54 protein-coding genes and 1 tRNA gene (2 of these 55 running past the window's edge) are annotated in these 57,671 nt (G+C 32.5%); 31 read left to right on the top strand and 24 right to left on the bottom strand.

Going from position 1 to position 57,671, the window contains the following annotated elements; genetic code table 11:
- From HXZ74_RS03830 to HXZ74_RS03815, 4 genes are all read right to left on the bottom strand, one after another.
- Positions 1 to 66: the start of a hypothetical protein gene (locus HXZ74_RS03830; protein WP_280035190.1), read on the bottom strand. Its footprint begins 426 nt before the window's first position; the window shows 66 of its 492 coding nt (coding positions 1-66); the start codon lies at positions 64 to 66; its stop codon lies beyond the left edge, outside the window.
- A 35-nt stretch (positions 67 to 101) separates the two neighbouring features.
- Positions 102 to 1,046 (bottom strand): alpha/beta hydrolase, encoded by a 945-nt coding sequence (locus HXZ74_RS03825; RefSeq protein ID WP_084106943.1) that lies wholly within the window; start codon positions 1,044 to 1,046, stop codon positions 102 to 104.
- Positions 1,047 to 1,155: 109 nt separating this feature from the next.
- Positions 1,156 to 1,569 carry a hypothetical protein gene (locus tag HXZ74_RS03820; RefSeq protein WP_125349195.1) on the bottom strand — a complete coding sequence of 138 codons (414 nt, stop codon included), beginning with the start codon at positions 1,567 to 1,569 and terminating at the stop codon, positions 1,156 to 1,158.
- A gap of 1 nt (position 1,570) precedes the next feature.
- The gene (locus tag HXZ74_RS03815; RefSeq protein ID WP_280035193.1) at positions 1,571 to 2,572 is read right to left on the bottom strand and encodes an NAD(P)H-dependent glycerol-3-phosphate dehydrogenase; all 1,002 of its coding nucleotides are present in this window, start codon (positions 2,570 to 2,572) and stop codon (positions 1,571 to 1,573) included.
- 96 nt (positions 2,573 to 2,668) lie between these two features.
- On the opposite strand from HXZ74_RS03815, the gene HXZ74_RS03810 reads away from it, so the two are divergent.
- From HXZ74_RS03810 to HXZ74_RS03765, 10 genes are all read left to right on the top strand, one after another.
- On the top strand, positions 2,669 to 4,087 hold the full coding sequence (locus HXZ74_RS03810; RefSeq protein WP_280045871.1) for a lipopolysaccharide biosynthesis protein: 1,419 nt from the start codon (positions 2,669 to 2,671) through the stop codon (positions 4,085 to 4,087).
- Positions 4,088 to 4,089: 2 nt separating this feature from the next.
- Positions 4,090 to 4,524, top strand: a complete 435-nt coding sequence (gene dut, locus HXZ74_RS03805) for a dUTP diphosphatase (protein WP_038336568.1) — start codon at positions 4,090 to 4,092, stop codon at positions 4,522 to 4,524.
- Positions 4,525 to 4,620: 96 nt separating this feature from the next.
- A complete protein-coding gene (locus HXZ74_RS03800; protein ID WP_280045870.1) occupies positions 4,621 to 5,643 on the top strand; it encodes a sugar phosphate nucleotidyltransferase in 1,023 nt (340 codons plus the stop codon).
- Between the two features lie 6 nt (positions 5,644 to 5,649).
- A complete protein-coding gene (gene lolB1, locus HXZ74_RS03795) occupies positions 5,650 to 6,450 on the top strand; it encodes a lipoprotein insertase outer membrane protein LolB1 (RefSeq protein ID WP_219034666.1) in 801 nt (266 codons plus the stop codon).
- Complete coding sequence (locus HXZ74_RS03790; protein WP_286473913.1) at positions 6,450 to 8,117, top strand: murein hydrolase activator EnvC family protein; 1,668 nt, start codon at positions 6,450 to 6,452, stop codon at positions 8,115 to 8,117. The genes lolB1 and HXZ74_RS03790 overlap by 1 nt, the downstream gene beginning before the upstream one ends.
- A 37-nt stretch (positions 8,118 to 8,154) precedes the next feature.
- Positions 8,155 to 8,337, top strand: a complete 183-nt coding sequence (tatA, locus tag HXZ74_RS03785) for a twin-arginine translocase TatA/TatE family subunit (protein WP_038336575.1) — start codon at positions 8,155 to 8,157, stop codon at positions 8,335 to 8,337.
- 81 nt (positions 8,338 to 8,418) lie between these two features.
- Entirely contained in the window at positions 8,419 to 9,030 is a 612-nt protein-coding gene (locus tag HXZ74_RS03780) for a DUF4254 domain-containing protein (RefSeq protein ID WP_286473912.1), read from the top strand.
- A gap of 98 nt (positions 9,031 to 9,128) precedes the next feature.
- Complete coding sequence (locus HXZ74_RS03775; RefSeq protein WP_286473910.1) at positions 9,129 to 9,509, top strand: alpha-N-acetylglucosaminidase N-terminal domain-containing protein; 381 nt, start codon at positions 9,129 to 9,131, stop codon at positions 9,507 to 9,509.
- Positions 9,510 to 9,578: 69 nt separating this feature from the next.
- Positions 9,579 to 11,780 carry a M1 family metallopeptidase gene (locus tag HXZ74_RS03770; RefSeq protein WP_286473908.1) on the top strand — a complete coding sequence of 734 codons (2,202 nt, stop codon included), beginning with the start codon at positions 9,579 to 9,581 and terminating at the stop codon, positions 11,778 to 11,780.
- 25 nt (positions 11,781 to 11,805) lie between these two features.
- Positions 11,806 to 12,441, top strand: a complete 636-nt coding sequence (locus HXZ74_RS03765; RefSeq protein WP_125349202.1) for a hypothetical protein — start codon at positions 11,806 to 11,808, stop codon at positions 12,439 to 12,441.
- Between the two features lie 40 nt (positions 12,442 to 12,481).
- On the opposite strand, the gene HXZ74_RS03760 is transcribed toward HXZ74_RS03765, so the two are convergent.
- Positions 12,482 to 14,620: a S9 family peptidase gene (locus tag HXZ74_RS03760; protein ID WP_286473907.1), complete on the bottom strand. Its 2,139-nt coding sequence runs from the start codon at positions 14,618 to 14,620 to the stop codon at positions 12,482 to 12,484.
- Between the two features lie 9 nt (positions 14,621 to 14,629).
- Entirely contained in the window at positions 14,630 to 14,977 is a 348-nt protein-coding gene (locus tag HXZ74_RS03755) for an arsenate reductase family protein (RefSeq protein ID WP_286473903.1), read from the bottom strand.
- A 110-nt stretch (positions 14,978 to 15,087) separates the two neighbouring features.
- Here HXZ74_RS03755 and rluF point away from each other — a divergent pair, with 110 nt between their 5' ends.
- Both rluF and HXZ74_RS03745 read left to right on the top strand, forming a co-directional pair.
- Positions 15,088 to 16,002, top strand: a complete 915-nt coding sequence (gene rluF, locus HXZ74_RS03750; RefSeq protein ID WP_286473901.1) for a 23S rRNA pseudouridine(2604) synthase RluF — start codon at positions 15,088 to 15,090, stop codon at positions 16,000 to 16,002.
- Between the two features lie 115 nt (positions 16,003 to 16,117).
- Positions 16,118 to 18,562, top strand: a complete 2,445-nt coding sequence (locus HXZ74_RS03745; RefSeq protein WP_286473899.1) for an alpha/beta hydrolase family protein — start codon at positions 16,118 to 16,120, stop codon at positions 18,560 to 18,562.
- 59 nt (positions 18,563 to 18,621) lie between these two features.
- On the opposite strand, the gene HXZ74_RS03740 is transcribed toward HXZ74_RS03745, so the two are convergent.
- Genes HXZ74_RS03740 through HXZ74_RS03730 form a run of 3 tightly spaced genes read right to left on the bottom strand, consistent with a single transcriptional unit; the run spans position 18,622 to position 21,444 of the window.
- Positions 18,622 to 19,566 (bottom strand): pseudouridine synthase, encoded by a 945-nt coding sequence (locus HXZ74_RS03740; RefSeq protein WP_286473896.1) that lies wholly within the window; start codon positions 19,564 to 19,566, stop codon positions 18,622 to 18,624.
- A 10-nt stretch (positions 19,567 to 19,576) separates the two neighbouring features.
- Complete coding sequence (locus HXZ74_RS03735) at positions 19,577 to 20,500, bottom strand: UbiA family prenyltransferase (RefSeq protein ID WP_280062628.1); 924 nt, start codon at positions 20,498 to 20,500, stop codon at positions 19,577 to 19,579.
- 26 nt (positions 20,501 to 20,526) lie between these two features.
- Complete coding sequence (locus tag HXZ74_RS03730) at positions 20,527 to 21,444, bottom strand: mevalonate kinase family protein (RefSeq protein WP_038334712.1); 918 nt, start codon at positions 21,442 to 21,444, stop codon at positions 20,527 to 20,529.
- A gap of 243 nt (positions 21,445 to 21,687) precedes the next feature.
- Here HXZ74_RS03730 and HXZ74_RS03725 point away from each other — a divergent pair, with 243 nt between their 5' ends.
- The 8 genes from HXZ74_RS03725 to rfbD all read left to right on the top strand — a co-directional run bounded on the left by HXZ74_RS03725 (position 21,688) and on the right by rfbD (position 29,517).
- The gene (locus HXZ74_RS03725; RefSeq protein WP_114998381.1) at positions 21,688 to 22,344 is read left to right on the top strand and encodes a CBS domain-containing protein; all 657 of its coding nucleotides are present in this window, start codon (positions 21,688 to 21,690) and stop codon (positions 22,342 to 22,344) included.
- The gene (locus HXZ74_RS03720) at positions 22,344 to 23,228 is read left to right on the top strand and encodes an NAD kinase (RefSeq protein WP_280062626.1); all 885 of its coding nucleotides are present in this window, start codon (positions 22,344 to 22,346) and stop codon (positions 23,226 to 23,228) included. Before HXZ74_RS03725 ends, HXZ74_RS03720 begins: the two co-directional genes overlap by 1 nt.
- A 118-nt stretch (positions 23,229 to 23,346) precedes the next feature.
- A complete protein-coding gene (gene porG, locus HXZ74_RS03715; protein ID WP_280062625.1) occupies positions 23,347 to 24,120 on the top strand; it encodes a type IX secretion system protein PorG in 774 nt (257 codons plus the stop codon).
- A gap of 11 nt (positions 24,121 to 24,131) precedes the next feature.
- Positions 24,132 to 24,875: an undecaprenyl pyrophosphate synthase gene (uppS, locus tag HXZ74_RS03710; RefSeq protein WP_180906770.1), complete on the top strand. Its 744-nt coding sequence runs from the start codon at positions 24,132 to 24,134 to the stop codon at positions 24,873 to 24,875.
- 20 nt (positions 24,876 to 24,895) lie between these two features.
- The gene (gene bamA / locus HXZ74_RS03705) at positions 24,896 to 27,418 is read left to right on the top strand and encodes an outer membrane protein assembly factor BamA (RefSeq protein WP_280062624.1); all 2,523 of its coding nucleotides are present in this window, start codon (positions 24,896 to 24,898) and stop codon (positions 27,416 to 27,418) included.
- 61 nt (positions 27,419 to 27,479) lie between these two features.
- The gene (locus HXZ74_RS03700) at positions 27,480 to 28,067 is read left to right on the top strand and encodes an OmpH/Skp family outer membrane protein (RefSeq protein ID WP_180905650.1); all 588 of its coding nucleotides are present in this window, start codon (positions 27,480 to 27,482) and stop codon (positions 28,065 to 28,067) included.
- Between the two features lie 26 nt (positions 28,068 to 28,093).
- Positions 28,094 to 28,609 (top strand): OmpH/Skp family outer membrane protein, encoded by a 516-nt coding sequence (locus HXZ74_RS03695; RefSeq protein ID WP_286473895.1) that lies wholly within the window; start codon positions 28,094 to 28,096, stop codon positions 28,607 to 28,609.
- Between the two features lie 53 nt (positions 28,610 to 28,662).
- The gene (gene rfbD / locus HXZ74_RS03690; protein WP_286473893.1) at positions 28,663 to 29,517 is read left to right on the top strand and encodes a dTDP-4-dehydrorhamnose reductase; all 855 of its coding nucleotides are present in this window, start codon (positions 28,663 to 28,665) and stop codon (positions 29,515 to 29,517) included.
- Between the two features lie 76 nt (positions 29,518 to 29,593).
- Here the strand turns inward: rfbD and serS are convergent, their stop codons facing one another.
- The 5 genes from serS to HXZ74_RS03665 all read right to left on the bottom strand — a co-directional run bounded on the left by serS (position 29,594) and on the right by HXZ74_RS03665 (position 34,320).
- Positions 29,594 to 30,862 carry a serine--tRNA ligase gene (gene serS, locus HXZ74_RS03685; protein WP_114998371.1) on the bottom strand — a complete coding sequence of 423 codons (1,269 nt, stop codon included), beginning with the start codon at positions 30,860 to 30,862 and terminating at the stop codon, positions 29,594 to 29,596.
- A 315-nt stretch (positions 30,863 to 31,177) separates the two neighbouring features.
- Positions 31,178 to 31,480 carry a hypothetical protein gene (locus tag HXZ74_RS03680; protein ID WP_180905654.1) on the bottom strand — a complete coding sequence of 101 codons (303 nt, stop codon included), beginning with the start codon at positions 31,478 to 31,480 and terminating at the stop codon, positions 31,178 to 31,180.
- Positions 31,481 to 31,501: 21 nt separating this feature from the next.
- Positions 31,502 to 32,626: a DNA polymerase III subunit gene (locus HXZ74_RS03675; RefSeq protein WP_286473891.1), complete on the bottom strand. Its 1,125-nt coding sequence runs from the start codon at positions 32,624 to 32,626 to the stop codon at positions 31,502 to 31,504.
- 18 nt (positions 32,627 to 32,644) lie between these two features.
- The gene (locus HXZ74_RS03670; protein ID WP_114998366.1) at positions 32,645 to 33,322 is read right to left on the bottom strand and encodes a copper homeostasis protein CutC; all 678 of its coding nucleotides are present in this window, start codon (positions 33,320 to 33,322) and stop codon (positions 32,645 to 32,647) included.
- Positions 33,319 to 34,320: an isoaspartyl peptidase/L-asparaginase family protein gene (locus HXZ74_RS03665; protein ID WP_286473889.1), complete on the bottom strand. Its 1,002-nt coding sequence runs from the start codon at positions 34,318 to 34,320 to the stop codon at positions 33,319 to 33,321. Before HXZ74_RS03665 ends, HXZ74_RS03670 begins: the two co-directional genes overlap by 4 nt.
- An 89-nt stretch (positions 34,321 to 34,409) precedes the next feature.
- Here HXZ74_RS03665 and HXZ74_RS03660 point away from each other — a divergent pair, with 89 nt between their 5' ends.
- The 3 genes from HXZ74_RS03660 to HXZ74_RS03650 all read left to right on the top strand — a co-directional run bounded on the left by HXZ74_RS03660 (position 34,410) and on the right by HXZ74_RS03650 (position 39,703).
- The gene (locus tag HXZ74_RS03660; RefSeq protein WP_280062620.1) at positions 34,410 to 37,208 is read left to right on the top strand and encodes a GH92 family glycosyl hydrolase; all 2,799 of its coding nucleotides are present in this window, start codon (positions 34,410 to 34,412) and stop codon (positions 37,206 to 37,208) included.
- Positions 37,209 to 37,291: 83 nt separating this feature from the next.
- Positions 37,292 to 37,708 (top strand): Fur family transcriptional regulator, encoded by a 417-nt coding sequence (locus HXZ74_RS03655; RefSeq protein WP_038334787.1) that lies wholly within the window; start codon positions 37,292 to 37,294, stop codon positions 37,706 to 37,708.
- Between the two features lie 60 nt (positions 37,709 to 37,768).
- Entirely contained in the window at positions 37,769 to 39,703 is a 1,935-nt protein-coding gene (locus tag HXZ74_RS03650) for a heavy metal translocating P-type ATPase (RefSeq protein ID WP_114998359.1), read from the top strand.
- A gap of 28 nt (positions 39,704 to 39,731) precedes the next feature.
- On the opposite strand, the gene HXZ74_RS03645 is transcribed toward HXZ74_RS03650, so the two are convergent.
- Positions 39,732 to 40,487 carry a tyrosine-protein phosphatase gene (locus tag HXZ74_RS03645; RefSeq protein WP_114998358.1) on the bottom strand — a complete coding sequence of 252 codons (756 nt, stop codon included), beginning with the start codon at positions 40,485 to 40,487 and terminating at the stop codon, positions 39,732 to 39,734.
- Between the two features lie 177 nt (positions 40,488 to 40,664).
- On the opposite strand from HXZ74_RS03645, the gene HXZ74_RS03640 reads away from it, so the two are divergent.
- Complete coding sequence (locus HXZ74_RS03640; RefSeq protein WP_038334795.1) at positions 40,665 to 41,507, top strand: siderophore-interacting protein; 843 nt, start codon at positions 40,665 to 40,667, stop codon at positions 41,505 to 41,507.
- A gap of 113 nt (positions 41,508 to 41,620) precedes the next feature.
- On the opposite strand, the gene HXZ74_RS03635 is transcribed toward HXZ74_RS03640, so the two are convergent.
- The 3 genes from HXZ74_RS03635 to scpA form a co-directional block, all read right to left on the bottom strand.
- Entirely contained in the window at positions 41,621 to 44,371 is a 2,751-nt protein-coding gene (locus tag HXZ74_RS03635) for an outer membrane beta-barrel protein (RefSeq protein WP_286473886.1), read from the bottom strand.
- Between the two features lie 59 nt (positions 44,372 to 44,430).
- Positions 44,431 to 44,940, bottom strand: a complete 510-nt coding sequence (locus HXZ74_RS03630) for a hypothetical protein (protein ID WP_038334805.1) — start codon at positions 44,938 to 44,940, stop codon at positions 44,431 to 44,433.
- 76 nt (positions 44,941 to 45,016) lie between these two features.
- Positions 45,017 to 47,149, bottom strand: a complete 2,133-nt coding sequence (scpA, locus tag HXZ74_RS03625; protein ID WP_114998354.1) for a methylmalonyl-CoA mutase — start codon at positions 47,147 to 47,149, stop codon at positions 45,017 to 45,019.
- 174 nt (positions 47,150 to 47,323) lie between these two features.
- On the opposite strand from scpA, the gene HXZ74_RS03620 reads away from it, so the two are divergent.
- Positions 47,324 to 48,367 carry a hypothetical protein gene (locus tag HXZ74_RS03620; RefSeq protein WP_114998352.1) on the top strand — a complete coding sequence of 348 codons (1,044 nt, stop codon included), beginning with the start codon at positions 47,324 to 47,326 and terminating at the stop codon, positions 48,365 to 48,367.
- 58 nt (positions 48,368 to 48,425) lie between these two features.
- Here HXZ74_RS03620 and HXZ74_RS03615 read toward each other — a convergent pair whose 3' ends face one another.
- Complete coding sequence (locus tag HXZ74_RS03615; protein WP_038334819.1) at positions 48,426 to 48,695, bottom strand: hypothetical protein; 270 nt, start codon at positions 48,693 to 48,695, stop codon at positions 48,426 to 48,428.
- 222 nt (positions 48,696 to 48,917) lie between these two features.
- Between HXZ74_RS03615 and era the strand changes: the two genes are divergently transcribed.
- The 3 genes from era (at position 48,918) to HXZ74_RS03600 (ending at position 52,033) form a co-directional block, all read left to right on the top strand.
- Positions 48,918 to 49,805 carry a GTPase Era gene (gene era, locus HXZ74_RS03610; protein ID WP_038334822.1) on the top strand — a complete coding sequence of 296 codons (888 nt, stop codon included), beginning with the start codon at positions 48,918 to 48,920 and terminating at the stop codon, positions 49,803 to 49,805.
- A gap of 110 nt (positions 49,806 to 49,915) precedes the next feature.
- Positions 49,916 to 50,704 carry a universal stress protein gene (locus tag HXZ74_RS03605; protein ID WP_038334827.1) on the top strand — a complete coding sequence of 263 codons (789 nt, stop codon included), beginning with the start codon at positions 49,916 to 49,918 and terminating at the stop codon, positions 50,702 to 50,704.
- Between the two features lie 84 nt (positions 50,705 to 50,788).
- On the top strand, positions 50,789 to 52,033 hold the full coding sequence (locus tag HXZ74_RS03600; protein WP_286473884.1) for a DUF445 domain-containing protein: 1,245 nt from the start codon (positions 50,789 to 50,791) through the stop codon (positions 52,031 to 52,033).
- A 52-nt stretch (positions 52,034 to 52,085) separates the two neighbouring features.
- Here HXZ74_RS03600 and HXZ74_RS03595 read toward each other — a convergent pair whose 3' ends face one another.
- From HXZ74_RS03595 to HXZ74_RS03575, 5 genes are all read right to left on the bottom strand, one after another.
- The gene (locus tag HXZ74_RS03595) at positions 52,086 to 52,556 is read right to left on the bottom strand and encodes an ecotin family protein (RefSeq protein WP_180905666.1); all 471 of its coding nucleotides are present in this window, start codon (positions 52,554 to 52,556) and stop codon (positions 52,086 to 52,088) included.
- 120 nt (positions 52,557 to 52,676) lie between these two features.
- A tRNA-Asn gene (locus HXZ74_RS03590) sits at positions 52,677 to 52,750 on the bottom strand.
- A 136-nt stretch (positions 52,751 to 52,886) separates the two neighbouring features.
- The gene (locus tag HXZ74_RS03585; RefSeq protein WP_286473881.1) at positions 52,887 to 53,561 is read right to left on the bottom strand and encodes a TIGR02117 family protein; all 675 of its coding nucleotides are present in this window, start codon (positions 53,559 to 53,561) and stop codon (positions 52,887 to 52,889) included.
- 57 nt (positions 53,562 to 53,618) lie between these two features.
- Complete coding sequence (locus HXZ74_RS03580) at positions 53,619 to 55,190, bottom strand: Rne/Rng family ribonuclease (RefSeq protein WP_286473879.1); 1,572 nt, start codon at positions 55,188 to 55,190, stop codon at positions 53,619 to 53,621.
- A gap of 213 nt (positions 55,191 to 55,403) precedes the next feature.
- Entirely contained in the window at positions 55,404 to 55,700 is a 297-nt protein-coding gene (locus HXZ74_RS03575; protein ID WP_019975652.1) for an HU family DNA-binding protein, read from the bottom strand.
- Positions 55,701 to 55,783: 83 nt separating this feature from the next.
- Here HXZ74_RS03575 and mutY point away from each other — a divergent pair, with 83 nt between their 5' ends.
- The 3 genes in view from mutY to gldD are tightly spaced (at most 38 nt apart) and all read left to right on the top strand, a layout consistent with a single transcriptional unit that may run on beyond the window.
- Positions 55,784 to 56,824: an A/G-specific adenine glycosylase gene (mutY, locus tag HXZ74_RS03570; protein ID WP_286473876.1), complete on the top strand. Its 1,041-nt coding sequence runs from the start codon at positions 55,784 to 55,786 to the stop codon at positions 56,822 to 56,824.
- 38 nt (positions 56,825 to 56,862) lie between these two features.
- On the top strand, positions 56,863 to 57,315 hold the full coding sequence (locus HXZ74_RS03565) for a single-stranded DNA-binding protein (RefSeq protein WP_280062217.1): 453 nt from the start codon (positions 56,863 to 56,865) through the stop codon (positions 57,313 to 57,315).
- Positions 57,316 to 57,330: 15 nt separating this feature from the next.
- On the top strand, positions 57,331 to 57,671 hold the 5' portion of the coding sequence (gene gldD / locus HXZ74_RS03560; RefSeq protein WP_280062216.1) for a gliding motility lipoprotein GldD. The gene runs 268 nt beyond the window's last position; the window shows 341 of its 609 coding nt (coding positions 1-341); it begins with the start codon at positions 57,331 to 57,333; its stop codon lies off the right edge, out of view.

Here is a 57,671-nt window from a genome sequence, read left to right as displayed (position 1 = left end):
AAAAATTAAGGCAAATGGTAAAAAACAACAAAGTAATGATGATAGTAATGAGAGAATATTATCCATAGTAGATTGATTTAGGTTGTGTTAAGATAATAATATTATTTCACTTTATCCAAAAATGAGGAAATAGTTTGTTTCCATTCTTGCCCAAATCTATTCAAATAATTTTCATGACCAGCTTGAGGAAACGTTTTAAGAATTTTAGAGTTGGATTGAATATTTTGAAATATTTGTTGTGTTTCTTGATTTGTCACATTTTTATCTTTTTCGCCATATAGCAGCAAAATAGGTTGTTTTATAGATTTTGCATAATCTTCGGGATTGTGATCAAAAGCCCAAAAATTATTAATCGTTCCTCCCCAAAAGGTCAATAAATTAGACATAGGAAATGTTGGAATATTCATGTTTTTGAAACGATTATCAACCGTTTTTTTCATGGTACCAAAAGGACATTCAATAATTATAGAGGAAGGATTTGCGTCTTTTTGAGCAACAGCTCGCATTATTGCGGAAGCGCCCATTGAATTTCCATATAAAATAACGTTCTTATGATTTTTTAATGCAAAATTATAAACTCTTTTCACGTTTTCGGCTTCAAAAAATCCGATGGTTGTTTGATAACCTTCAGAATTTCCACTTCCCATAAAATCAGTCAATATTGTTGAATATCCCAACTCATTAAAATAATTAGCATTTTCTAAAAGCGATGTTTTTTCTGACGAATATCCATGAAAAAGAAGTACAATTCCTTTTTCGTTTTCAACTTTTTTTATCCAAATTTCAAGCTCAACATTACTTTTTAATCGCTCTACTTTATATTCTTTTGGAACAGCTAAATTGGATGAAGGTTTAGGATTTTCAACACCTAAGAAAACCATTTTAACTTTTTCGAAGGTTGTTAAATCATTTGGAGATTTTCTTTTGAACGATTGATCTGCTTCAATAAAATGAGTGAATTTATATGCATGAAAAATGGCAATAATATTCATCATTAGAAAAATGAAAACAAATGTTGAAATCAATATTTTTTTTAATTTTTTCAATAGAAGGTTTTAATCAAAAATAAAAAAAGCCAACACAACAATCAAATTATTGGTTAGCTTTTAATTATTTTTTAGAGACCTTGTCAAGGTTCAAAACCTTGACAAGGTCTTACAAATTACTCATTTTTTCTTCCACAACTTTTCGTTCTTGCGCAATCAAATTATCTTCTTCTGTCGGAAATTGAAAAATTCCAGAATTGATGCTTTCAATGCGTTTCAAGACTTCGTAAGATGCTTTTGCTTTTACAATATCTTCTCGATTTAGATAAATACGAATCGCTTTCATAAACGTCAAAATATTTTTCTTTTTCAATTCATCTGCCAACAAAAACTGATCGCGTTCTTCGTTTGCTTCCAATAAAGTCGACAAATTATTGTCATCAATTTTGTAATACGATTGTAACATTTGATTGAAAATAATCAAAAAACCTTCATCAGCATTTCCGACTTCTAACGAAATAATTCGTGCTAATGTTTTGTTTAATTCTTGAATATATTTTGAAATAAAATCTTGTTTAATCATCTTAATCTAATTTTTTAGACAACTTTTCGAAAGTTTTCTTCGGATTTTTATCTTCGTATAAAATCTTATGAACAGCGTTGATAATTGGCGCTTTTATTTGATATTGCTCATTCATAATCGCCACACCTTTTGTTGCATAGTAACCTTCGGCAACCATGTTCATCTCCAAAATAGCAGATTTTACGGTGTAACCTTTTCCGATCATATTCCCAAACATACGATTTCGTGAAAAGAACGAATATCCAGTCACCAACAAATCGCCTAAATAAGCCGAATCGTTAATTTTACGTTTCATTGGACTTGCTGTTTTCAAGATATGATTCATTTCTCGAATTGCGTTACTCATCAAAACTGCTTGGAAATTATCTCCATAACCCAAACCATGTGCAATACCTGCTGCAATTGCGTAAATATTTTTCAATACCGCTCCAAATTCAGTTCCGTAAATATCATTTGAAAGTTTTGTTTTGATAAAATCACATGCTAAACAATCCGCAACAACTTGTGCTTTAGCTTCGTTTTGCGCCGCAATTGTCAAATATGAAAGACGCTCCAAAGCAACTTCCTCAGCGTGACAAGGACCGCTTACAATTCCTAATTGTTCTTCTTTTACGTCGAATTTATCAAATAAATATTGTCCAACCAATTGATAATAATCTGGAATAATTCCTTTGATTGATGTCACAACAAATTTATCTGTCAACGGAACAGTTAATTTACTCAAACAATCGGCAACGTAAATAGATGGCACAACCAAAAAGATGATATCCGAATTCATGACAACTTCGTTGATATCCGTTGAAATTTTAAGCTTTTCTGACTTAAATTCGACATCAGTTAAATAATTTGGATTGTGTCTATTTCGCTCCAAATATCCTTTTACGTATTCATCTTTTACCCACCAGTTGAAAGTTTCGAGGTTTTTATTCAGCATTTTTGCAATCGCAGTTGCCCAGCTTCCATTCCCTATTAATCCAACTTTACGATTAGATAACTCTATCATAATATATGTATTGAACAGACAAAGTTAATTAATTTGTAGCTTAGGTATTTTGAATTTTACGAAAAGAAACTCAATTTTGTAAAAATTTTAACGACTTTGTATAAAAAGCTTTTTAGTGAGACCATTATCTACGGTATTGGCTCTATTTTGCCGAGGGTAATTATTTTAGCATTGAATTTTTTTATTATCAAGCAAGTTGATAATTCAGATTTTGCAATGTTTTCTCAATTATATTCTGCGGTTTCTTTCCTGAATGTCATTTTAACATTTGGTTTCGAAACAGCCTTTTTCCGCTACGCAACCGAAGAAGGAATGTATCAAAAAGTGTTGAATACAGCTTTTTGGTTTATGGTAATGAGTTCCACTGCGATGCTCGTTTTGGTTTTTCTTTTTTTACAACCTTTGGCAGATTTTGCAAACTATAGCGATCATCCCGAATACTTGTTATGGTTTGCCTGGATTGCTTTTTTTGATGCAATTTGTGTGATTCCTTTTGCAGTTCTACGTTTTAAAAATCGACCAATATTATATACAGCAATTCGCGTAATTCAGAATGTTTTTCAAGCAGTTTTGACAATTGGTTTGTTGTATTATGTTTCGAAAGATTTTATGCTAAGTCTTGGTTTTGATAATGCGATTTCCTATCCATTTATTGCGAATTTATTAGCGAGTATTTTAGGTTTTGTATTGTTAATAGGCGTTGTACGTCATGTTCAATTCAAATTTGATCAACCACTTTTCAAGCAAATGTTTTTGTACGGTTATCCGATTATGATTGCTGGTTTAGGTTATATTTTGAATGAAAATTTCGATAAATTAGTTCAACGACAATTAATAGATCCAGCAGCAGCGGGTTCTTATGGCGCTTGTTACAAATTAGCAACATTGATGACGCTTTTCGTAACAGCTTATCGAATGGGTATAGAACCATTTTTCTTTAAAGTTGCCAAAAAAGGAGATGCAAAACAGACGTATGCGAATATTCTGTTCTTTTTCAGTATCATTTGTAATATTGTGATTCTTGGAATTTTAGCAAATATTGATTGGATTAAGAAAATATTTGTTCCAAATTCAACTTATTGGAATGCTTTAGATATTGTTCCAATTATTTTAATTGCGAATTTATTTTTCGGAATTTATTACAACCTTTCAACTTGGTACAAAGTAACGGATAGAACAAGTATCGGAACAATAATTTCATTAGTAGGTGGTGCAATTACAATTATTTTGAATGTTTTTTTATTGCCAAAATATGGATTTATGGTTTCTGCTTGGACAACTTTATTGGCGTATGGTGTAATGATGGTGATTTCGTACATTTGGGGGCAGAAAGTTTATCCAATTCCATATAAGGTGAATAAAATTCTACTTTACATGGGAATTGCAATTGCTCTAGCATGTACAAATTATTATATGCTCGATTCTAATTTGATTATTGGTAATCTGATTCTAATCGTGTACATTGCGCTTATTGCGTTTGCGGAAAAAAACACACTTAAAAAACTAAGAAAATAAAGATGAAAGTAAAAGTTATCAACATCTCGAAACACGCTTTACCAGAATATAAAACAGCTTTATCGGCTGGAATGGATTTAACTGCTAACATTGATGCACCAATCGAATTAAAACCTTTGGAAAGAAGATTAATTCCAACAGGATTGAGCATTGAGCTACCAGCAGGTTACGAAGCACAAGTTCGTCCTCGTAGTGGAATGGCGTTAAAATATGGTTTAACTTGTTTGAATTCTCCTGGAACAATCGACGCAGATTATCGTGGAGAAATCGGTGTTATTTTAGCGAATGTTTCTAACGAAGCAGTCACAATCAACGATGGTGAACGTATTGCACAATTAGTAATCGCAAAACACGAAACGGTTGAATGGGAAGAATCTAATGCATTAAATGAAACTGAACGAGGAGCTGGAGGTTTCGGAAGTACAGGAAAACAATAAATATTTTTTTATCATTCTGAGCTTGTCGAAGAATGTAAAAAAGAATTAATCCAATCATAAAATATCAATCTAACAAAAAATATTTTTAGAAATAAAATGAAAATTATTATCCCAATGGCAGGACGTGGTTCACGTTTACGCCCTCATACATTAACAACACCAAAACCATTAATTCCAATTGCTGGAAAACCAATCGTACATCGTTTGGTAGAAGATATTGCAAAAGTTTGTTCAGAAAAAATTGACGAAATTGCTTTTGTAATTGGTGATTTTGGAGCTGAGGTTGAAGCTGATTTAATTGCAATTGCAGAAAAATTAGGAGCAAAAGGAACAATTTGTCATCAATTGGAGCCGCTTGGAACAGCACATTCTATTTGGATGGCAAAAGAAGCTTTGGATGGACCAACGGTTGTGGCGTATGCAGACACATTATTTCGTGCAGATTTCAAATTAGATATGGAGTCGGATGGGGTTGTTTGGGTAAAACAAGTTGAAAATCCATCAGCTTTTGGAGTTGTGAAATTAGACGATAACAGTGTTATCACTGATTTCGTAGAAAAACCAAAAGAATTTGTTTCGGATTTAGCAATTATCGGAATTTACTTTTTCCGTGATGGACAAAAGCTATATAAAGAAATCGAATATTTATTAGAAAATGATATTCAAAAAGGAGGTGAATATCAATTGACGGATGCATTAGAAAATATGCGTGCTGCGGGTGATAAATTTACGCTTGGAAAAGTAGACGAATGGATGGATTGTGGTAACAAAGCCGTTACTGTAGATACAAACACTCGTGTTCTTAACTTAGATAAAGAAGAATTTAAAGGAATTGCTGCATCAGCAACGGTTGACAATTCATTAATCATCGAGCCATGTTTTATTGGAGAAAATGTTGTGATTAAAAATTCGAAAATTGGACCTTTTGTTTCATTAGGAAATGGAACAGTTGTTGAAAACTCGAATATTGATAACAGTTTGATTCAAGAAAATTCAATCATCAGTAATGCAAATCTTACAGATACAATGATCGGAAACAATGCCAAATATTACGGTGTTTCGCGCAGTATCAGTTTAGGAGATTACTCAGAATTGGATTTTAAATCTCACGAAGCTTAATAAATTATGATCAAAAAATTAACGTATATCTTTTGTTTAGGAGTTCTTGCAACAGCTTGTAACACTCAGAAAGTAGCAAAAGTAGATAAAGATAATACAGAAGTTGTTTCAGCTTCTTCGAAAATTATTCAGCAAACCTTGTCAAAAAAAACATCATTCAAAGATTTAACGATTAAGGCAAAAGTAACGGCAGATTTAGAAGAAATTTCTGGAGATGTAAATGCTACAATTGCTGTGAAAAATGGACAAAAGATATGGGTTAATGCTACAAAATTTGGATTTACAGGTGCACGCGCATTGATTACGCCTGATGGTTTTTCGGCTTTTGAAAAGTTAGGTGGAACATATTATGAAGGAGATTTTTCTATTGCAAATAAATTATTGAAAGTTGATTTTATCGATTATCAAAAATTACAAAATTTGATGTTAGGAAAAGTTTTCGTTGATCTTAATCCTACAGATTATACAGCGACTTTTGCGAATAATCAATATACGATTACATATAATAAAAATCAAGCGATTGCAACTTCTCCAAAAGAAGGCGAATACATACAAACATATGTTTTTGATAACGGTTTCCGATTGAAAGAAGCTCATCTAAAAGATCCAAAACGAAAAATGGAAGTTGATTTGGCTTACGACAATTGGGTAAAAGCTGGAGCAGAGGAATTTCCGAAAAATGTTAAAATTATTATAAAAGAGAAAAAAACGCGTCAAATAGACTTGGAATATAATAGTTTTACGTTTCAGGAAACGAACACACCGTTCTCAATTCCAGATGGGTATAAGAAAAAAGAAATAAAATAATGAAGTTTGTTTTATCAACTGTACTTTTAACGTTGTCATTATCAGTGTTTGCGCAGGTTCCGTACAATAAAGCGAACTTACAAAAACAGAATGCTCAGCTTAAAAAAGAGATTATAAACTTAAACAAACAACTCGAGGTTAATAAGCAAAATTCGAAGTTAAATGTTGATTTTGTGCAGAATTTGACGAAAAAAATTCAGGTTCAAACAAAATTAGTCAACAACTTATCAAAAGAAAAACGCTTTATCGAGGACGAAATTTATTTAACTCAGTTAGAGATTAATAAACTTTCGCGCGAGTTGGTTGAGCTAAAAAAAGACTACAAACAGGTTTTGGTTCGTGCATATAAGAACAAATCTGTTGAAAATAAATTACTTTTTGTGCTTTCTTCTAAAAGTTTGGGAGAGGCTTATCGTCGTATCAAATATTTAGAAAAATATTCGGCTTTCCAATTAGGACAAGCGAATGAAATTATCGGTAAACAAACTGATATTCAGACGAAAAAAGCGCAAAAAGAAAAAGCGAAGGACGAAAAAGAAAAAGTACTTTCTCAACAAACGTTGTTTAGTCAAAATCTTGAAAAAGAACGTTTAACAAAAGAGAAAGCCGTTGAAGAATTCCGTAAAAATGAAGGTGTTATTGCTGCAGAAATCAATGCGAAAGAAGCACAACAACGTCAAATTGATGCACAGATTAAAGCAATCATTGAAGAAGAAATTCGTCAAGCGAAGATTCGAGCAGAAAAAGATTTAAAAGATTGGAACGAAGCAAAACGAGGAAACTCTATTGCCTCTTATAACGAATATTTAAGAGATAATCCGAAAGGTGATTACGCGAAATCTGCTCGTACAGCTATTTTAAGAATTGAGAATGATGCCAAAGCATGGAATATTGCACGTTCTGCGCATACAAAACAAGCGTATCAATCTTATTTAACTCATCATCCAACTGGAAGTTTCGTTTCTACAGCGAAAACTGAGATTTCTAAATTTGAGCAATTAGAACGTGAAGCTGAAGCTGAACGTCAACGAATTATTGCCCAACGTAAAGCGGAAGAAGATGCGCGTCTTAAAGCTCAAAAAGAGGAAGATGCACGTAAAATTGCTGCGGCAAAAGCAGAAGCTGAGCGTAAAGCGAAAATAGAAGCTGAACAGAAAGTTGTTGTAAAAGTACCAGAAAAAGAACGTGTCGTAAAAGTAGATGCGGTAAAACCAGCTGAAACTTTTGCAGAACGTCCAGATTCTGAAGGTATTTCGGGAGAGTTCTCATCAAACAGAGGTCGTTTACCTTGGCCTGTTGATAAAGGAACGGTTGTAAGTAGATTTGGTTCTAATTCTCACCCAGTTTTATCTAATATTACAACACAAAATAGTGGTGTTGATATTTCAACTTATCGTGGTGCACATGCACGTGCCGTTTACGAAGGAACTGTTCAAGCTGTAATGAGTGTATCTGGAAATGGTAAATCTGTATTGGTAAGACATGGTTCATATTATTCAGTTTATACAAACTTGTCAAGTGTAAGTGTTTCGAAAGGTGATGATGTAAAACGTGGTCAATCTTTAGGAATTATCTATACAAGTGGAGATGGTGAAACAGTCATGAATTTCCAAATTTGGAGTGGAACAACAAAACAAAATCCTGCTTCTTGGGTAGCGGGAATGTAATAAATAAATTATATATTTGCATTAAAATCAATTCAGTATGGGATTAGGAGGTAAAGAATGGATCGTAATCGTACTTGTTGTGTTATTATTATTCGGAGGAAAGAAAATTCCTGAATTAATGAAAGGATTAGGTTCTGGATTAAACGAATTCAAGAAAGCAACAAAAGATGATAACAAATCAGAAGCTACAGAAAGTACTTCTGACAAAAAAGAAAATTAAAATATATTTTTAATTAAATAATAAAGCATTGTAGTTGCGTATACAATTACAATGCTTTTATTTTATAAACTAAAACAAAACATGAAATTCACAGATAAAGCTTGGTCTATTTTTAATCAAAGTATCAATGATTATCACAAATATGATGATGTAAATCGTCAAATAGAAAATCCATATAGCGAAGAAGATTTAATCGCTCATTTATTGTACAAAAAAAATTGGATTGATACAGTTCAGTGGCATTTAGAAGATATTATTCGTGATCCACAAATTGATCCTGTTGAAGCGCTAAGTTTAAAACGTTGGATTGATAAATCAAACCAAGAACGTACAGATATGGTAGAATATGTGGATAGCTGGTTTTTACAACAATATGCGAACGTTGACGTAAAAGAAGATGCAACATATAATACAGAATCTCCTGCGTGGGCTGTAGACCGTTTTTCTATTTTATCGCTTAAGGTTTATCACATGAAACAAGAGGTAGAACGTGAAGATGCAACTCCAGAACATAAAGCTGCTTGTCAAGTGAAATTAGATGTTTTGAATCAACAACATCAAGATTTATCAACTGCGATTGAAGAATTATTGGCTGATTTTGAAGCGGGTAAAAAATACATGAAAGTGTATAAACAAATGAAAATGTATAATGACGAGAATTTGAATCCAGTTCTTTATGCAAACAAGAAATGATTTTCATAAAAATTAATAAAATATAGAAAACTCATCTTTTTTGGATGAGTTTTTTATTGCGTACAAATGTGTTAATTTCATCTAATCAAAACATTAGAATGAAAAAACTGAAATTTATTACTTGCTTTACCTTATTTATTTTGGGTACACAATTGTATGCACAATATGCTGCAGTAAAAGATTTGGCTACGAGGCAATTTCCGTGGTTGAAGAACAAAATTGTACTCAAAGAGATTCCAAAAGAAAATGACGAAGATGTCTTTGTCATCGAAACGAAAAAAGATAAACTATATATATCAGCATCGTCTACAAGTGCAGCTTCGCGCGGATTAGATTGGTATGCGAAACATGTGGCACACCAAAGCATTTCGCATATGGGCGATAACAAATCTCAGCTTGCAAAACTTCCGCAAATTAATCAACCAAAAAAATCTACGCCAGAAGAATTTAAGAAGCTTCAAGCTAAAATTTTAGAATAATTATAAAGTTGAAATTACCTCGTATTGAAAAATATGAGGTATTTTTATAATTACTGTAAAATTTCACACATGAAGAAAAATTATTTCAAACCCTTACTTTTAGGAATAAGTTTATTTTCGATTTCGGTTTTTGGTCAACAAGAGAAACCTAAATACGATTATCAAGAAGCTTTTAAACCATTTTTTTATCAGAATAATGCAACAGAAACTCGTTCAGCGAGTGGAAAACCAGGTCATAATTATTGGCAAAATCGTGCAGATTATAATCTGAATGTTAGTTTGAATGAAGAAAAAAATGAAATTTCGGGAACATCTGAAATTACATATACCAACAATAGTTTTGATGATTTAGACTTTTTGTGGTTACAATTAGATCAAAATTTATTCAAAAAAGAATCTCGTGGAAGTGCTTTATTACCAATTTCTGGAAGCCGTTATGGTGATTCAACTTCTGAATTTGAAGGAGGTTATAAAATTAAATCTGTTCAAATAGACGGAAAAGAAGCGAAGTACACGATTTCAGATACGCGTATGCAAATTGATTTGATTAATCATTTGAAAGCGCGTGGAGGAAAAACAAAAATCAAGATTGAATATTCGTTTGTTTCGCCAAATTATGGAGCGGACAGAATGGGAGTGGAACCGACTAAAAATGGTAAAATCTTTACGATGGCGCAATGGTTTCCGAGAATGGCGGTTTATGATGATATTATGGGATGGAATACTTTGCCTTATCTAGGTCCAGGAGAATTTTATCTGGAATATGGAGATGTAACAGCCAGTATTACGGTTCCGTCAACGCATTATGTGGTTGGTTCGGGAGAATTATTGAATGAAAATGAGGTCTACTCAAAAGAAGAAGTAAGCCGTTGGAACAAAGCAAAATCGAGTGATAAAACCGTTATTATTCGTTCTGCTGATGAGGTAAACAAAGCGACAAAAGTTGCTAAAGGAACAAAAACGTGGAAATTTAAAATTCAGAATACACGCGATTTTGCTTGGGCTTCATCATCTTCATTTATCTTAGATGCAGCAAAAATTAATCTTCCAAGTGGTCAAAAATCATTGGCAATTTCGGCTTATCCAGTAGAAAGTGACGGAAATGAAGCTTGGGGAAGATCGACAGAATATACAAAAGCTTCTATTGAACATTACTCGAAACAATGGTTAGAATATCCTTATCCAGCGGCGACAAATGTAGCAGGAAATGAGGGTGGAATGGAATATCCGGGTATTGTTTTTTGTCATTTGACTTCGAAAGGAGAAAGTCTTTGGGGCGTTACAGATCACGAATTTGGACATATTTGGTTCCCGATGATTGTTGGTTCTAATGAGCGTGTTCATGGTTGGATGGACGAAGGTTTTAATACATTTATCAATGATATTTCGACGAAGAATTTCAACAATGGCGAATATTACAAAAAGCAATCTGCACAACGAATGGCGGGTTATTTATTCAGCGATAATCTTGAGCCTGTAACAACGCAACCAGACAATATGCGCGAAAGAAATATCGGTGCATTGTTGTATTATAAGCCGGGAGCGGGAATGAAAGTTTTACGTGAAACAATTTTGGGCGAAGAAAAATTTGATAAAGCATTACGTCAATACATCAAATATTGGGCATATAAACATCCAACGCCAGAAGATTTTTTCCGTACAATGGAAAATGTTTCGGGAGAGGAATTATCGTGGTTTTGGAGAGGTTGGTTCTTGAATAAATGGACAATTGATCAAGGAATTAACAGCGCAAAATATGTAGATGGTGATTATAAAAAAGGCTTGATTTTGAAAGTTGAAAATTTTGGTCAATTACCAATGCCAACTACTGTTCAAGTTAACTTTAAAGATGGAACTTCTCAAGAAGTTAAATTACCGATTGAAGTTTGGAAACGTAATACAGAATGGACTTTCAAAGTGCCTTCAACAAAAGAAGTTTCGACGGTTAAATTAGATCCAAAAGGTGCTTTACCAGATGTAGATTTGAAGAATAATACATTCAATATGGGTGATGCAAAACCTGTTGAAAAGATTAATCCAAAAGAATATGAAGGTACATTTACGAACAAACAAATCAATGCAGAATTTGTGTTGAAAGCTGAAAACGATAAATTGAATTTAGTTTTTGGTGGACAAACTATTCCGTTAGATTATCAAGGTGATGGTAAATTTGTGAATGAACAAGGTGGTTTAGAATTGACTTTTGCAAAAGATAAAAAGACATTTTCTGTAGAAGAAGCTGGACAAAAATTCGAATTTACGAAGAAGTAAAAGTTTAAGTTGTAATACATTGAAAATGAAGGGTGATAATATTTTATATCCGAACAATTATTTCATATATTTTTTGATATTCCTTTCATGGATTTTATTACAATTATTGATTTTTTATGAAATTTGGGACTTTGTAGCTCAGTTTATTTTGTTTTTTGTCGCCTTTTTATTTTTTCTTTTATCAATTAGAAATGGTGTAAAACTTTTTCAGAGTAGAAAACGATTAGATTTTAAGAAAAGAATTTTTAAATTTTTATTCGCATTAATGATTCTATTTTTGACAATTTTTAATTCTATCCCACACAATCTAATTGAGCGATTTGATTGGGTATTACTATATAATAAAAGAATGGAAATTGTTGAGGATATAAAAAAAGATAAAATTAATCTTGAGAATGACAAAGAATTTTATCTGTATAAAGCACCTTTTGAATATCCAGTAATATCAAATGATGGAAATAAAATAGTTGTAAGAAAGGATATAGAGAATAAATACACAATAGAATTTTTTATTTCCAAGTTTTCCTTTTTTACTCCTGATTCTAAATATATTTATACTGAATCAAAAAATTACTCAAAAATATTTGATGAGAAAGTAAAAACAGACCCTACTCAGAATAAAAAACTTGAAAAAAATTGGTACAAGATTTCAGGAGAATAAATAAAAAACCACTTCGCAAGAAGTGGTTTTTTGTTGACTATTATTTTTGAGAAGTACCCTCTGGTTTAAGATATAAATCGAAGTAATCTGTAATTTTTTGCATCAAATGAACGCGGTCTTTTCCACGAACATTATGCTCATGTCCAGGATAAACAAAGTAATCCATTTGAACACCATTTTTCACTGCTTCGCGAATAAAATCAATTGAATGTTGCCAAACAACCACATTATCTTGCGCTCCGTGAATCATCAATAATTTACCTTTTAAGTCTTTTACACGATTAATTAAATTTGTGTTTTTGAAACCTTCAGGATTATCTTGCGGCGATTCCATGTAACGCTCTGTGTACATAATTTCGTATTGCGTCCAATCTAAAACTGGTCCACCAGCAACTCCAACTTTGAAAACGTCAGGTTTACGTAACATGAATGATGTTGTCATAAATCCACCATAAGACCAACCATGAATTCCCATACGTTCCGCATCTACGAAAGGTAAAGTTTTCAAGAAATCGACACCTTTCATTTGGTCATTCATTTCTGTAGTTGCCACATTTCCGTGAATCGCTTGCTCAAATTTAAGACCTCTATTAGCTGATCCGCGTCCGTCCATTGTAAACACAACATAACCTTTTTCCGCTAAATGATCGTACCAAAGATTTCCTGTTGCAGGAAAACGATTCGTGATTAACTGCGCGTGAGGACCATTGTACAAATAAACGATAACTGGATATTTTTTCGAAGAATCAAAGTTTGTAGGATAAATCAATTTTCCATACAAATCTGTTCCATCATCTGCTTTTAATGTTACATTTTCAACTTTCGCTGTGTTGTAATTTGCCAAAGGATTTTGAGCAGTTAAGATATTTTGTTTGAATTTTCCATTTGCATCCAACACATCAATTTTACGAGGCGTGTTATCATTGCTCCAATTATCAATTGCATATTCTCCATTCGTTGAAACCGAAACATTGTGCGTTCCTGCATCTGTTGTTATTTTACGCAATTTTCCATTCTCCCAATTCACTGTATATAAATGACGATCTTTCGGAGAATCTTTTGTTGTTATAATTAAGAATTCTTTTTTCTTCGCATTTTCGCCAACAAGATCCGTTACAATCCAATCTCCTTTTGTGATTTGGTTTAATAATTTTCCGTCTGTATTGAAGCGATACAAATGCATAAAACCATCACGTTGCGACCACCAAACAAACTCGTTATTTTTTCCTGGAATAAAATGTAATTCGTTTTGAGGTTCTACATATTTTGCATCATCTTCTTTGAATAATGTTTTAATCAATTTCCCTGAAACAGCATCATATTGATTCAATTCCATGTGTTTTTGATTACGAGAAAGTAACGCGATATAAATATGTTTTTCATCTGGCGACCACGTAACCGAAGTTAAATAATGATCAACTTCTGGATGAGTTTCTAAGAAAATCGTTTTTTGAGTGGATGGATTATAAACACCTAACGTAACCGTATGATTTTTTGTTCCAGCAAATGGATATTTGATGTTTTTGTTTACCGCAGGTTGTACCGACCAATCGATAATTGGATAATCTGTAACCGCTGTTTGATCCATTCTATAAAACGCAACTAAATTTCCTTTTGGCGAAATGAAAATTCCTTTGTGAATACCGAATTCATTTTGATGAACCGATTTTCCATTCACAATTTCATATTTTCCGTCTTTGGTAATTTGATGCGTTTTTCCAGTTTTATCAACAAAAAATAAATTGTTATCAACCACATATCCAACTTGATTATTTGTTGCATCAAATTCTTCATTTTCTGCATTATCAGGTAATTTCAACCAATCATTTTGTTGACCAGCAGTTGTAATTGTTTTATAACCTGTTTTTGTCGAATAATAAGCTTGCTTATCATTAATCCAATTCAAAGAAGGAATTCTTTTATTCTCAAATTGAGAACTTCTAAAAATTGTATCAGTTTTAAGAGAAGGAACTTCTTTCTTGATTAAAGCTTCGCCATAAGACGTTTTTACATTTTGTGTGTACGCATTTTGATTCGGAATCCATTGAACTTGATTTAGATTTTCGATACGTAAATTCGTCGATAATCCAAGTACAGCATCTTCCATTGTGACATTCTTTTTCTGAGCCAATAAACTAGCGCTCATTAAAAGTGTACTCAATAAAATTGTTTTTTTCATGTGTGATTTCTATTTCAAATATTGCCCAAGGGCTTCTAAGTTTTTCTTTTCGTTCCCAATAAAAATTTTGTCTCCGTCTACCACTACAGGACGTTTTAGGAAAGTATAATCAGATAAAATATAATTTTTGATATCATCTTCAGAAAGCTGTTGATCTTTCAATCCTAATTTTTTGTAATTCTGTGCACGTCTCGAAAATAAAGCTTCGTAACTCCCAGCTAAATTCTTCATTTCTTCTAATTCTTCTGCTGTTATCGCAGTCGATTTTATTTCATGCAAATTAAAACCTGTAAAATCAAACTCTTTCATAATACGTTTGCACGTATCGCAAGTTTTCAAAAAAAATACTTTTTTCATTTCTCAAAATCTTTGGTTTTGTAAAGATAAATAAGTTTCATCGTTTTGCAGAATGATAAAGAATTTTGTCAAAATATATTTCAAATCGATAAAAAACTATCTTTGCAAGTATGGAAGAAACTAATTTTTTGCGTTTAAACAAATATATTAGCGATAGTGGTTTTTGTTCGCGTCGCGAAGCAGATCAATACATCGAAAATCGTTTGGTACAAATTAATGGACGAGTTGCTAAAATTGGGCAATTTGTAGGACCAAATGACGTGGTGACTGTAAAAGGTGTCGAAATAGAACCGCGCGAAAAGGAGCATGCGGTTTATATTATGCTTAATAAACCTGTGGGTGTTACCTGTACAACAGATCCTACAGATCCAGATAATATTGTCGATTTTCTTTCGTTTGGAGAACGAATTTTCCCGATTGGTCGTTTAGATAAAGATTCGCAAGGGTTGATTTTATTGACGAGTGATGGCGATATTGTGAATAAGATTTTACGTGCAGGAAATAATCACGAAAAAGAATATATTGTAACCGTTGATAAACCAATTACGGACGAATTTTGCGAACGTATGTCGAAAGGTGTTCCGATTTTAAATCAAGTAACGAAGAAATGTAAGATCGAAAAAATAAGTACAAATGTTTTCAAAATTACATTAATCCAAGGTTTGAATAGACAGATTCGTCGTATGTGCGAATATTTTGGATATGGTGTAAAAAAATTAGAACGAGTTCGAATTATGAACTTAACGTTGAACGTAGGAATTGGTCAACACCGAGATTTAACAGCAGAAGAATTAGCGGAAATCAATCGATTAACGAGAGATTCTGAAAAACATGAAGAAAAGAAACCAGCTTCAAAATCAAAAAAATCATCTTCGAAAAAAACAAAAGAAATTTCTCCAGATTTTAAAGATTCGAAAGGAAAATCAATCAAAAAGCCTGTAAAAAAATCAACAACTCAGGCTAGAGTAGGAAAAAGTAAACCACCAACAAATACCAAAGGAGGGAAATTTGGTAAAAGAAGATAAAATTGAAAAGACGAATATTATTCGTCTTTTTTTATACATTTTGGTCAAAACTAACTTCTATCATATCATTTTACCAAAGATTCAATATCTTTATAAAGTAAAATCTTAAAAACACATGAAGAAAATTGTTTACTCGTTGCTTTTTATAGCGATGACTTTTGGTGCGTCGGTAAAAGCGCAAGAAAATGTTACTTATCAATTGCCTCCGCAAGAAATTTTACAATTGGCAGATGCGGATATGCCACCCTCAATTAGTACAGATCGCAAGGCAGAAAATGCATTTTTGTCTTATAGAAGTCGTTATAAAACGATTAATGAATTGTCAGAAAAAGAATTACGTTTAGCAGGATTACGAATTAATCCAGTTACAAATATCAATTCACGTGAAACATTCAGTGAGAAAATTACTTATTTTGATCTGAAAACTTCAAAAGAAAAAACGATAGCTGGTTTACCTGCAAAAGGTCGTTTTTCTAATCAGTCTTGGAACACTTCTCAATCAAAATTTGCCGTTACAAATACAACAAATAAAGGTGTAGAATTGTGGATTATTGATGTAAAAACACAAGCTGCAACAAAAGTTTATGAAGATAAATTAAACGCAAACTTAGGTCGTCCTTTCAATTGGATTTCAGATACAGAATTAATTGTGAATGTAATTCCGGCTTCTAAAAAAGCATTGATTGATACGAAAGATGCTATTGCGACTGGACCTACAGTTTCTGTTGCTGACGGAAAAGAAGCACAAAACAGAACTTATCAAGATTTATTGCAAAATAAAAATGATGAGTTTAACTTCGAGCAATTAGCAATTTCTGAATTAGTAAAAGTTAATATCGAAACAGGAGCAAAATCGAAATGGAAAGATGCTGCGATGTACACGGATATTTCGACTTCTCCAGATGGACAATATGTTTTGGTGAACGAAATCAAAAAACCTTTTTCATATTTAGTAACCTACAATAGTTTTCCATCAACTGATATTGTGTATGATATCAACGGAAAATTAATAAAAGAAGTTGATCATAAAGAGTTACAAGAAGTTGTTCCGAAAGGATTTTCTTCGACAATTACGGGGAAAAGAGGTTTGAATTGGAGAGCAGATAAACCAAATACATTGTATTGGGTTGAGGCTTTAGATGGTGGTGATGCAAACAAACCTGCGGAATATCGCGATGCACTTTATCAAGTTGCGGCGCCTTTTACTGCGAACAAAGAGTTGTTGGTAAAAGTAAAAGATCGTTATAGAGGAGTGACTTGGGGAAATGATGAGGTTGCGATTGTGAGAGATGCTTGGTATAACACACGAAACGAAAGTAGTTATTTGTTCAATCCGTCAAATCCAACTCAAGAACCAATCCGTTTTTTCAGTAGAAATTCGCAAGATGCATACAATAATCCTGGAAATTTCGTAACTGAAATGAATGATTATGGTTACAATGTTTTAGCGATTAACAAAGGAAAATTGATGTTAGTCGGAGAAGGAGTTTCTGCTGATGGAATCTTACCTTTTGTTGATGATTTTGATATCAAAACGCAAAAAACTTCTCGTTTATGGAGAGCGCAAAAATCAGATAAATTAGAAGCAATTGCTCGTGTTATTGATCCAAAGAAAGGAATCATTTTAGAGCAAATTCAATCGAAATCAGATTATCCAAATTTATATGTTCGTAATATTTTTCAGAAAGGGGGAAAACCAAAACAAGTAACGTTTACAAAAAATCCTTTTGAAGCAATGAACAAAGTTTCGAAAGAGTTAATTACGTACAAACGAGCTGATGGTGTGGAATTATCAGGAACTTTATACTTGCCACCAAATTATGATAAAACGAAAAAGGAAAAGTTACCAATGTTAATGTGGGCTTATCCTCGCGAGTTCAAAGATGCGTCTACGGCAGGTCAGGTTACAACTTCTGAAAATAAATTTACTTCTCCTTCTTACGGAGGTCCTATTTATTGGGCGTTGAGAGGATATGCAGTGTTAGACGATGCGGCTTTCCCAATTATTGGAGAAGGAAAAGAAGAGCCAAATGACACGTTCGTTCCTCAATTGGTTGCCAATGCAAAAGCAGCGATTGATGCGGTAGATAAATTAGGTTATATCGATCGTGAAAGAGTTGCGGTTGGTGGACATTCTTATGGCGCATTTATGACAGCAAATTTGTTAACGCATTCTAATTTATTTGCGGCGGGTATTGCGCGTTCAGGCGCTTATAACCGTACGTTAACGCCGTTTGGATTCCAGTCAGAACAACGTAATTATTGGGAAGCTCCAGATGTTTACAACACAATGGCGCCTTTCCAAAATGCAGATAAAATGAAAACACCATTGTTGTTAATTCATGGTGAAGCTGATAATAATACAGGAACTTTCCCGATGCAATCTGAGCGTTATTTCAATGCATTGAAAGGTTTGGGAGCAACAACACGTTTGGTTTTATTACCACAAGAATCTCACGGATATGCAGCAAGAGAAAACATTCTTCACATGTTGTGGGAACAAGACCAATGGTTAGAGAAATATGTGAAAAACAAAGGAAAAAATTCTGAAAAGAAATAATTCTCAATACAAGAAAACCACTTCGAAAGAAGTGGTTTTTAAATTTTATAGCTGAGGTATTATAACATTTTCAAGAAGTTAACTTCTAATTCTGTTAATCTTCTAAAATCACCTCTTTGTAAAGTTTTCTTTGTAAGTCCTGCAAAAGAAACGCGGTCTAATGCTTCTACTTCGTATCCTTTTGTTTCGAAAATACGACGTACAACGCGGTTCCAACCAATGTGTAATTCTACACCAACTTCATTTTTCGGTCTACCTTCGATAAAAGAAATTTCGTCAACAACTGCAATTCCTTCAGGAATTAAACGAACACCTTTTTTGATATCAGCCAAATCATTTGCTGTTAACTTTTTATCTAAAGTTACATGATATATTTTTTTGATATCATGACTTGGATGCGTTAATTTCTTAGTTAAATAACCATCATTTGTAAACAATAAAACGCCTGTTGTTTGTCTGTCTAAGCGACCTACTGGGAAAATTCTCGCTGTAGTTGCAGTAGACATTAAGTCCATTACAGTTTTACGTCCTTTTTCATCATTTGATGTTGAAATAAACCCTTTTGGCTTGTTCAACACAAAATATACATTTTTCTCTGAAGAGATTTTATGACCATCGAAACGCACTTCATCATCGGGTTGTACTTTATAACCCATTTCAGTAATCACTTGACCATTCACTGTAACGATTCCAGTTTTGATCAACTCGTCGGCCTCTCTTCTGGATGCAATCCCTGCATTCGCTACATATTTATTTAAACGAATAGTCCCGTCATCAACTGGTGCTTTTTTCAGTCTTTTAACAAATGGTTTTTCACCTGGTTTGTTAAACGGTTTCTTTGGTCCAAAACTTTTCTTTCCTTCTTCTGATGGTTTTCCACCAAAAGTTGGTTTTCCTTTCCCTGAAGATGGTTTAGAAGAAGAATTTCCTCTTGCTCCACCTTTTCCACGATTGTTCCCGCCTTGGGAATTTCTGTCGTTGGATTGATTTCGTCTGTTATTCATCTGAATTTGATTAATTTATGCGCTGATTAAAATTTTGCGCAATAGTTTGCAAAGTTAAGGGATTTATTTCGATTAATACGATACTAAATACACCCGCAACAATCATTCCCTTAAAAAAATAATGTAAAATCTTATATGCTTGTGTCGATTTTATTCTCCAAATGATAAATAAAATCACTGTGAAAGCGATATTTGCAGCAATAAAAAAGTATTTCATTGCGCCAACATCATTTTTCATAATGATAATAATTCCAATGATTAATTCTATAATAATTAAACATGAAATCAAAACTTTTGTAAAATCGATTCCATATTTAATTGGAATTGAATCATAATTATAAATCAAATCTGCTTTTTGAGAACTCAAATCTTTTACAATATCAGTAATCAATAATAAAATGGTCAAGAAAGTAGCATGCAAGGCCAAATTGAATGTGAAATGATCAAAATAAACCAATAAGGCGAAAAATGGCATCACACGAATGACAACCAAGTAAAAGTTTTTGATCAATGCAAATCGATTGATTTTGTGACTATAAAACCAAACCAAAAATTGATAAACCAAAAAGAAAATGAAAACTTTCCACGAAATTAAAGCTGCAATAATCAACGCTAAAGCATTTAGAACAATGTAAACGGTTAGTTTGAAACCTTGCGAAACTTGTTTCTGAAGATAAACTTGTAAAGGACGTTTGAGTTCGTCTTTTTCTAAATCGTAAAAATTATTGATGATATATCCTGCGGCCACACAAAGTATCGAACAAAGAATAAGTCCGTCCAACTTTGGATTTGTCAACAATTGACGATGACCAACTTCTGGCGCAAAAATAAAAAGCGCAGCAAGATATTGTGCCAATATTAGCACAATTAAATTATAGCCACGAACAACAGAAAATAATGCAAAAACCTTTAAGATTATTTTCTGAATGTTCATTGATTATATTTTTATAAATTATTTTTTTAGAATTTGTAAATAACTTCGGTCTGAAAGTCTTTTAGGTAGCTTTTCGCCTTGTCATAATCTTGTGTAAAACCAAGAACATAACCGCCTCCGCCAGAACCACAAAGTTTTAGGTAATACGTATCTGTATCAATTCCAGTTTTCCATGCATTCACCAATTTTTGAGGAATCATAGGTCTGAAATGCTCATAACCCCAAGCTGACAATTTTTGAAGATTTGCAAAAAGCGGATTGTATTCACCTTTCACAAAGTTCTCGATACATGCATTGTTGTATTTAATAAACTCTTCTTTCAATGTTTTACGGAAACCTTCTTTTTTCATTTTTTCGAAGAAAATATGAATCATTGGCGCCGTTTCTCCTGGTGTACCAGAATTGATTAAGAAAACAGCTCCTTTTCCATCAGCATTTGCAGAAGGTAAACCAATTGTCGAGATATCATCTTTTGATTGAATTAATAAAGGAATATTCATGTAACAAATCAAAGGATCAATTCCAGAACTTTTTCCATGAAAATGAGATTCTAAATTACCGAAAAGCGCTTTTAATTCGCTGATTTTTTCTTTGTTTAGATTTTGATTGATATCAATTTTATTCAAGGCATATTTGTCATAAATAGCGGCAACCAAAGCGCCAGAACTACCTACGCCATATCCTTGAGGAATGTTAGAATCGAAGTACATTCCGTTTGCAACATCTTCCGAAAAAGATTTTGTATCAAAAGTATCAGCAAAATTTTCTTCCAAAAATTTTGCATAATTTTTCAAGTGAGCATTTGATGATTCTGCAATTTCAGAAGGTTCAAATTTTAATGCACCTTGATAAAAATTATAAGGAATTGTTAATCCTTTCGAGTTCTCAATAATTCCATATTCGCCAAAAAGTAAGATTTTGGCATAAAATAATGGGTTCTTCATTCAATGATAAAATTGGTACTGCAAATCTACAAAATTTAAGCCACTCTTTTTTGAATTTGAGGAAGAGTTTTGCTTTAAAAAATTGTAAATCACATTATTTTTTGATTATTAGTAGATTTTGGAATATATTTTGACTAAATAATTTAGAATAAATTGGTTAAATTTCAATTAATAATCAATGATTTTAACCGAATTAGCATTAAAAATAGAGAATTAATGTATTAAAATATATAAATTTGTGCCATGTATATCACCGAATATCTATCGAATGAGATAAAACCAGGGAAAGTTAATTCTTCTCCAAGTCAGCTTTTAGAAGTTGTGCAAGAGAATAAATTGACGCATCTGCCTTTGTTTAAAGGGTTGGATTTTGTTGGAAATATCTCGGAAGAAGATTTGATTGAATTATCAATTGATGATGAAAAAGTAGATTATACCTCGTATTTGGAGAGTTTTTATCTTTCTGAATCGAGTACGCTTTTAGATGCAATTCAGATGATGTACACGAATCAGGCGAATATCTTACCGATTATTAACGAACAATCGCGCTATGTTGGTTTTATTACGGAAACGGATATTATTAACACATTTGCAAATTTCCCTTTTGTTGCTGCGCAAGGCGTTTCGATGCTAGTTTCGATTGCGGAAAAAGATTTATCGATGACGGCGATTTCTAATATTATCGAAGTGAATAACGGAAAAATATTGGGAATGATGATTGTTGGAAATAAGGAGGATAGCGTTTATGTTTTGCTAAAATTTAGTTCATCGAACTTGTTGACAATTGGTGAGACATTTGAACGTTATGGATATCAAGTGATTCAAAAATTTTATAACGACGAAAAACAAGAACTTCTGCAAAGTCGTTATGCACAATTGTTAAAATACATGAATACCTAATGATAAAAGTTGCACTTTTTGGACAAAAAACAAGTACGTCTTTAACGGATATTATTCCACCATTTATTAATTATTTAGTTCAGAACGAAATTGCTTTTTGTGTTGAGCAAAATTTTCTTCAAATCTTAAAAGAAACAACTGATTTTGATACTGATAATGTAGAAACCTATACTTCTCATGATGATTTAGACAAATCGGTCAAATTCTTATTCAGTTTTGGTGGAGACGGAACAATCTTATCAGCAACTACAATTGTTAAGGATTCTAATATTCCAATTATTGGCGTAAATACGGGACGTTTAGGCTTTTTAGCAACAATTAATAAAAGTGTGTTGTTGGAGCAAATGGATAGTTTTTTCAATGATGATTACAACATTATTCCACGAACTTTATTAACAGTGAAAAGAAGTGATGGTGTAGAAATTGAAAATAATTTTGCAATTAACGAAGTAACTGTAGTTCGCCGTGAAACAACGAGTATGATTACGGTTGATGCTTATTTGAACAATGAATTTCTAAATTCTTTTTGGTCTGATGGATTAATTATTTCTACGCCAACTGGTTCTACAGGGTATTCGTTGAGTTGTGGTGGACCAATAGTTCATCCGTCCAATCAAAATTTTGTCATTACACCTGTTGCGCCACATAATCTAAATGTACGTCCATTAATTGTGTCAGAAAACGAAAAAATTGACTTAAAAATACGTAGTAGAGCTAATGAATACTTCCTTTCGTTGGATTCTCGTAACTTTCCTTTAACAACTGACGTCGAATTGACGATACAAAAAGCTGACTTCAAAATCTTAATCGTTGAAGCTATTGATGCGACTTATTTCACAACTTTGAGAGAAAAAATGCTTTGGGGTTCAGATAAAAGGAATTAAAATTTACAATAAATCTTCTTAATTTTTGTTAAATCAGTTACGTTGAATTGACTTTTGTTTATATTTGTTCGAATTTAAAAGAAGATAAAAAGCAAAAGCCGAAAAAATAACACAACTTATGAGGAGATTTTTTTTGTTTGTTTTTATACTATGTTTTTCGCAATTAACTTTTGCGCAAAGACATGAACTCGGAATTTTTGCTGGTGGAGCAAATGTGATTGGAGATATTGGTAAAGCCAATTACATCAATCCGTTTCCTACGAAAACAGAACCAGGTGGGAAAATTTATTTACCAATTTCCATAGGAGGATTGTATCGTTTTAATATAAATCCGCAAATGGGTTTTAGAGCAAATGTCTCTTATTCAAAAGTTGGAGCAAGTGACCACCGCTCGAAAGAGTATTACAAATTAGAAAGAAATAAAAATTTTCGAAATAATATTGTAGAAGGATCATTGATGTTTGAGTATAATTTCTTTAATATCAATGATGATCAAGAAAAAGCGCAATCGCCTTATATTTTTGTAGGAGTTGGAGCTTTTTCGGCAAAAGGAAAAGAATATGATTACGATGGAACAAACAACGTAATTATCGAAAAAACAAAATATAATACCGATTTAACGATTCCTTTTGGGGTTGGATATAAAGTAAGATTCAATTACAATTGGATTTTATCTTTTGAGACAGGTGTTCGTTATACAAATGTTGATTATATAGATTACAACAAAGGAAAATTTACTCAAAATTTTATCGATGCTGTAGCTGATGGTGTTGTACCTTCAGATGAATATAGTAAAAGAGTATACGGAAACACATCAAACAAAGATTGGTACGTATTATCAGGAATTACCTTAACGTACAGTTTTGGTCGACCTGCTTGTTATTGTGATTAAAAAGAATGGAAATTAGTTTAGTAGAACAAATAGATAAAAATAATATACCTAATCACGTTGCAATCATTATGGATGGTAACGGAAGATGGGCTAAGAAGAACGGCAAAGAAAGAACTTTTGGACACAAAAGTGCTTTGGGAGCTGTACGATCTTCAATCGAGACTTGTCGAAAATTAGGTATAAAACATCTTACACTTTACGCATTTTCTACTGAAAATTGGAACCGTCCAAAATTAGAAGTCAATGTTTTAATGACTTTATTAAGTTCTGCAATTAAGGACGAAATAAATGAATTACACAAAAATGGAGTTCGCTTGAATGTGATTGGAGATTTATCAAAATTACCAAAAAAAGCATTCAAAGATTTGACTCAAGCAATGGAAAAAACAAAAGACAACACAGATTGTGTTTTGACATTAGCATTAAGTTATGGTTCGAAAGAAGAACTATTACACGCGATGAAATCTATTGCCCAAAAATACAAAGACGGAGAAATATCCGACAATGATTTTAATGAAGAATTAGTTCATCAAAACTTATATACACACGATTTACCTATGGTAGATCTTATGATTAGAACAAGTGGCGAAACCAGAATTAGTAATTTCTTGTTGTGGCAAATTGCTTACGCAGAATTATATTTTACAGAGGTTTTGTGGCCTGATTTTAACGAGGAAGAATTTTATAAAGCAATTTTAAATTACCAAAATCGAGAACGTAGATTTGGTAAGATAAGCGAGCAACTAACGAACTAATCGAACTGAAATAGAGGATTATGAAGAAAATTTTTTGGACAATGTGTATGCTTGGAGCTTACATGGCACAAGCGCAAGTCGTAGATTCTACGAAAACCATTGATTCAACACAACAAGATAATTTTGTCTTAGATTATACCAATGCACGAACTTTCAAACTGAAAGATATCGTTGTAACAGGTGACTCTAAATATTCTAAGAATCAAATTATCCGTTATGCAGGTTTTGCTATCGGTGAGGAGATAGAATTACCAGGTACGAAGGTAAATAATGCTGTAAAAAAATTATGGAGATCTAATATTTTCTCTGACATCGACTTGTATGTAGATAAAATAGAAGGTAACGAAGTAACATTAGAGCTTGCCTTGGTTTCAGTTCCTAGTTTAGGAGAAATTAAGATTAACGGCGTGAAAAAATCGCAACGCGAAGATTTAATCAAACAAAATAAATTAAATCCAGGTGTTAAGATTACACAAAGTTTAATCAATACGACAAATAATAAAATCAAAGATTATTATACTGGAAAAGGTTATCCTAACACAACAATTAATGTAGAACGTCAGCCAATCGCTGGTAAAGAAGACGAAGAAAACATTACATTGAATGTGAATCGTGGAGAGCGTGTAAAGATTAAGAAAATCATTTTCGAAGGAAATGAAAACTTAACTGCTGCTCGTTTACGTAAAAAAGGGATGAAAAATACCAAACAGAAATCTATCAATATCTTCAAGTCATCTAAAATGATTCCTGAAAAATTCCAGGAAGATTTAAAAACTTTGGTTGATGAGTACAAATCTGTTGGTTTTAGAGATGCTAAAGTTGAGTCATACAACATCGAAAAAGTTGATGACAAAAACTTATTAGTTAAAATTAAAGTTAACGAAGGAAAACCATATTTCTTAGGAGATGTAACGTTTTCTGGAAACTCAATTTATACTTCTGAACAATTACAACGAATTTTTGGTTACAAAACAGGAGATCGTTATGATGCAGTAGGTATCAACAAAAAGATTTCTGGATCAGAAAAAGACGATGATATTTCTACATTATACATGGATAGAGGGTATTTGTTTGCTCGTGCTATTCCTGTAGAAAAAAGTGTGAAAAATGATACAATCGATCTTGAAATTAAAGTTTTCGAAGGTACACAAGCTACACTTAATAAAGTAACGATTAACGGTAATACGGAAGCTCACGATCATATTTTATACCGTGAGTTAAGAACTAAACCAGGAGATTTATTCTCTAAATCGGACATTAAACGTACGATGATGGAGTTAGCTTCTTTAGGATATTTAGAACCAACGCAAATTGTTCCAGATATTCAACCGAATCAAGATAATAATACAGTTGATGTAGAGTGGAAAGTTGCTCCAAAATCATCTTCTCAAGTAGAATTACAAGGGGGATATGGTGCAGGGACTTTCATTGGTACATTAGGATTAACTTTCGGGAATTTCTCATTGAAGAATTTTTTCAATAAAAAAGCTTGGAAACCAATTCCAATGGGAGATGGACAACAATTATCACTAAGAGCACAAGCTGGTAACGGATATAAAAATTATAGCTTATCGTTTGTTGAACCTTGGATTGGAGGAAAACGCCCTACAGCTTTATCAACGTCTTTTTATTATTCACAATATGATTACCGCGATAATTATGGAGAAAAAGCGAAATTGGATATCTTAGGAGCTTCAGTTGGTTTAACTAAGTTGTTAACTTGGCCAGATGATTATTTCCGTTTATCAAACTCAATTTCTTATCAGTTATATAACTTCGATAATTATGCGATGTCTGTTGGTAATATGCAATATGAAAATGGTTCGTCAAACAACTTAAATTATACATTAGGTTTAACACGTAATTCAGCTGGACCAGACCCTATTTTCCCTCAATCAGGATCAGAAATTAGTTTATCGTTTACGACAACATTTCCTTATTCAGTTTTTAATAACAAAGACTATACAAACATGTCTGACGTAGAAAAATTCAAATGGTTAGAATATTATAAATTCAAAGCTAAAGCATATTTCTACAAAGAATTAACAGGAAAATTAGTTTTAAAAGCTGGTGGAGAATTTGGAGTTTTAGGAACATATAACCGTAAAATTGGAACAATTCCTTTCGAACGTTTTTACTTAGGAGGAACAGGTCTTACACAAAACCGTTTTGATGGACGTGAGATTATTTCATTAAGAGGTTACGAAGATGCAACAAACTCTGGTGGACAAACAGGAGATATTACGCCAGAAGGAGGTGGAACAATTTATAATAAATATTCGTTAGAATTACGTTATCCAATCACAATGAGCCAAACAGCCAAAATTTATGCATTAACTTTTGCAGAAGGAGGTAACGTTTGGAACAATACAAGTGAATTTAAACCGTTTGAATTAAAACGTTCTGCTGGAGCAGGTGTTCGTATTTATATGCCAGCATTTGGTTTGTTAGGATTTGATTTCGGATACGGGTTTGATAAAGGATTTGGACAAACAGAACGCTCTGGATGGCAAACTCACTTTATTATTGGACAACAATTCTAATAAATTGATTAAATTTGCTTAGAACGTTTTGGCATAATTTTAGAATTAACACACCACAAATATGAAAAAATGGATTAGCTTTATAGCGTTGTTCTTTGGATTAGCAAGTTTCTCTTTCGCGCAAAGATTTTGTTACGTAGACAGTCAGTATATTTTAGAAAATTTACCAGAATATACTTCGTCTCAAAGCAAATTAAAATCTCAAACAGAATCTTGGCAAAAAGAAATTGAGCAAAAACAAGAAAATTTAGCTAAATTACAAGCCGAATTCGAAGCCGAAAAGATTTTATTAACGGCAGAGCAGGTGAAAGAGCAAGAGAAAAAGCTAGCAGATGAAGTAGCGGCTGTAAGAATTTTGCAAGACAAACGTTATGGACCAAATGGCGATTTAGTGAATCTGAGAAGATCAATGGTAAAGCCTTTGCAAGATCAAATTTATAATGCGACAAAAGAAGTTGCAGATAAAAGAGGTTATGGTTTTGTATTTGATAAAGGAAGTGATTTAATCATGATTTATACAGATCCAAAGTTTGACATAAGTAGAGAAGTATTAATGACTTTAAGACCAGAATTGAAACCAAATAATTCAAAAACATCAACTTCTGGAAATAATAAAACTAGTAATAGTAGCAATAAAACAAGAAAATAAATTTTAAAAAACAAATTAGACTAGAAATGAAACAAATTAGATTGATAGCAGTATTTACAATGATGGTTTTCGGAAGCGTTTTATCTTTCGCTCAAGAAATTGCACATATTGATACGCAAGCAGTAATTGAATCAATGCCAGCATACAAAAAAGCTGAAGCAGATTTACAAGCATTAGGTAAAAAACACGAAGATGCTATCGCAAAATTACAAGCAGACTATAAAACTTTTATGGAAACTGCTCAAAAAGATTTAGCAGGTAAATCTCAAGAAGAAGCTCAAAAATTAATTGCAGCAAACAAATACCAAGAGAAAGAGCAAGAAATGCAAAAGAAATACGAAACTTATGCAAAAGCTGCTCAAGATGAAATGCAAGCAAAAGAGAAAGCTTTAATGGATCCAATCGAGAAAAGAGTAATGGATGCAATTAATTCTGCTGCTGCAAAAAAAGGAGTTAAATATGTTTTACCTGCTGGTGTTTTAGTTTACAAAGCTGGAGGATACGACTTATTAAACGACGTTAAAAAAGAATTAGGTTTATAATTTTAAGAATTATTAATATCTTCAAGCCACTATTTTAGTGGCTTTTTTTATATATGAAAAGAATTTTAGTTACCGGAGCGAATGGTCAGTTAGGTCAATCAATCATAGAGCAATCAAAAAACTACAAGGAAATTGAATGTTTTTTTGTTACTCGAAATGAATTAGATATTACGAATGAGGAATTAATAAATCATTATTTCGAAGATAAATCATTTGATATTGTTGTTAATTGTGCAGCTTATACAGCAGTTGATAAAGCAGAAGATGATCAAGAGAATGCTTATTTAGTAAACGTAAAAGCAACAGAGTTTTTAGCGAAAATTACGAAACAAAAAGGTATTCCTTTTATTCACATTTCGACCGATTATGTCTTTGATGGAACTGAAGCTATTCCTCGTTTAGAAACTGATCAAACGAATCCAATTGGCGTGTATGGTCAAACAAAGTTAGACGGAGAAAATTTAGCATTAGAAAACAATCCTAAAACGATTATTTTACGCACAGCTTGGGTTTATTCTCGATTTGGAAATAACTTCGTTAAAACGATGCTTAGGTTGTTTAATGACAAAGATTCAATCTCTGTTGTGGCAGATCAAATTGGCTCTCCAACAAATGCAATTGATTTGGCTGATGCAATCTTAACGATTGTTTCGAAGGATGATTTAACGTATGGAATTTTTAATTATTCGAATGAAGGAGAATGTTCTTGGTTTGGATTTGCACAAAAGATTAAAGAATTTTCTAATTCAACAATCGAAATTAATCCTGTTTCTACTTCAGCTTATCCGACAAAAGCGAAACGTCCTGCGTACAGTTTATTGGATAAATCAAAAATAAAAGAAGTGTATCAACTTAATATTCCGACTTGGGAAGATAGCCTGAAAGAAGAATTGAAACATTTGATTTAGTTTTTATTTCAATTATAATAGTATAAAAAAAGCTCGAGAATTTCTCGAGCTTTTTATTTATCTGAAAGATTATTAATTAATCTAAAATCTCAAAACGAGTATAAGGTTGTAATGCTTTCGGAATTTTTACTGTTCCATCAGCCTGTTGGTGATTCTCTAAAATTGACGCTAAAATACGTGGTAAAGCTAAAGCAGAACCATTTAAACTATGCGCTAATTGAGTTCCATTTTCATCTTTGTAACGTAATTTCAAACGATTTGCTTGGAAAGTCTCAAAATTAGAAACAGAAGAAACTTCTAACCATTTTTCTTGCGCTTCAGAGAAAACTTCGAAATCGTATGTAATTGCAGATGTAAAACCTGTATCACCACCACATAGTCTTAAAATACGGTATGGTAATTCTAAATCTTCTAAAATTCCTTTTACGTGCTCAATCATTCCGTCTAAAGCAGCATAAGAATTTTCTGGTTTTTCAATACGCACAATCTCAACTTTCTCAAATTGGTGCAAACGATTCAAACCTCTTACATCTTTTCCATAAGAACCCGCTTCACGACGGAAACAAGGTGAATATGCAGTCAACGTAATTGGTAAATCCTCTGCTTTTACAATCGTATCACGATAAATATTTGTCACAGGAACTTCCGCAGTCGGAATCAAGTACAAATCATCTTCTCCAATATAATACATTTGCCCTTCTTTGTCTGGTAATTGCCCAGTTCCATAACCAGAAGCCTCATTCACAACGAAAGGAGGAACAATTTCTGTATAGCCAGCATCAGAATTTTTATCTAAGAAAAATTGCGTTAAAGCACGTTGCAAACGAGCACCTTTTCCTTTGTAAACAGGGAAACCAGCTCCGGTAATTTTAACACCTAATTCAAAATCAATGATATCAAATTTCTTAGCAACTTCCCAGTGTGGCAAATTGTTTGGTTTTGCAGTTGCATCTCCGTGTTCAAAAACGATTTCATTATCATCAGCATCTTTTCCTGCTTTTACGATTTCGTTTGGAATATTCGGGATTTGATACAAAATATCTTTAACGGATGTTTCGTAAGACGATAATAAATCTTGTAACTCTTTTGATTGAGTTTTTAAATCAACCGTTTTGTTTTTTAATTCATTAGCCTCTTCCGATCTTCCATCTTTAAACAAATTACCAATTTCTTTTGCTAATTTGTTGGATTCAGCTAATACATTATCTAATTCAAATTGTGTTTTACGACGAAGTTCATCCACATTTAAAACTTCATCAACAAGATCTAATTGTTTGAAGTTACGTTTTTTTAGTCCTTCAATTACACGATCTTTGTTTTCTTGAATGTAAGAAACTACTAGCATACTTTTATTAAATTTATACAAATGTATAAATAATTAATTTTTTAGAATAAAGATTAAATGATTTAGTATCAAAAATTAATCAAAATCTACTTATTTTTAGATTTTACTGTCTTTATTAGATAAATAATTGATATAATGTTTTTTACAAATAATATTCAAAAATTGTAAAATATTTTATAATTAATTGATAATTAATGTGTTAAACTTTATTTATTGAGAATTTATTAATACAACTATATTACATTGATTTTACATGCTGTTGTTTGCATTTCGAAATACATTTGTCAAAGAAAATTAATCGAAAATTATTAATAATTAAAACAATAAAACAATGAAAAAATTTTTCGCAGTAGTTGCAGTAGCAGCTTTATCTTTAGGAGCAGTATCTTGTGGTGAGAAAAAAGCAGAAGAAGCACCAGCTAACGTTGATTCAGCAGCAGTAACAGTTGATTCAGCAGCAGCAGTAGTTGATTCAGCAGCAGCAGTAGTTGACTCAGCAGCAGCTAAAGTTGATTCAGCAGCAACTAAAGTTGAAGGTGCAGCTAAAGAAGTAGCTCCAGCTACTGAAGCTCCAGCAAAATAATTTGAAATAACATTCAGATCATATAAAGAAACCACTTATTAGATAAGTGGTTTTTTTTATGCTGTTTTGCGATGTAAATATCTCGTTAGCTTGATTGATAAATCTAAAAGTATAATTTTAGAATTACCATTTCGTTCGATATGATACGACGCTTCATTAATTTCATTTAAAATATCTTCGATATTTGCTCCATGTATAAAAGGCGCAAAACCTTGCCATTTAAAACCTTCTGCATTGATTTGTAGAAAAACTAAATCATCAGATTGATACGTTTTTAATAAAGCTTGACGAAAAATCTCTGAACAATAATTCAAAAAATCTTTTTGCTCACTTCTCGACCAACTTGCAATTTGATTTGACCAATCAATCAAATCTTTTAAGACAGTTGGAGTTTTGGCTGCCATAAACGCTTTTCGAACCCAAGTCACAAAATATTTATCGAATAAATGTTCGTCATCATTCAATTGATGCAAGGCTTCTCGTACATTTCCTTGCGATAGAAAAGCAATATGTTGCGCTTTTTCTGGATTAATATTTTTCTTCTCAACCAAATAGTTCTTTACATCCGATTGCGATAAACGTGGGATTTTGACTAATTGACAACGAGAAGTAATGGTTTGTAAAATTAAATCCTCGCGCTCTGTTACCAATAAAAACAGTGTTTTTTGAGGTGGTTCTTCAATTATTTTCAACAATTTATTGGCTGCAGCAGTTGTCATTTCCTCTGCTTGCCAAATAATCATGATTTTGTAACCGCCTTCGTAACTGTTTAGCGCTAATGTTTTAACAATTTCATCTGCTTCATCAACAGGGATAACGCCTTGTTTTTTTTCAATTCCGAGATGGGACATCCAATCGGTTAGATTTCCATAGACATTTTCGTCTACAAAAGTTCGCCAATCGTTTAATAAATACTTAGCAAGTGGCTTTTTTACACTTTCTGTTGCTGAATAAGGAAAAGAAAAATGTAAATCGGGATGTTGTAATTTAGCAACTTTTAGATTGCATTGTTCGTTATTCAAACCACACAAAACCTCGCGTGCATAAGCAATAGCCAAAGCCAAAGCTCCCGAACCTTCTGGACCAGAAAATAGCTGCGCGTGACTTATACGACCATCTTTTATAGATTGTTGAAGTTTGTTTTTAATCTCCTGTTGTCCAATTACATTTTCCCAAAGCATAGTCCAAAGTTACTATTTTTATTTTTCAGAATTTATCAAACTTTTTAATCGATTGATTTCTTCTAAATTAGCAATTCCAGAATCGTCAATCATTGCTGAAGAATGAAAATAAGTTGCGTTTGTGAATGAATTAATTTCTTCAATATTTGTTGAGCGCAAACCACCTCCAGGCATAATTGTAATTTGTTTTTCTGCTTTTTTAACCAGATTTTTTAATTCACGTTTTCCATAATCAACATTACTATCCAAGCCAGAAGTTAAAATTGTTTTGAATCCTAAATTAATCACTGTTTGAAGTGAATCTTCGGCATCAGAAGTTCTGTCAAAAGCACGATGAAACGTACATGGAAAAGGTTTTGAAAGTTCAACTAATTCTTGATTTCGTTCAAAATCGATTTCGTTATCTTCATTCAATATTCCAAAAACAAAACCATCAATTCTAAAATTTTTAATCATGATAATTTCAGATTTCATTTTTTCAAATTCTTCATCAGAATAACAAAAATCTCCACCACGAGGGCGAATCATCACCATAATATTTTTGTCTGTTTCTTTTCGCAATGTTTTGATATCTTCAAAATTTGGCGTAATTCCGCCTGTTGAAGCATCGGCGCATAACTCGATTCGATCTGCATTTGATTTTGCTGCAACTAAAGCTGATTCTAAGTTGAAACAAGCGATTTCTAATTTTTTCATTTTGTAATAGATTTTCCGTCAATCAAACGATTTCCAGTTTCGTCATAAACCGCAAAGTTAAAACCTGGATGGATACAATACGAACCATATTCGCCTTGTTTATTAATCGCAATAAAACCAACTTGAATTGCCGATAAATCTTTTTTGCGCGATTTTGTTAATTTAATGATTCGATGAACAGCCTCCTTACACGCATTTTCTGGCGAATATCCTTGACGCATCAATTCCACAACCAAATGACTTCCCGCAATACGAATCACTTCTTCGCCGTGTCCAGTCGCCGTTGCCGCACCAATTTCGTTGTCAACATACAAACCTGCGCCGATAATTGGTGAATCGCCAACACGACCATGCATTTTGTATGCCATTCCGCTCGTAGTACAAGCTCCAGAAAGATTTCCGTGGGCATCTAAGGCAATCATTCCAATTGTATCATGATTTTCGATGTTGATAGGCATCTGATAATTGGTATCTTTCAACCATTCTTTCCACTCTTTTTCGGAAACATCAGTCAATAAATTCTCTTTCTTGAAACCTTTTTCTAACGCAAATTGAAGTGCACCATTTCCAACTAACATAACATGTAGCGTATCTTCCATCACTTTTCGAGCAACAGAAATCGGATGTTTGATATATTCTAAAGCTGCAACAGAACCGATATTCGCTTGATCGTCCATAATACAGGCATCCAATGTTACTTTTCCATCACGATCAGGTCGTCCGCCGTAACCAACACTTCGTTCATTAGGATCTGCTTCAACTAATTTTACCCCTTGTTCTACTGCGTCTAAAGCAGTACCATTTTTTCCTAAAACCTTCCAAGCTTCGGCGTTGGCTTCAAGTCCAAAACGCCAAGTAGAAAGAACAATCGGTTTATTGATTTTTGTTGAAGTAGTTGATCTTGTAGATTTAGTTTGTGCACTAAGATCAAGTTTCGTTGTACCTAAAAGCAAGCCTAATGCACCTAAATTTTTTATAAAATTTCTTCTATTATTCATGTGTTAATCGATTTCAAATTATGAATCTAACAAATATAATTCATATAATTGTATAACAGTTTATCTGATACTCAAAACACTAAAAACTTATGAGAACAATTTTACTATCTGTTTTTTGGATAATGATTTCCAGTATTTCATTTGCTCAAAAAAATGATTATACACAATATGTAAACCCTTTTATTGGAACCGGTGGTCATGGGCATACCTTTCCTGGCGCGACTTTGCCATATGGAATGGTTCAGCTTTCGCCAGATACGCGTGTTGATGGAAGTTGGGACGGCTGTAGCGGATATCATTATTCAGATGATTTTATTTATGGTTTTTCGCATACACATCTTAATGGAACAGGAGTTTCTGATTATGGCGATATTATGTTGATGCCAACACTTAATCAGAAAAGTTTTAATCAAGCGGATTATGGATCTAAATTTTCGCATAAAAATGAAAAAGCTACTGCAGGATATTATCAAGTTTTGTTGGATAAATACAATATCAATGTTCGATTAACAACGACAACTCGTGTTGGTTTGCATGAATATATTTTTAATAAAGCTGGTGATGCAAACATTATTTTAGACCTTAATCATCGTGATAAATTAGTTGGCGGTGAAGTGAAAATTGTAGACGCTAAAACACTTTATGTCTACAGAAATTCGGAAGAATGGGCGAAAAATCAGAAGATTTTTGCTAAAATAGAATTTAATGTTCCGTTGAAATTAACATCTTCAAAAGACGGAAATATTACATCTAAAACATTTAAAGGAAATGAAATTGCCTTGGCTTTTGGTAAAAAAGTAAAGAAAGGTGAGAAAATTTTGGTAAAAGTAACCTTGTCTACAACTGGATATAATGGAACGGATGTTAATAGCAAAGAATTAACAACTTTTGATTTTGTTAAAACTAAAGTTGCTGCTGAAAAAGCTTGGAACAAAGAATTGTCGAAGATTGAAGTAAAATCTTCAGACAAAAATAAGCTAACAATTTTTTATACAGCCATGTATCACACGATGATGCAACCAAATATTTCGCAAGATCTGAATGGAAATTATCGTGGAATGGACGATCAAATTCATTTGGCAAATAATTTCGATTATTATTCAGTTTTCTCGCTTTGGGATACTTTTCGTGCTGCGCATCCTTTGTATACGTTGATTGAGAAGAGAAGAACGATCGATTTTATTAACACATTTATCAAGCATTACGAACAAGGCGGACGTTTGCCTGTTTGGGAATTAGCGAGCAATGAAACGGATTGTATGATTGGTTATCACTCGGTGTCTGTGATTGCGGATGCGATGGTAAAAGGTTTCAAAGGCTTTGATTATGAGAAAGCTTATGAAGCAGCAAAACATTCGGCAATGTTGGATCATTTGGGATTGAAAGCCTACAAACAAAATGGATTTATTTCGATTGATGATGAACACGAATCAGTTTCGAAAACGTTAGAATATGCATACGATGATTGGTGTATTGCGCAAATGGCGTTGATTTTAAATAAACAAGACGATTATAATTACTTTATTGAGCGTTCTCAATATTGGAAAAATTTATTTAATCATGAGACAAAATTTATTCAGCCAAAGAAAAATGGAGGTTGGCTAAAACCGTTTGATCCGCGTGAAGTAAACAATAATTACACAGAAGCGAATGGTTGGCAATACACATTTTTTGCTCCGCAAGATATTAATGGAATGATTGATATTTATGGTGGAAAAGATGGTTTTGAAGCAAAATTAGATGAATTATTTAATGCTCCATCAGAAACAACAGGTCGCGAACAAGTGGATGTTACAGGACTTATTGGACAATATGCGCAAGGAAATGAGCCGAGTCATCACGTAGCGTTTTTGTACAATTACATTGATAAACCTGAGAAAACGAAGGAATTGGTTCATAAAATTTTGAATGAACATTATAAAAATTCGCCAGATGGATTAATTGGTAATGAAGATTGTGGGCAGATGAGTGCGTGGTATGTTTTGGCTTCGATGGGAATTTACAGTGTTACGCCAGGTTCTGGAATGTGGACGACTGTTGAGCCGTATTTTGATGAAATCACGATTAATTTAGAAGATGGAACGAAGCGTGTAATCACGAAAAATAATTATAAAGAAAATCAATTTTTAGGATTTGAATTCTTGAAAGATAGAGAGATTAAGACTATTTCTGAAAGTGAAAAAATTGTAACGGTTCCAGTTTTGGTTGCTGAAGATAGATCATTTCAAAATAAAATGAATGTCGAAGTAAAATCTTCTGAACCTAATGCAAAAATTTATGTTTCGGTGAATGGTAAAAAAGCTGAAATCTATAAAAAGCCAATTTTAATAAAAGAAACGACTACAATTTCTTCTTTCATAGAAATGAATGGAAAGAAAAGTAAAACGATTTCTGGAACGTTTACAAAGAAACCAAATGATTATACAATTCAGTTGAATTCTACGTATACACCACAATATCATGCAGGTGGACCACAAGGTTTATTGGATGGAATACTTGGAGATAGCAATTGGAAAAAAGGTGATTGGCAAGGCTATTATGACCAAGATTTTGTAGCAATTGTTGACATGAAAAAAACGAAATCCGTTTCTTCTGTTGTCATGAATTTCTTGCAAGATTCTCGTTCTTGGATTGTGTTACCGACAAAATTAGAAGTGTATACTTCACAAGATAATCAAAACTTTAAATTGGTTGGAATGTTAGAAAAACAAGTTGATGCATTTGATAATAATATTTTTTCTGATCAATGGAAAGTTCAGTTCAAAGCAGAAAAAGCACGTTACATTAAAGTAAAAGCAACAAATTATGGAGCATTTCCAAAAGGTCATTTAGCAGAGCCTTTTCAAGGAAAATCCTATATTTTCGTTGATGAAATAACTATCAAATAAGATAATATTCAAAATTTATAAAAAGAGGTAAATCAATACGATTTGCCTCTTTTTTCGTAACTTTATATTCGAAATCGAAGAAAATGCAAACAGAAATTTTAAACAAAACATTACAAAATCGTTCTATCAATCCGACTGCGATGAGATTGTTGGTCTTGGATAAATTGATGAATGCAGAAGTTGCGCTGAGCTTGGCTGATTTAGAAATTGAAATGGATCAGGCAGATCGAGTAACAATTTATAGAACCTTAAAAACTTTCGAAGAAAATAAATTAATTCATTCAATCGAGGACGGAACGGGTTCTATAAAATATGCGCTTTGCGAGTCGAGTTGCAAATGTACGCCCGAGTTTACGCATGCTCATTTTCATTGCAACAATTGTAATCAAACGTTTTGTTTGCGAAATATTCATGTGCCAGAAATAAAACTTCCTAAAAATTTCGAAGCCGAACAATCTTCATTTATTCTGAAAGGAATTTGCGATCAATGTAAGCAATAATCACTTTGCAACCAGATTGCAGCAAGAACTTTATAGTTTTGAAATATAAATTTTTGAATTATGTCTAAAGCTTGTTGTAGTACGTCAAATGACGAACATAAAGATACTCATGATCACAATCACGAAGGTCATGACCACGAACACAATAATAGTAAAATTTTATTAGGTGCCAGTTTAGCTATTTTCTTTGCAGGGATTTTTGTTCAATATGTTTTAAAACCAACTTGGTTTGTTGATAATCAAACTATTCGTTTGATATGGTTTGGCATTTCTTATATTATAGTAGCATTTCCTGTTTGGGGAGAAGCCTTTAAATTAGCTAAAAAGCTAGATTTTTTCAATGAATTTTCGTTGATGGGAATTGCAACTTTAGGTGCTTTCATTATTGGAGAATATCCAGAAGGTGTAGCGGTAATGTTGTTTTATACTATTGGCGAAATGTTTCAGGAAGCTGCGGTTAATAAGGCAAAAGGAAATATCAAAGCCTTGTTAGATGTTCGCCCAGATACAGCGCATGTTTTACGCAATGGTAATTTCGAAACAATAAAACCGCAAGATGTGGTAATTGGAGAAACAATTCAGGTAAAAGTTGGGGAAAAAGTTCCGTTAGATGGAATTATGATTTCAGATAAAGGAAGTTTTAATACTGCTGCTTTGACGGGAGAAAGTAAGCCTTCAATTTATAAAACTGGAGAAACTGTTTTGGCAGGAATGTTAAATCTTGAAAATGTAATCGAAATTCAAACGACTAAAAAATTTGAAGATAGTTCGATAGCAAAAATCTTACAAATGGTTCAAGATGCGGCTTCTCGCAAAGCACCAACTGAATTATTTATCCGAAAATTTGCAAAAATATATACACCAATCGTTTTCTTTTTGGCTGCAGCTTTGGTAATTATTCCTTACTTTTTTGTTGACAATTATGATTTTCATGATTGGTTGTACAGAGGTTTAGTTTTCTTGGTTGTTTCTTGTCCTTGTGCGTTGGTTATTTCGGTTCCGTTGGGTTATTTTGGTGGAATTGGAGCGGCTTCTCGTAACGGAATTTTAGTAAAAGGTTCTAACTTTTTAGATTTAATGGCGAAAGTAAACACGGTTGTGATGGATAAAACAGGAACAATGACGGAAGGTGTTTTCGAAGTGCAAAAAATTGAAACTAATCTTCCTGAAAATGATTTTTTAAATCTTGTTTCGGCTTTAGAAAAGCAATCTACACATCCAATTGCGAAAGCGATTGTGGCAAGTCATCCATCAGAATTGAAAGCGATTGAAGTGGAAGAAATTTCTGGAAAAGGTTTGAAAGGAAAAGTTGATGGAAAAATAGTTTTAGCTGGAAATACTAAATTATTAGATCATTTCTCGATTCAGTATCCACAAGAAATTCATGATATTGTAGAAAGCATTGTGGTAGTCGCGGTTGATAATAAATATGCTGGATATATTACGATTGCCGATAAAATTAAGGAAGATGCGCAACAAGCAATTCAGAAAATGAAGGCTTTGGGTGTTTCGAAAACGATTATGTTGAGTGGTGATAAAAATACCATTACGCAGAAAGTTGCGAAAGAAGTTGGTGTTGATGAAGCTTTTGGTGGATTGTTACCAGAAGGAAAAGTAGAGAAAGTTGAAGCATTGAAAAAAGATCAAAATCAAGTGGTGGCTTTTGTTGGAGATGGAATCAATGATGCACCTGTTTTAGCTCTTTCTGATGTTGGAATTGCGATGGGTGGACTTGGTAGTGATGCTGCGATAGAAACTGCAGATGTTGTAATCCAAACCGATCAACCTTCTAAAATAGCAACGGCGATAAAAATTGGTCGTGAAACAAAAAAGATTGTGATACAGAATATCATTTTAGCAATGGGCGTTAAAATAATCGTGCTTTTCCTTGGTGCAGAAGGAATCGCCAATATGTGGGAAGCTGTTTTTGCTGATGTTGGGGTTGCTTTATTAGCAATTTTGAATGCGGTACGAATTCAACGAATGAAATTTTAGATAAAAAATAAAGCGATCAATTGATCGCTTATTTTTTTATGTATAAATCTTTCATCAAATCTAAATCAACCTTTAAAATATCAGTTAAATAATTTTCGACTGACCCAAAATTCTTATTAATCGCTTCATAAGAACTTTCTAAATATTCAGGTAAAACATCAATTAGATATTTATAATTTGGATCGATTTTTAAGATGTGAGCATATTTTTGTTCCAAAAAGATATTAGAAGCCAAATAATCATCCATAATTGTATCTAAATCGACTTTCAAAGCAGATAAAATCATTGCTGTTGCAAATCCAGTTCGATCTTTTCCAGCTGTACAATGAAATAAAATTGGCGTTCTATTTTTGTGTTGAATAATATCAAAAAAGCTTTTGTATTGCGTTTGACACGTCTTATCTAAAACAAAATCCTCGTAAATTTTGCACATAAATTCTTTCGGATTTGAAATTCCAGCTTTGAATTGTTTCACTAAATTTTCGAAATGTCCAGAAGAAATATCCAAATGAACTTCGTGATTACAACTATTTGGAATGTGATCTTGATTTTTTAAACGTTCGTAAGTCGTGCGTAAATCAATAATTGTTCGAATTGGAAAATCGTTTAAAATCTCCAAGTCATCATCTGTCAAATTTGCTAAATCATCAGATCGAATTAACAATCCTTTTCTAATGACTTCATTTTTTGTGTTAATTATTCCACCTAAATCTCTGCAATTAAATCCGCCTTCAAGTGGAAGAGTTCTTTGTTCGAGCGAGATTTCGCAAAAAGTATTTTCCATTTTCTGTTCGTTTTTTAGGTTATTTTTTGATATGTAAAAGTTAAGGCTAATTATTTAGTTATCATATTAAAATGATATTAAAAAAAGTATAACTTTTTACTTTAACATTTTATTATTTTTATTCAATCTAAATTTATTTTATATTCGCATAGAATTAGAATAAATCTAAATAATCTGATGGGAGATAAAGTGAAAATTGCGAAGGAGAAGTTCATCTTAAAAAAGAAAGAATTTGTGACACCACATCTTATTCGCGTTCATTTGGAGAATGATGATGTTTCTTTTTTTAAGGATACAACGTTGGGCGGAACATGTAAATTACTTTTTCCACCGCTTGGAATCCGTGATATTCACTACGCTGAGTATGATGAAGAAAATCAAAAATGGATTTCGCCATCAGAAAAATTTAAACCAGTTTCTCGTACCTATACGTTGCGTGATATTGATGCAAAAAACAATGTGATTGTGATTGATATTGCAAATCATGGATTGAACGGTCCAGGATCGCGTTGGGCAAATGAGGCGAAAGTTGGAGATATGATTGGGGTTTCGATGAAGTCGAAAAAGAAAGACTTGGCTCCAAAAACAGATTTCATTTTCTTAGCTGCAGATTTAACAGGTTTGCCTGTAATTTCGGCAATTATAGAGTCTCTTCCTGCTAAAACAAACGGAATTGTTTGTGTGGAAGTGCCAACAGAAGATGATATTCACCAAATTGAAACAAAAGCAAATTTAGAATTTAAATGGATTGTGAATCAAAATGTAGGAAGTGGAACAGCTTTATATAGTTTGACGAAAAATCAGCAATTTCCGAAACGCAAAGATGGAAAACGTTTTGCTTATGTTGCGGGAGAATCTAAATCTGTAAAGGAAATAAAATCATTTTTTAAAGATGATTTAGAATGGAAAAAAGACGAATTTTATTGTACATCGCATTGGAAAGCTGGAAAAGCAGAGAGAAATGCATTAGAAAATTGTCACGATAAAATAGAACAAGAATTGTTGGTAAGAGTTTTCTAAAAACAAGAGGGATATTTAATCAAAAGCTTCATCAGAAATGGTGAAGCTTTTTTTGATTATATAAGAATTGAAAAAACGGCTCAATTTTGAGCCGTTTTTTTGTTGTTATTTTACTATTGCATTTCCATTCTTCGCATTCCACCACCTTCTCTTGGTCGGTTTCCGTCTCCATTTTTTGTTGATTTTCCACCAAACTGATTTAAGTTGAATGTTAACGAGAACATTACAAAACGAGTCAGAATATTATTGCGTTGATCGATTGTTGATTCTGCTGTAATTGTACGCGTATAACTGTTATTTTGATTCAATAAATCATAAACTTTAACACCCGCTTCCAACTTATCATCGAAGAAACGATACATCAAACTTATATTCCACAAAAAGAAATCACGCTTGAAACCTGCTGCCATTCTCGAGTTATAATTGTAACTGAAATCATTTGTCCAAGTCAAATTTTTAGGAAAAGTAGAAATCGTTTTAATTCCAAAATTGTGCGTAATATTATTTTGATTGTCAATTGAGTAATTTACATATTTAGAATTTGTGAAGTTCAAACGATAAGAAGGTGAAATTGTTAAATAATCACCATAATCCCAATTTAATCTCAATGTAGGTGATAAAGTTGTATTGTATTGCTCATATTTCACCGCATCTCTAAAACCTTGCGTTAAAGCATAACTCGCAGACATTCCTACATTTACTCTAAATTTATTGATCCCTTTTTGATATTGTTTATTAAAGAAAAAGTTACCATTCAGACGATAATTTCCTTTTACATTTTCATACGTTGTAGTTCGTTTATAAATCGAATAATCCATTTCTGTATAATTCACAATATTCGATTCGTTGTACGTATAACCTAAGTTAGCGTTAAATCCTTGACGCGTTTTACGATCAAAATTGCTGAACATCAAATTGATTTGATGCGCTTTATTTGGATCAAGATCTGGGTTACCTTTGAAAACATCTAACGGATCAGTTTCATCTAAAATCGGTAAAACTTGTGATGTCGAAGCCAAACTTGTCTGATAATTATACATTAAAGACAGCGAGTTGTTTCCGCTTTGATAACGAATATTTCCCGAAATATCTGGCAAGGTTTTGTTTTGAGTTGAGCTGTAATCATCTGCTTTAAACGTTCCAAAATTTTGTTGATTATAGATATTTGCACCAAAACGTACAGTTGCCGAAATTTTATTTTTGTTCAGTAATAATTGTGCATATGGATTAAATTCATTCAATTTAGTTGAATAAAAACGCGTCAAATCATTGTTCAAATTGTCATATTCTCCCGTTACATCATTATAATTCCACGTTCTATTATTGGTTTCAGAATCGGTTAAATTATAAGCAGAACCAACAGCAATTTTCAAAGAATCTGTAATAGGATACGTATATTTTACATCAAAATTGTATTGATTATTCTTCGAAATATTTTTCTCATTGATGTTTCGATAAACATCCGCTATCGTATCATTTGTATATAATGTTGTTGAATTGATGAACGAATTTCGATCTGTTTTACCAATCGATATACTTGAATTAAAATCTAGATATGATTTATTTTTGAATTTCTGATTAAGTGATAATAATGTTTTAAATGTATTCGAATTTGATTTTCCATTCGATGTTTGATTCATTTGGTTTCTCAAGTCACCCAAATCTGAATATGTTTTACTATCCGAAATCGATGAATTTGTAGATGATGAATTACTAAATGATGGATAAAAATAAATTTTTGTGTTGTTTTTCGTCCATTCTAAATTTGTTCCAAAATTATGTCCATACGTTTCGTTTTTTGTTTTAGAATTTGCATCAGAAGTATAAATATTTTTAGGCGCAAAATTTTCGATGTGTTTGTATTGATCATTTTTTGAAAACGAATGATTCAAACGATAATCAGCTCCAATTTTCAAATTATCATTTAATTGATCGCTATAATTCAATCCAATCGAAGTATTTGTCGTTATACCATCAGAACCTCTTCGCCCCATTCCGCCACGACCACGCGAACCTTCACCGCTTGTCATACCAGAAGCTGCAATATCCGTCGAAGAACCAATCAAACTAATTTTCTTTTTACCTTTAAAATAATTTGCCATCAAATTGCCTTCGTAATGATTATCCGTTCCGTAACCCGCCGTGGCTTTGAGCATATAACCTTTCTTTTTATCTTCTTTCAAGGTAATGTTTAGCGAAGATTTATCCGATTTCGAACGTTCTCCAGAGAATTTTTCGTTCTTTGTTTTATAATCCGAAACCTGAATTTTTTTGATAATATCCGCAGGTAAATTTTCTAACGCAACTTTTCCATCTGTTCCAAAAAATGGTTCACCATCAATCAAAATCTCATTAACATCTTTTCCATTTACCGTAATATTTCCGCTATCATCCATTTCAAAACCTGGTAATTCTCTCAATAAAGCTTCCAAATTTGCATTCGGTTTTACTTTGTAAGAATCAGCATTATATTCGATTGTATCTTGTTTTACAACCATAGGTTCCACATTTGTCACCACAACTTCATCCAAATCATAAATCATCGGATTAATGATAATTGTTCCAAGATCAATATTGTTTTTGATCGATTCGAAACTTTGCTTGAAAACGCCTTCTAAAGGATCATCAATGATTAGATAAACAGGTTTATCTTGCAAATTAATTTCAATCTTGAACGTACCATCATCATTTGTAGATGTAGTAGAAATTTGCGTAGAATCGGCTTTATTGCCTAAAATAACTTCAGAATCAGTTAAAGGAAAATTAAGTACATCCGTTACTTTTCCTGTAATTGTGACTTTTTCTTGTCCAAAAGAAAAAATCGTAATCAAGCTAAAAAGAAATGATAGAATATATTTTGTCATGAGATGAATTGGTTTCTTCATCTGTTAGACATCAAATTTTGGGCAAAGTTTAATTTTGATTAAAGTTTTTTCCAACTTTTATCCGAAATTTTATTTAGATCAATTTCAGAAGTTGTTATAAAAAGTGGTGTAATCTCTACAATTCGCTTTACTTGAGTTGTTTTTAGGTTAGATTCTGGACAAAATGTTTCGATTAAAACAATTTTTTCTGAATCAGAAGAATTGGATTTATAAAGCGTTTTTTGAATTTTTTTATCAATTTTCCAATTTGTACAACTTCCAATACTATAATATTCGAAGGTTAAAAGTGGAAGAAATCCGAAGATAATTCCAAAGATAAATTTCATCACATTCATAAAACTCCATCCGTCTTTCTTTTTGATCGAAAGTAGAAAAAGCACATAAATACTAACTGCCGCAGCAAAAGTTAAAAGCTTTGGAAATAGTTTTGCAAAGTCATGATTCGCGAATTCTAAACTGATAAAATCTCCAATCAGAAAGTATCCAATAAACCATATAATAAAAATTGTACAGATGATTAAGATAATATTTCGAAGAGTTTTATTCATTTCGCTTTAAGGTTTGTGTGGTATAAATATAAAAATATTCCTGTCAATAGACAGGAATACTCATACTAAAATAGATTTATTTATAAGATTTCAATAAATTCTCTAAAATTTCGCAGGCACATTCAGCTAAGTTTGTACCTGGGCCAAAGATTGCATCTGCACCATTTTGATAAAGATAATCATAATCTTGACGCGGAATAACACCTCCGACTACGATATAAACATCATCTCTACCTAATTCTTTCAATTGCTTTACAACTTCCGGAACCAATGTTTTGTGACCTGCAGCCAAAGAAGAAATTCCTAAAATATGAACATCATTCTCTACAGCTTGCTTTGCAACTTCTGCTGGCGTTTGGAACAATGGGGAAATATCCACATCAAATCCCATATCCGCAAAAGAGGTTGCAACGACTTTTGCACCACGATCGTGACCGTCTTGTCCCATTTTTGCTACCATAATACGAGGGCGACGTCCGTCTTCTTCTGCAAACTCGTCAGCTAAATTACGAGCTTCCTCAAATTTATTCATTTTACCTGCTTCCATAGCATAAACTCCTTGAATTCCTCTTGTAATTGCTTTATGACGTCCAAAAACAGCTTCTAATGCATCAGAAATTTCACCTAACGTAACACGACGACGAGCCGCTTCGATAGATAATTCTAATAAATTTCCTTCGCCTGTTTCAGCAGCTTTTGTTAATTGCGCTAAAATATCTTGAACAGCTTCGCTATTACGCTCGGCCTTAATTTGATTTAATCGATCAATTTGTTTTTGACGAACTGCTGTGTTGTCAACTTCTAAAATTTCGAACTCTTGTTGTTCTAATTTCGAGCGATAAGCATTAACACCAACAATCGCAACTTCACCAGAATCAATTTTGGCTTGTTTTTTTGCAGCAGCTTCTTCAATACGCATTTTTGGAATTCCAGCTTCTATGGCTTGCGTCATTCCACCTAATTCACGAACTTCTTGAATATATTCCCAGGCTTGATTTGCCATTTCATTTGTCAAAGATTCAATCATAAAACTTCCTCCAAAAGGATCAGCTGTTCTACAAATTTGAGTTTCTTCTTGTAAAATGATTTGTGTATTACGTGCAATACGCGCCGAGAAATCTGTTGGTAAAGCAATTGCTTCGTCCAATGCATTGGTATGCAAAGATTGTGTTCCACCTAATGCAGCAGCTAAGGCTTCGATTGCTGTACGACCAATATTGTTATAAGGTTCTTGCTCTGTTAAACTCCAACCAGAAGTCTGACAGTGTGTTCTCAACATTAATGATTTTTTATTTTGAGGCTCAAATTCTTGCATCAATTTTGCCCATAACATACGAGCAGCTCTCATTTTTGCAATTTCTTGAGGAAAATTCATTCCAATCGCCCAGAAAAATGATAAACGAGGAGCGAAGTCATCAACTTTCAATCCTGCTTCCAAACCAGTTTTTACATATTCGTAACCATCTGCAAGCGTATAAGCCATTTCCAAAACAGGTGTAGCTCCAGCTTCTTGCATGTGATAACCCGAAATAGAAATCGAATTGAAACGAGGTATTTTTTGAGAAGTATATTCGAAAATATCTGCAATAATTTTCATCGAAGGAGTTGGCGGATAAATGTATGTATTACGCACCATAAACTCTTTCAAAATATCATTCTGAATGGTCCCAGAAAGTTGATCTTGCGAAACGCCTTGTTCTTCAGCCGCTACAATGTAGAAAGCTAAAATAGGAAGAACAGCTCCGTTCATTGTCATCGAAACCGAAATTTTATCCAAAGGAATTTCATTGAACAAAATCTTCATATCTTCTACAGAATCTATTGCAACGCCAGCTTTACCTACATCTCCTACAACGCGCTCGTGATCTGAGTCGTATCCTCGGTGAGTAGCCAAATCAAAAGCAACTGAAAGTCCTTTTTGACCAGCAGCTAAATTTCTTTTGTAAAAAGCATTTGATTCTTCAGCAGTAGAAAAACCTGCATATTGGCGAATTGTCCAAGGTTGACGAACATACATAGTCGTATAAGGACCACGTAAATATGGTGCAACTCCGGGTAGAAAGTTAATCTGTTTCAGATCTTTTACATCATCGTAATTGTAATCACTTTTGACTTGTAAACTATCTAATTCAAATGACTCTATATGTGATGGATTAGAATTTAGATTTCGTTTAAATCTTAAATTCGAAAAATCTGTTTTGTGATTCATCTTGCTAAGATAAATAATTATCCATTAGATTTTATAAAATCACCAATTTTTGAAACTGCTTTTTTCAACTTTTTGTCAACAAAAGTTGAAAAAACATTTTAATCGAGTTTTTTGGTAAAATTATTGATTGAATTTGATTATCAATAAATTAAAAACGCACAAAAAATAATTATTATGAAGTTAGATTTTAACAATAAAAGCATTCCAGAAATTTTAAGTGAATTTCAGGATAAAAATACCTTTCAATGGCAAAATGATATTTTTGATTTGATGAAAAAGATCGATTCAAAAGAAGAAAAAGTTAATTTCCATTATTCGAGAGAAGATAATGTTTATATATCAAATTTTGATCCTCGATTTGTGAATGAAACATTTCATTCGTTAAATAATTTTTTAGGATTGAAAAAAGGAGATTCTACACTTTTAAGTTCATCGGTTTTAGAAAATGAAGGAGAAATTTTATTGGTTCAAGCCATAGAAGGAGGTTTTGATTTGTATTGTCATGAAGATTCGGATAAAGTGAAGATTCCATTAACAGACGAAAGTCAAGACGAAATAGGATACGCATTAAATTATGCTTATTTGACAAAGAAACAGATTGAAAACTCTTTTGAAGATTTAGCAAGAATCGAAAAAATTGCAATCGAAAGTGATGATTTGTCAGATGATTTGAAAAGTAAATTGAATGATCAAACGAAAACAACTTTTTATCAAGTTTTTACCGCGAATGGGTTTCCGATTGCAGTAAAAAAAATAGATGAAACAGATTATACTGTTTTAGATAAAATAGAACTTTCGGAAGATGAAAAAGGTAATTTAGTCTTGAATTCGCCTTACGAAAAAGAATCACTAAATTTATATAGACAGGCTGTTGTTTCGGATGATCAGAAAAAGTTTAGATGGATTTCTAGAAATGAGTGTAAGTTGAATGGGAAAGATGTGGTGAATTTAGAATTGATCGAAGAGAAATTAAAACCATATATAGATTATAATTTTATTGTGATTGCTTTTCCGAAAAAAGGATCTACAGAAGATGTAATTTCTTTGGTAATAGAAAGTCGATTTGCAGAACATGTTGATATTCCAAAAAGTGAATTAGAATCTTATGAAGTTCCGCAACAAACATTTTTTATCGGAGATTTCCCGAAAAGTAATGATAAAGCAGCTATTAGAGCAGAATTAATTAGATTGTTGAAAGAATCTAACGAAAATAATTAATTAAAAAAGGGATACGATGTCATCGTATCCCTTTTTTAATTTAAGCAATAAACAATTTTTAGTATTGAATATCAATTAAAGATTTTAACGGAATCAAAACTCCATTCTTAATTTGTAAAAATTTATCCGTAACAGACCAAACAGTCGTCTCAATTTTCTTAGGACCTTGATCTGTCTGAAATGTAATATATGCTTTCGATTTGAATTCGTTTCCTAATCTTACTGCACCATTCAATTTGTTTGCCTCTACCGTTACTTCGTCTTTTGGCGCGTCTAAAAATTTATAGTTTCTTACTTCTTCTTTTTCGATAAGTTCTGCTTTCATCATTTTTTTAAATTTTGGTTAATTTAATCTTCCATAACACATGTATGAAATTAATCATATTTTTCAATAAACCATAACTTTCGTCATATTTTTTTGAACTTAATTAGAATTATTCAAAATACAGACCAAAATCAATTTTATGAAATTAAAATTTCATTAGAATATTAATCTTTTCTTCAACATATTAATCTGAAATAATATTATAGAAATCACTAAATTTGCAGAATGTCAGACGAAAAGAAATTTAAATCCGGTTTTGTAAACATCATAGGAAATCCAAATGTTGGAAAATCTACTTTGATGAATATGTTGATGAAAGAGCGTTTGGTTATCGCAACACACAAAGCGCAAACTACGCGTCATCGTATCAAAGGTATTTTGACAGGAGAAGATTATCAGATTGTATTTTCGGATACGCCTGGTGTTTTGGATCCTGCTTATGAGCTGCAAACAAAAATGATGGATGCAGTTAATGAATCGTTGGTGGATGCTGATGTGATTCTTTATGTTGTAGAAATTGGAGAAAAACGATTGAAAAATGAACAAGTTTTCGAACGTCTGCAAAAAACATCTACACCAATTATTTTATTGTTGAATAAAATTGATACAGCTACGCCGGATCGATTGAATGAAGCGGTAGAATATTGGCACGAATTATTGCCAAAAGCAGAGATTTTACCTATTTCGGCAAAAGAAAACGTGAATGTAGATTTGTTGATTAATAAGATCAAAGCAATTATTCCAGAAGGGCCACAATATTATCCAGAAGATCAATTAACAGACCGTTCGGAGCGTTTTATTGTAAACGAAGTAATTCGTGAAAAGATTTTATTAAACTATCAAAAAGAGATTCCATATTCTGTTGAGGTAGTAACAGAGCGTTTCAAAGAAGATTTGAATTTAATTTCTATCGAAGCTGAAATTTTTGTAGAACGCGATTCTCAGAAAGGAATTATTATTGGACATAAAGGAGAGTCTTTATCGAAAGTAGGAAAAGAAGCAAGAGAAGAGTTAGAAAAATTCTTTGATAAAAAAGTATTCTTGAAACTTTTCGTGAAAGTGCGAAAAGATTGGAGAAGCAAAGAGAATGATTTGCGTCGTTTTGGTTATTAAAAACGGTTAAAAAATAGATAAGTCTTGAGAAATCAAGACTTTTTTTGTGGCTTTACCTAAATTTTAGTTGTAAATTTATAGAACAAAATCTATTCTAGAATTTAATTATTATGGCTAAAATATTATTTCCAACCGATTTTTCGGAAACAGCGAACAATGCTTTTTTGTATGCGTTAAACCTTGCAAAAGTTCTTAAAACAGATATTAAGTTAGTTTCGGTACAATCAAATCTTAAAAATTATCTTGAAGTTACAGAAGAAAACTTCGAAAATTATATCAATAAACTTAAAAATATTGCAAAAGAAAATAACCTTGAACATGTAAAAATAGAGAGTTCTTTGGTTGTTGGCGATTTGTTGTTAATGATTTTGGATATTATCAACAAAGATGATATACAATATGTGGTGATGGGAACGAATGGACAAAATAGTTTAGGCAAAAAGTTTTTTGGCTCTAATACTGTAAATGTCATTAATAATTCGCCTGCGCCTGTGTTGGTTGTTCCAAATAATGTGAAATTTAAAGAAGAAAGAAATTTTGCTTATGCTACATTGTTTAATCAAAAAGAGACAAAAGCTTTGGCGCAAATGGAAGAAGTGACAAAACGTTACGATAAATTGTTGAACATTGTACATGTTGATGACAAATCGATTACTCCGCAAATGTTAAGCGTAAAAAAAGAATGGGAAGAAGAATATCCTGAAGCGATGATTACAATTGAACCGAGTAAAGATGTAGAAGGTGGTTTAATCAATTATTGTATGAAAAACAATATCGATGTATTAGGCGTTGTTCACCGTGAATTATCATCTTTTGAAAGATTATTTACAATTAATCATAGCCAACGATTATTGTCGAGTGCAAATGTAGCGTTATTGGTTTTTCAGGAAAGTAAATAAATTAAAAACATAAAACTTAGAGCGGAGAATTCTCCGCTTTTTTGATTGGCTAAATTTTTGCAACAAATTTCTCAAAACACTTTTATGACGGAACTTCAGAAAATACAAAACCTCAAAAAACATAAAGCAATTGCAACAGGATTATTCATTTTGATGGCTTTTATTTACTTTTTGATGGTTTATCTAAGTCAACATTCACCTGCGAAATGGATTGGATATGTGGAAGCATTTACCGAAGCAGCAATGGTTGGTGCACTTGCCGATTGGTTTGCGGTTACGGCTTTGTTCAAATATCCGCTTGGACTTAAAATTCCGCATACAAATTTGATCGAAAATAGTAAAAATTCGATTGGAGATAATTTGGGACAGTTTGTAACTGAGAATTTTTTGACACCATCTACAATTCGTCCATATATCGAGAAATTAGAAGTTGTAAAATACGCAGCAGATTGGTTGAATAAACCTACGAATCAAGAAATGTTGCAAGAAGAATTGATTAATTTCTCCAAGAAAATTGTCAAAGATTTAGATGATAAAGATGTCGTTGATTTTATAACCTTGAAAGGTGATGAAATTTTGAAACAATTTGATTTACCTGAATTAGTTTCGTCAAGTTTAGAATATATTTTAGAAAAGGAAAAACACGACGAAATTTTGGAAGCAATCATTCCAAAAGCGAAAGAGTATATCTTAGAAAGTGATTTGATTATTAAAGATAAATTAAATGAAAAACATCCTGTGATTTCATTTTTTGCTGGTAAAAAAATATCGAAAGGAGTAGTGGAAGGCGTGGTTAGTTTTTTGGATGAGGTTGAAGCGGACAAAGAGCATCCAATTCGTCATAATATCGAACGAATTATCCGAGAAAATATTCAGAATATAAAAGAATCTCCCGATTGGAAATTTAGGTTAGAATCGCTTCGAGATGATTTTATCACAAAAGAACGATTGAATGATTATGCTTTGGATTTGTGGTTGGCGATTAAACAAAATTTGACCGAAAGTTTTGATGATGAAAATTCTGCAATGCAAGTTTACATTAAGAAAAATATAAAAAAATTGACCGAAAATTTGAATGATAACCAAGAAATGATTGATAAGATTAATGGTTGGGTGCGTCATTTTATTTACCGTATGATTTTACGAAATGTCAAAGAAGTGGAAAGTTTGATTAGTAATACGGTTGATAAATGGGAAGGAAAAGAGTTGAGCGAAAAGCTAGAATTGGAAGTTGGGAAAGACTTGCAATTTATTCGGATTAACGGAACGTTGGTTGGAGGACTTGTTGGTTTAGTTATTTACACGATCACGCAATTGGTATTTCATTAAAATATAAAAGCTCGAGAAATTCTCGAGCTTTTTCAATTAACAACTATAAATATTACTTAACTAAATTAAGTTTTTCATCTGCTTTCCAAATTCTATATTCTAAAGTATAGCCTTTTGGTACGTAAACTACGATTGGTAATTTGCTATTGTAACGCGTTTGAATAGATTGTGCGTGTACAATTTTTTCGACAGATTTATTGTCAAAACATCCCATTAAAGTTCCTCCAACGTTACCATTTGATTCGAAATTGAAATAATCATAACCCCAACCATCAACAGTTTTTTGTTCGAAGGCTCCTGCTAAGAAAAAATGATTACAAGAATCAACCAATGTTTTTTTACCTGCGAAAATTTCTACACTATAATTATCTTCGTTAGGTAAAGTTTTCAACGTGATAATTTTCTGTTCATATCCATCTTTTGCTTTTGGATACATTGAATAATCTATTTTCATATTTTTTTGGGCGAATGTTACCATAACCATTAATAATGCTAAAACGCTAAATACTTTTCTAAGTTTCATACTAATTTGATTTTATTTGTTTTCTATTAGTAAGATGCAAAAGTTGGGTGAATGGTTGTGCGAGGGAATGTTAAATATTTGTGAAATAAAAAAAGACAATCAATTTGATTGTCTTTTTTGCTCCTCCTCTTGGGCTCGAACCAAGGACCCTCTGATTAACAGTCAGATGCTCTAACCAACTGAGCTAAGGAGGAGTATCGTTATCGATATTGTGTTGCAAATATAGAGCAAATTTTATTACTTCCAAATCTTAAAAGTATTTTTTTTCGTTCTACAAGTCGCATTAATAGACAACTCTTTGAAAATGAATCAGAAATAATTCAAAAAAAATTATTCATAATGACGAAAAATTCCTTGTTGTGTTGCCGTCCACAATGGAGCTTCTTTATTTGCTGCTTTTAGTGCGCTTGCTGCCCACGTATTACACGTAAAAAATAAGCTGTAACTTCCTTTTGCTTCGTAAAACGAATCGCTATCACCATAAACAGCATCCGTTTTTATTAATTCGACTTTGTTATTTTTATCTAAATCAAATGATTGCTTGATGTAAACAATTAATTTTTGATATTCCTCCAAGTTCATGTTTACTTTTTTACAATCTTCTCCCAACGTCATTTTATCATAAAAAGTAGTATGCATCGCCGAATCTCCCAACCAAAATGCAGCATTTAAAGCAGTAGAAAATTTCAAATCTTTCCATTCTGGTGTATCCAAATAGAAACCTTTATCACCCCAACCAAAGGCAATATATTTGTATTCTTTTTTCGATTTCGTATCTGAAAAAGGCACAAAAGTCGACCAATCAATCGCTTTAGATTTTACTGGAACCACAATATCCGTATGTACGCCATTTGTCAAAATATACGCTGTGATTTGATCATTAGGCTTTTCTTTTTGCTTATTCACTGGAATTAATGGCAGCAAAACTACTGCAAGTAAATACACCACAGTCAGTAAAACTAAAGCACCTAAAGTTTTGAGTAGAATTCGAAAGATTTTTTTCATAGTATTTTGTTGAGTAACGAATATAAATAAAAAAACCTCGCAATTGCGAGGTTTTTTTTAATTTGATTCGTTGTAAAGTGTATTATGATCTTTGTCCAAGAAATTAAATTGTAAGTATTTGTACGCATCTCTTGGTACAATCTTAATCCACTTTTTATGCTTAAAAAACCATTTCATCTGAATGCTTGGCAATCCATGTTGTAAATAAGCAGCTACGAAAGGATGCACGTGCAACGACATTTTTCGTAAATCCTTATCTTTTCTATCAAGGATATTCAAGAGCACTTGTTCAATTTTATCAATTGTAACGATAGGTGCTTCAACTTCATTCGATTCTTGGTTAGGATTTTCTTCAGTTGTAACGAAATTCACTTCTGGGCGAACGCGTTGTCTTGTAATCTGAATCAATCCAAATTTACTTGGTGGCAAAATCTTATGTTTTGCTTTATCTTTCGCCATTTCAGCTCTCAGATGTTCGAACAATTCTTTCTTATGTTCTACATCCGTCATGTCAATAAAATCGACCACAACAATTCCTCCCATATCACGTAATCGCAACTGACGTGCAATTTCAGAAGCAGCAATTTTGTTTACGGCAAAAGCTGAATCTTCCTGATTTTTAGAATTACGAGAAATATTTCCCGAATTCACATCAATTACGTGTAACGCTTCTGTATGTTCAATCACAAGATATGCACCTTTAGATTGTGGAATAGTTACCGTTTTACCAAAAGCTTGTTTAATTTGTCTTTCGACATTAAACTTTTCAAAAATTGGAACAAATGGATCGTCATATTCTTTTACCAAATTAATTTTATCTGGTGCAATAACTTCCAAATATTCGCGCATTTCGTCAGCTAATTCGTCATCATCAACAGAAATTTTAATAAAATCATCATTAAAATTATCTCTCAAAATAGAAGAAGCTCTGTCCATTTCGCTAAGAATTTTAGCTGGCGCTTTCTTTTTCTGAAGATTTTTGAAGATTTGAGTCCATTTGTTTAACAAATAAGCCAAATCTGCTTGCAATTCTTCTGCGTTCTTCTCTTCGGCAACTGTTCTGATAATAACTCCGAAGCCTTCTGGTGTTAAACCTTCTAAAATTTTGATTAAACGATCGCGTTCTGGTTTTTGTTTGATTTTTTGCGAAATCGAAACACGTTCCGAAAATGGAACTAAAACTAAATATCGACCAGCAATTGAAATTTCAGAAGTAATTCTTGGTCCTTTCGTATGGATTGGTTCTTTTGTAATTTGAACCAAAACGGAATCACCTGGAGCAAAGATATCTGTAATTTGTCCATCTTTGTCAATCGGTTCTTCCATACGGAAGTTCTTCAATTTTTCGGTTTTGTACGTGCCATTTGCTACAATTTTGTTGTATGCATTTGACGAACGTATTTGTGGACCTAAGTCATGATAATGTAAAAATGCATCTTTCGAATAACCAATGTCAACAAAGGTTGCATTTAAACTAGGAGCTAATTTTTTGATTTTACCCAAGTAAATGTCGCCAACTGCAAAGCCATCATTTGCAGTATCTTGATGAAATTCCATCAAGCGACCTTCATCTAAAACTGCGATGCGTACTTGATCAGCTAAGGCTGAAATCACTAATTCTTTACTCATCAAAAAATTATGTTTTTAAAAATGATAAAAGCACTTTCCAAAATTTCCATTGAAAAGTGCTATCTTGTAAAAAGACTAAATTATTAATAGCTTAGCTACTAATTATTTTTTCTTTTTGTGTCTGTTAAGACGACGACGTTTTTTGCGTTTGTGCGTCGCTACCTTATGTCTTTTACGTTTTTTTCCGCTTGGCATGATACAATTATTTTATTGTTATTTGATTACGTTTGCTTCGCTAGTCTTTACATCTTCGATGAAAGTTTTAGCTGGTTTAAATGTAGGAACGTTGTGTGCTGGGATAATGATAGAAGTACCTTTTGTAATGTTTCTACCTGTTTTTTCAGCTCTAGTTTTAATAGTAAAAGAACCAAATCCTCTTAAGTATACATTTTCTCCTTCTACTAATGATTTAATCACCTCCTCCATAAACGATTCTACCACTCTTTGAGTATCGCTCTTTTCAAGTCCTAATTTACCTGAAATGTTATTTACTATTTCTGCCTTTGTCATAATTCCTCTTATTATTCTTAAATTTGAAAGCGGGTGCAAATATAACGATAGTATCCCAACAAAAAAAGATTTTTTCAGTTTTTATGAACTTCAACTATCTGATTTTGTCATATTTTGACAAAAATAAACGAGATTTACCTTGGCGTCATACAAAAGACCCATTTCACATTTGGTTGTCGGAAATTATTCTCCAACAAACAAGGGTTGACCAAGGTATGAAATTTTACAATAATTTCATACAAGAATTTGAGACTATTTTCGATTTGGCAAATGCCGACGAACAAAAAGTCCTAAAACTCTGGCAAGGACTAGGTTATTATTCCCGTGCCAGAAATTTGCACTTCACGGCAAAGACGATTGCTGATGAATTAAATGGACAATTTCCGAATAATTTCAAAGATTTAAAAAAGCTAAAAGGAGTAGGAGATTACACTGCTGCTGCAATTGCATCTATTGTATATGATGAATCTGTTCCTGCTGTAGACGGAAATATGTTTCGAGTTTTTGCGCGATATTTTAATATTACAGATGATATAAGTTCGCCAAAAACAAAGAAGATTTTCTGGGATTTGGGCTTAGAAATCATTGATAAAAAACGTCCGGGTGATTTTAATCAGGCGGTGATGGATTTGGGAGCAACGATTTGTACACCAAAACAACCAAAATGCGAAATTTGTCCACTTAATGAGTCTTGTGAAGCGCTTCGATTAAATAAAGTCAACGAATTGCCAATAAAATTGAAAAAGACAAAAGTTTCGAATCGTTTTTTACACTTTATTCTCATCGAAAATGAAGATAAAATTGCCTTGTCTAAACGAATTGGGAATGATGTTTGGAAAAATTTATTCACTTTTCCAAAAATCGAAACTGAAACTGATTTATTGGATAAAGGTTGGATTTTAGATCAAAATCTTGAAAATAATCTAACTTTTATCGAAGAAGAGAAACACATTTTGTCGCATCAAAATTTATTTATAAAATATTGGAAATTAAATGTATCTTTAAGAGATATAACAAATTTGCAAGCCGAAAATGATTTTGAAATGATTGCTTTAAACGATCTCGAACATTATCCGCTTCCAAAACCAATAGAAAAATTTATAAATAAACATTATTTGGATTAACTTTGTAAGTAACAAGCCACTAAAAACCTATTACAACTATGAATGGAACAACGAATAAAGTACTTTTGATCGGAAATTTGGGTGATGATGTAAAATTGCATCATTTTGACGAACAGAATTGTATTGGACGATTTCCTATTGCAACGACAGAATCTTACATCTCTAGAACGGGAGAGCGAATTACAGAAACAGAATGGCACAATATTGTGACACGCAATAAATTGGCAGAATTATGTGATCGTTATCTGAAAAAAGGAGATAAAGTTTTTGTTGAAGGACGCATTAAAACCCGAAAATGGGACGATAACGGACAAACGCGTTATACAACAGAAATCGTAGCAAATTCAATCGAGTTTTTGACACCAAAAATTGACAATGAACAACGTCAAGCCATGCAAAATGATCAGAACAAAATTCAGCAAAGTCAACAAAACACAACAGTTGTCGAGCCGCCTTTTATAGATGAAGGAGAAGACGATTTGCCTTTTTAGAAATTAAAAAATTAAATGAATTTTACAAAACTTAACGTTTTACGTTATACAATGAATTTTAAAACTATAATAGCATTATGTAGTAGTGCTATTTTTTTTGTGTCGTGCAATAAAAGCGAAGAAGTTGCCAAACCATTAGGACAAGTTCGTCTCGAATATCCGCAGCAAACTTATCTATCATTCAAAGAAAATGTGCCTTATACTTTTCAATATTCAAACTTTGGGAAGGTAATTGTGGGGAAAAAACCAAACTCTTTCAATATTGTTTATCCACGAATGAAAGCAACAATTTACCTGACATATTTTTCGGTTCAGTCACCACAAGATTTAATCGTTCAAATAAAAGAAAGTGAGAG

Origin of the sequence: Empedobacter sp. R750 (assembly GCF_030324345.1) — a bacterium.
In the GTDB taxonomy this organism is placed as follows: domain Bacteria; phylum Bacteroidota; class Bacteroidia; order Flavobacteriales; family Weeksellaceae; genus Empedobacter; species Empedobacter falsenii_C.
This window is presented reverse-complemented; position numbering and strand designations above follow the sequence as displayed.

Coding starts and splice junctions, on each gene's coding strand:
- HXZ74_RS03820 (WP_125349195.1), bottom strand. CDS start 1,569: ATGATTAAACAAGATTTTATTTCAAAATATATTCAAGAATTAAACAAA.
- HXZ74_RS03815 (WP_280035193.1), bottom strand. CDS start 2,572: ATGATAGAGTTATCTAATCGTAAAGTTGGATTAATAGGGAATGGAAGC.
- dut (WP_038336568.1), top strand. CDS start 4,090: ATGAAAGTAAAAGTTATCAACATCTCGAAACACGCTTTACCAGAATAT.
- HXZ74_RS03800 (WP_280045870.1), top strand. CDS start 4,621: ATGAAAATTATTATCCCAATGGCAGGACGTGGTTCACGTTTACGCCCT.
- lolB1 (WP_219034666.1), top strand. CDS start 5,650: ATGATCAAAAAATTAACGTATATCTTTTGTTTAGGAGTTCTTGCAACA.
- HXZ74_RS03790 (WP_286473913.1), top strand. CDS start 6,450: ATGAAGTTTGTTTTATCAACTGTACTTTTAACGTTGTCATTATCAGTG.
- tatA (WP_038336575.1), top strand. CDS start 8,155: ATGGGATTAGGAGGTAAAGAATGGATCGTAATCGTACTTGTTGTGTTA.
- HXZ74_RS03780 (WP_286473912.1), top strand. CDS start 8,419: ATGAAATTCACAGATAAAGCTTGGTCTATTTTTAATCAAAGTATCAAT.
- HXZ74_RS03775 (WP_286473910.1), top strand. CDS start 9,129: ATGAAAAAACTGAAATTTATTACTTGCTTTACCTTATTTATTTTGGGT.
- HXZ74_RS03770 (WP_286473908.1), top strand. CDS start 9,579: ATGAAGAAAAATTATTTCAAACCCTTACTTTTAGGAATAAGTTTATTT.
- HXZ74_RS03765 (WP_125349202.1), top strand. CDS start 11,806: ATGAAGGGTGATAATATTTTATATCCGAACAATTATTTCATATATTTT.
- HXZ74_RS03760 (WP_286473907.1), bottom strand. CDS start 14,620: ATGAAAAAAACAATTTTATTGAGTACACTTTTAATGAGCGCTAGTTTA.
- HXZ74_RS03755 (WP_286473903.1), bottom strand. CDS start 14,977: ATGAAAAAAGTATTTTTTTTGAAAACTTGCGATACGTGCAAACGTATT.
- rluF (WP_286473901.1), top strand. CDS start 15,088: ATGGAAGAAACTAATTTTTTGCGTTTAAACAAATATATTAGCGATAGT.
- HXZ74_RS03745 (WP_286473899.1), top strand. CDS start 16,118: ATGAAGAAAATTGTTTACTCGTTGCTTTTTATAGCGATGACTTTTGGT.
- HXZ74_RS03740 (WP_286473896.1), bottom strand. CDS start 19,566: ATGAATAACAGACGAAATCAATCCAACGACAGAAATTCCCAAGGCGGG.
- HXZ74_RS03735 (WP_280062628.1), bottom strand. CDS start 20,500: ATGAACATTCAGAAAATAATCTTAAAGGTTTTTGCATTATTTTCTGTT.
- HXZ74_RS03730 (WP_038334712.1), bottom strand. CDS start 21,444: ATGAAGAACCCATTATTTTATGCCAAAATCTTACTTTTTGGCGAATAT.
- HXZ74_RS03725 (WP_114998381.1), top strand. CDS start 21,688: ATGTATATCACCGAATATCTATCGAATGAGATAAAACCAGGGAAAGTT.
- HXZ74_RS03720 (WP_280062626.1), top strand. CDS start 22,344: ATGATAAAAGTTGCACTTTTTGGACAAAAAACAAGTACGTCTTTAACG.
- porG (WP_280062625.1), top strand. CDS start 23,347: ATGAGGAGATTTTTTTTGTTTGTTTTTATACTATGTTTTTCGCAATTA.
- bamA (WP_280062624.1), top strand. CDS start 24,896: ATGAAGAAAATTTTTTGGACAATGTGTATGCTTGGAGCTTACATGGCA.
- HXZ74_RS03700 (WP_180905650.1), top strand. CDS start 27,480: ATGAAAAAATGGATTAGCTTTATAGCGTTGTTCTTTGGATTAGCAAGT.
- HXZ74_RS03695 (WP_286473895.1), top strand. CDS start 28,094: ATGAAACAAATTAGATTGATAGCAGTATTTACAATGATGGTTTTCGGA.
- rfbD (WP_286473893.1), top strand. CDS start 28,663: ATGAAAAGAATTTTAGTTACCGGAGCGAATGGTCAGTTAGGTCAATCA.
- serS (WP_114998371.1), bottom strand. CDS start 30,862: ATGCTAGTAGTTTCTTACATTCAAGAAAACAAAGATCGTGTAATTGAA.
- HXZ74_RS03675 (WP_286473891.1), bottom strand. CDS start 32,626: ATGCTTTGGGAAAATGTAATTGGACAACAGGAGATTAAAAACAAACTT.
- HXZ74_RS03670 (WP_114998366.1), bottom strand. CDS start 33,322: ATGAAAAAATTAGAAATCGCTTGTTTCAACTTAGAATCAGCTTTAGTT.
- HXZ74_RS03665 (WP_286473889.1), bottom strand. CDS start 34,320: ATGAATAATAGAAGAAATTTTATAAAAAATTTAGGTGCATTAGGCTTG.
- HXZ74_RS03660 (WP_280062620.1), top strand. CDS start 34,410: ATGAGAACAATTTTACTATCTGTTTTTTGGATAATGATTTCCAGTATT.
- HXZ74_RS03655 (WP_038334787.1), top strand. CDS start 37,292: ATGCAAACAGAAATTTTAAACAAAACATTACAAAATCGTTCTATCAAT.
- HXZ74_RS03650 (WP_114998359.1), top strand. CDS start 37,769: ATGTCTAAAGCTTGTTGTAGTACGTCAAATGACGAACATAAAGATACT.
- HXZ74_RS03645 (WP_114998358.1), bottom strand. CDS start 40,487: ATGGAAAATACTTTTTGCGAAATCTCGCTCGAACAAAGAACTCTTCCA.
- HXZ74_RS03640 (WP_038334795.1), top strand. CDS start 40,665: ATGGGAGATAAAGTGAAAATTGCGAAGGAGAAGTTCATCTTAAAAAAG.
- HXZ74_RS03635 (WP_286473886.1), bottom strand. CDS start 44,371: ATGACAAAATATATTCTATCATTTCTTTTTAGCTTGATTACGATTTTT.
- HXZ74_RS03630 (WP_038334805.1), bottom strand. CDS start 44,940: ATGAATAAAACTCTTCGAAATATTATCTTAATCATCTGTACAATTTTT.
- scpA (WP_114998354.1), bottom strand. CDS start 47,149: ATGAATCACAAAACAGATTTTTCGAATTTAAGATTTAAACGAAATCTA.
- HXZ74_RS03620 (WP_114998352.1), top strand. CDS start 47,324: ATGAAGTTAGATTTTAACAATAAAAGCATTCCAGAAATTTTAAGTGAA.
- HXZ74_RS03615 (WP_038334819.1), bottom strand. CDS start 48,695: ATGATGAAAGCAGAACTTATCGAAAAAGAAGAAGTAAGAAACTATAAA.
- era (WP_038334822.1), top strand. CDS start 48,918: ATGTCAGACGAAAAGAAATTTAAATCCGGTTTTGTAAACATCATAGGA.
- HXZ74_RS03605 (WP_038334827.1), top strand. CDS start 49,916: ATGGCTAAAATATTATTTCCAACCGATTTTTCGGAAACAGCGAACAAT.
- HXZ74_RS03600 (WP_286473884.1), top strand. CDS start 50,789: ATGACGGAACTTCAGAAAATACAAAACCTCAAAAAACATAAAGCAATT.
- HXZ74_RS03595 (WP_180905666.1), bottom strand. CDS start 52,556: ATGAAACTTAGAAAAGTATTTAGCGTTTTAGCATTATTAATGGTTATG.
- HXZ74_RS03585 (WP_286473881.1), bottom strand. CDS start 53,561: ATGAAAAAAATCTTTCGAATTCTACTCAAAACTTTAGGTGCTTTAGTT.
- HXZ74_RS03580 (WP_286473879.1), bottom strand. CDS start 55,190: ATGAGTAAAGAATTAGTGATTTCAGCCTTAGCTGATCAAGTACGCATC.
- HXZ74_RS03575 (WP_019975652.1), bottom strand. CDS start 55,700: ATGACAAAGGCAGAAATAGTAAATAACATTTCAGGTAAATTAGGACTT.
- mutY (WP_286473876.1), top strand. CDS start 55,784: ATGAACTTCAACTATCTGATTTTGTCATATTTTGACAAAAATAAACGA.
- HXZ74_RS03565 (WP_280062217.1), top strand. CDS start 56,863: ATGAATGGAACAACGAATAAAGTACTTTTGATCGGAAATTTGGGTGAT.